This window comes from Pseudomonas sp. IT-P12 (assembly GCF_949767465.1).
GTDB lineage: Bacteria > Pseudomonadota > Gammaproteobacteria > Pseudomonadales > Pseudomonadaceae > Aquipseudomonas.
Window position 1 is genome coordinate 113622 of the sequence record NZ_CATKPY010000003.1, and the last position, 55680, is coordinate 169301.

At 63.5% G+C, this 55680-nt stretch carries 46 protein-coding genes (1 of these 46 cut by a window edge); 19 read left to right on the forward strand and 27 right to left on the reverse strand.

Annotation, left to right across the window (positions count from 1 at the left end):
• The 4 genes in view from atuD to ACM6IM_RS02245 are tightly spaced (at most 24 nt apart) and all read right to left on the reverse strand, a layout consistent with a single transcriptional unit that may run on beyond the window.
• On the reverse strand, window positions 1–355 hold the beginning of the coding sequence (gene atuD, locus ACM6IM_RS02230; protein ID WP_192306286.1) for a citronellyl-CoA dehydrogenase. Its footprint begins 803 nt before the window's first position; 355 of the gene's 1158 nt are visible here — the first part of the coding sequence; it begins with the start codon at window positions 353–355; its stop codon lies off the left edge, out of view.
• Between the two features lie 24 nt (window positions 356–379).
• Window positions 380–1996 carry a geranyl-CoA carboxylase subunit beta gene (gene atuC, locus ACM6IM_RS02235; RefSeq protein ID WP_414864048.1) on the reverse strand — a complete coding sequence of 539 codons (1617 nt, stop codon included), beginning with the start codon at window positions 1994–1996 and terminating at the stop codon, window positions 380–382.
• Window positions 1997–1999: 3 nt separating this feature from the next.
• Window positions 2000–2869 (reverse strand): SDR family oxidoreductase, encoded by an 870-nt coding sequence (locus ACM6IM_RS02240; RefSeq protein ID WP_414864049.1) that lies wholly within the window; start codon window positions 2867–2869, stop codon window positions 2000–2002.
• Between the two features lie 12 nt (window positions 2870–2881).
• Window positions 2882–4672 carry an acyclic terpene utilization AtuA family protein gene (locus ACM6IM_RS02245; protein WP_414864050.1) on the reverse strand — a complete coding sequence of 597 codons (1791 nt, stop codon included), beginning with the start codon at window positions 4670–4672 and terminating at the stop codon, window positions 2882–2884.
• Window positions 4673–4847: 175 nt separating this feature from the next.
• Here ACM6IM_RS02245 and ACM6IM_RS02250 point away from each other — a divergent pair, with 175 nt between their 5' ends.
• The 3 genes from ACM6IM_RS02250 (at window position 4848) to ACM6IM_RS02260 (ending at window position 7452) form a co-directional block, all read left to right on the forward strand.
• Complete coding sequence (locus tag ACM6IM_RS02250) at window positions 4848–5474, forward strand: TetR family transcriptional regulator (protein ID WP_201192973.1); 627 nt, start codon at window positions 4848–4850, stop codon at window positions 5472–5474.
• 89 nt (window positions 5475–5563) lie between these two features.
• Window positions 5564–6358 carry a substrate-binding periplasmic protein gene (locus ACM6IM_RS02255; RefSeq protein WP_414864051.1) on the forward strand — a complete coding sequence of 265 codons (795 nt, stop codon included), beginning with the start codon at window positions 5564–5566 and terminating at the stop codon, window positions 6356–6358.
• 89 nt (window positions 6359–6447) lie between these two features.
• A complete protein-coding gene (locus ACM6IM_RS02260; protein WP_414864052.1) occupies window positions 6448–7452 on the forward strand; it encodes a GNAT family N-acetyltransferase in 1005 nt (334 codons plus the stop codon).
• Between the two features lie 126 nt (window positions 7453–7578).
• Here ACM6IM_RS02260 and ACM6IM_RS02265 read toward each other — a convergent pair whose 3' ends face one another.
• Entirely contained in the window at window positions 7579–8121 is a 543-nt protein-coding gene (locus tag ACM6IM_RS02265; RefSeq protein ID WP_192306299.1) for an RNA polymerase factor sigma-70, read from the reverse strand.
• A gap of 410 nt (window positions 8122–8531) precedes the next feature.
• Between ACM6IM_RS02265 and ACM6IM_RS02270 the strand changes: the two genes are divergently transcribed.
• Window positions 8532–21530 carry a non-ribosomal peptide synthetase gene (locus ACM6IM_RS02270; RefSeq protein WP_414864053.1) on the forward strand — a complete coding sequence of 4333 codons (12999 nt, stop codon included), beginning with the start codon at window positions 8532–8534 and terminating at the stop codon, window positions 21528–21530.
• 186 nt (window positions 21531–21716) lie between these two features.
• Window positions 21717–22538 carry an alpha/beta fold hydrolase gene (locus ACM6IM_RS02275; protein ID WP_414864054.1) on the forward strand — a complete coding sequence of 274 codons (822 nt, stop codon included), beginning with the start codon at window positions 21717–21719 and terminating at the stop codon, window positions 22536–22538.
• 47 nt (window positions 22539–22585) lie between these two features.
• Here the strand turns inward: ACM6IM_RS02275 and dsbG are convergent, their stop codons facing one another.
• From dsbG to dsbD, 3 genes are read right to left on the reverse strand one after another with little or no spacing between them, the layout of a single operon-like run.
• Window positions 22586–23356, reverse strand: coding sequence for a thiol:disulfide interchange protein DsbG (gene dsbG / locus ACM6IM_RS02280; protein ID WP_414864055.1), 771 nt, complete (start codon window positions 23354–23356; stop codon window positions 22586–22588).
• Window positions 23332–24198 carry a TlpA disulfide reductase family protein gene (locus ACM6IM_RS02285; RefSeq protein ID WP_192306307.1) on the reverse strand — a complete coding sequence of 289 codons (867 nt, stop codon included), beginning with the start codon at window positions 24196–24198 and terminating at the stop codon, window positions 23332–23334. The genes dsbG and ACM6IM_RS02285 overlap by 25 nt, the downstream gene beginning before the upstream one ends.
• The gene (dsbD, locus tag ACM6IM_RS02290; RefSeq protein ID WP_414864056.1) at window positions 24198–25934 is read right to left on the reverse strand and encodes a protein-disulfide reductase DsbD; all 1737 of its coding nucleotides are present in this window, start codon (window positions 25932–25934) and stop codon (window positions 24198–24200) included. Before dsbD ends, ACM6IM_RS02285 begins: the two co-directional genes overlap by 1 nt.
• A 212-nt stretch (window positions 25935–26146) precedes the next feature.
• Between dsbD and ACM6IM_RS02295 the strand changes: the two genes are divergently transcribed.
• From ACM6IM_RS02295 to ACM6IM_RS02315, 5 genes are all read left to right on the forward strand, one after another.
• Window positions 26147–26827 (forward strand): response regulator, encoded by a 681-nt coding sequence (locus ACM6IM_RS02295; RefSeq protein ID WP_192306311.1) that lies wholly within the window; start codon window positions 26147–26149, stop codon window positions 26825–26827.
• Window positions 26824–28146 (forward strand): ATP-binding protein, encoded by a 1323-nt coding sequence (locus ACM6IM_RS02300; protein WP_201192955.1) that lies wholly within the window; start codon window positions 26824–26826, stop codon window positions 28144–28146. The genes ACM6IM_RS02295 and ACM6IM_RS02300 overlap by 4 nt, the downstream gene beginning before the upstream one ends.
• 139 nt (window positions 28147–28285) lie before the next feature.
• Entirely contained in the window at window positions 28286–28807 is a 522-nt protein-coding gene (locus ACM6IM_RS02305) for a GNAT family N-acetyltransferase (RefSeq protein ID WP_414864057.1), read from the forward strand.
• A gap of 39 nt (window positions 28808–28846) precedes the next feature.
• Entirely contained in the window at window positions 28847–30259 is a 1413-nt protein-coding gene (locus ACM6IM_RS02310; RefSeq protein WP_414864058.1) for an aspartate aminotransferase family protein, read from the forward strand.
• A gap of 81 nt (window positions 30260–30340) precedes the next feature.
• A complete protein-coding gene (locus ACM6IM_RS02315; protein WP_192419397.1) occupies window positions 30341–30568 on the forward strand; it encodes an MbtH family protein in 228 nt (75 codons plus the stop codon).
• 185 nt (window positions 30569–30753) lie between these two features.
• Here ACM6IM_RS02315 and ACM6IM_RS02320 read toward each other — a convergent pair whose 3' ends face one another.
• The 9 genes from ACM6IM_RS02320 to ACM6IM_RS02360 form a co-directional block, all read right to left on the reverse strand.
• The gene (locus ACM6IM_RS02320; protein ID WP_414864059.1) at window positions 30754–31656 is read right to left on the reverse strand and encodes a metal ABC transporter substrate-binding protein; all 903 of its coding nucleotides are present in this window, start codon (window positions 31654–31656) and stop codon (window positions 30754–30756) included.
• Window positions 31657–32556, reverse strand: coding sequence for a metal ABC transporter permease (locus ACM6IM_RS02325; RefSeq protein WP_192306322.1), 900 nt, complete (start codon window positions 32554–32556; stop codon window positions 31657–31659).
• Window positions 32556–33398 carry a metal ABC transporter ATP-binding protein gene (locus ACM6IM_RS02330; protein WP_414864060.1) on the reverse strand — a complete coding sequence of 281 codons (843 nt, stop codon included), beginning with the start codon at window positions 33396–33398 and terminating at the stop codon, window positions 32556–32558. Before ACM6IM_RS02330 ends, ACM6IM_RS02325 begins: the two co-directional genes overlap by 1 nt.
• The gene (locus ACM6IM_RS02335) at window positions 33395–34321 is read right to left on the reverse strand and encodes a metal ABC transporter substrate-binding protein (RefSeq protein ID WP_414864061.1); all 927 of its coding nucleotides are present in this window, start codon (window positions 34319–34321) and stop codon (window positions 33395–33397) included. Before ACM6IM_RS02335 ends, ACM6IM_RS02330 begins: the two co-directional genes overlap by 4 nt.
• Before the next feature lie 35 nt (window positions 34322–34356).
• Window positions 34357–34929, reverse strand: a complete 573-nt coding sequence (locus ACM6IM_RS02340; protein ID WP_414864062.1) for a DUF6162 family protein — start codon at window positions 34927–34929, stop codon at window positions 34357–34359.
• Entirely contained in the window at window positions 34926–35255 is a 330-nt protein-coding gene (locus tag ACM6IM_RS02345; protein ID WP_192306327.1) for a hypothetical protein, read from the reverse strand. The genes ACM6IM_RS02340 and ACM6IM_RS02345 overlap by 4 nt, the downstream gene beginning before the upstream one ends.
• Window positions 35252–35791: a thiamine pyrophosphate-binding protein gene (locus ACM6IM_RS02350; protein ID WP_414864063.1), complete on the reverse strand. Its 540-nt coding sequence runs from the start codon at window positions 35789–35791 to the stop codon at window positions 35252–35254. Before ACM6IM_RS02350 ends, ACM6IM_RS02345 begins: the two co-directional genes overlap by 4 nt.
• Window positions 35788–36990, reverse strand: a complete 1203-nt coding sequence (locus ACM6IM_RS02355) for a PepSY-associated TM helix domain-containing protein (protein WP_414864064.1) — start codon at window positions 36988–36990, stop codon at window positions 35788–35790. The genes ACM6IM_RS02350 and ACM6IM_RS02355 overlap by 4 nt, the downstream gene beginning before the upstream one ends.
• Before the next feature lie 297 nt (window positions 36991–37287).
• Window positions 37288–37746 (reverse strand): VOC family protein, encoded by a 459-nt coding sequence (locus ACM6IM_RS02360; RefSeq protein WP_414864065.1) that lies wholly within the window; start codon window positions 37744–37746, stop codon window positions 37288–37290.
• Between the two features lie 250 nt (window positions 37747–37996).
• Between ACM6IM_RS02360 and ACM6IM_RS02365 the strand changes: the two genes are divergently transcribed.
• The 3 genes from ACM6IM_RS02365 (at window position 37997) to ACM6IM_RS02375 (ending at window position 40741) form a co-directional block, all read left to right on the forward strand.
• Window positions 37997–39211, forward strand: a complete 1215-nt coding sequence (locus ACM6IM_RS02365; RefSeq protein WP_414864066.1) for an SfnB family sulfur acquisition oxidoreductase — start codon at window positions 37997–37999, stop codon at window positions 39209–39211.
• A 2-nt stretch (window positions 39212–39213) separates the two neighbouring features.
• On the forward strand, window positions 39214–39879 hold the full coding sequence (locus tag ACM6IM_RS02370; protein ID WP_192306421.1) for a methionine ABC transporter permease: 666 nt from the start codon (window positions 39214–39216) through the stop codon (window positions 39877–39879).
• 91 nt (window positions 39880–39970) lie between these two features.
• Window positions 39971–40741 (forward strand): MetQ/NlpA family ABC transporter substrate-binding protein, encoded by a 771-nt coding sequence (locus ACM6IM_RS02375; RefSeq protein ID WP_371051408.1) that lies wholly within the window; start codon window positions 39971–39973, stop codon window positions 40739–40741.
• Window positions 40742–40852: 111 nt separating this feature from the next.
• Here the strand turns inward: ACM6IM_RS02375 and soxR are convergent, their stop codons facing one another.
• Complete coding sequence (gene soxR / locus ACM6IM_RS02380; protein ID WP_414864067.1) at window positions 40853–41311, reverse strand: redox-sensitive transcriptional activator SoxR; 459 nt, start codon at window positions 41309–41311, stop codon at window positions 40853–40855.
• A gap of 93 nt (window positions 41312–41404) precedes the next feature.
• Here soxR and ACM6IM_RS02385 point away from each other — a divergent pair, with 93 nt between their 5' ends.
• Window positions 41405–41770, forward strand: a complete 366-nt coding sequence (locus ACM6IM_RS02385; RefSeq protein ID WP_414864068.1) for an antibiotic biosynthesis monooxygenase — start codon at window positions 41405–41407, stop codon at window positions 41768–41770.
• Here the strand turns inward: ACM6IM_RS02385 and ACM6IM_RS02390 are convergent.
• From ACM6IM_RS02390 to msuE, 4 genes are all read right to left on the reverse strand, one after another.
• Window positions 41767–42870: a sigma-54 interaction domain-containing protein gene (locus tag ACM6IM_RS02390; RefSeq protein ID WP_192306343.1), complete on the reverse strand. Its 1104-nt coding sequence runs from the start codon at window positions 42868–42870 to the stop codon at window positions 41767–41769. The genes ACM6IM_RS02385 and ACM6IM_RS02390 overlap by 4 nt on opposite strands.
• Window positions 42871–42894: 24 nt before the next feature.
• On the reverse strand, window positions 42895–44082 hold the full coding sequence (locus tag ACM6IM_RS02395; RefSeq protein WP_414864069.1) for an acyl-CoA dehydrogenase family protein: 1188 nt from the start codon (window positions 44080–44082) through the stop codon (window positions 42895–42897).
• A 71-nt stretch (window positions 44083–44153) separates the two neighbouring features.
• The gene (gene ssuD, locus ACM6IM_RS02400; RefSeq protein ID WP_192306347.1) at window positions 44154–45299 is read right to left on the reverse strand and encodes an FMNH2-dependent alkanesulfonate monooxygenase; all 1146 of its coding nucleotides are present in this window, start codon (window positions 45297–45299) and stop codon (window positions 44154–44156) included.
• Window positions 45300–45309: 10 nt separating this feature from the next.
• Entirely contained in the window at window positions 45310–45873 is a 564-nt protein-coding gene (gene msuE / locus ACM6IM_RS02405) for an FMN reductase (RefSeq protein WP_414864070.1), read from the reverse strand.
• A gap of 401 nt (window positions 45874–46274) precedes the next feature.
• On the opposite strand from msuE, the gene ACM6IM_RS02410 reads away from it, so the two are divergent.
• The 4 genes from ACM6IM_RS02410 to ACM6IM_RS02425 all read left to right on the forward strand — a co-directional run bounded on the left by ACM6IM_RS02410 (window position 46275) and on the right by ACM6IM_RS02425 (window position 50451).
• Complete coding sequence (locus ACM6IM_RS02410; RefSeq protein WP_414864071.1) at window positions 46275–46544, forward strand: hypothetical protein; 270 nt, start codon at window positions 46275–46277, stop codon at window positions 46542–46544.
• A 98-nt stretch (window positions 46545–46642) separates the two neighbouring features.
• A complete protein-coding gene (locus ACM6IM_RS02415; RefSeq protein WP_192306353.1) occupies window positions 46643–47257 on the forward strand; it encodes a LysE family translocator in 615 nt (204 codons plus the stop codon).
• A gap of 161 nt (window positions 47258–47418) precedes the next feature.
• A complete protein-coding gene (locus ACM6IM_RS02420; protein WP_414864072.1) occupies window positions 47419–48579 on the forward strand; it encodes a cysteine desulfurase family protein in 1161 nt (386 codons plus the stop codon).
• A 63-nt stretch (window positions 48580–48642) separates the two neighbouring features.
• Complete coding sequence (locus tag ACM6IM_RS02425; RefSeq protein ID WP_414864073.1) at window positions 48643–50451, forward strand: aminopeptidase P family protein; 1809 nt, start codon at window positions 48643–48645, stop codon at window positions 50449–50451.
• On the opposite strand, the gene ACM6IM_RS02430 is transcribed toward ACM6IM_RS02425, so the two are convergent.
• The gene (locus ACM6IM_RS02430) at window positions 50444–51364 is read right to left on the reverse strand and encodes a LysR family transcriptional regulator (protein WP_414864074.1); all 921 of its coding nucleotides are present in this window, start codon (window positions 51362–51364) and stop codon (window positions 50444–50446) included. The genes ACM6IM_RS02425 and ACM6IM_RS02430 overlap by 8 nt on opposite strands.
• Before the next feature lie 104 nt (window positions 51365–51468).
• On the opposite strand from ACM6IM_RS02430, the gene ACM6IM_RS02435 reads away from it, so the two are divergent.
• Window positions 51469–52464 carry a zinc-dependent alcohol dehydrogenase family protein gene (locus tag ACM6IM_RS02435; protein WP_414864075.1) on the forward strand — a complete coding sequence of 332 codons (996 nt, stop codon included), beginning with the start codon at window positions 51469–51471 and terminating at the stop codon, window positions 52462–52464.
• Here the strand turns inward: ACM6IM_RS02435 and ACM6IM_RS02440 are convergent.
• From ACM6IM_RS02440 to rhtA, 4 genes are all read right to left on the reverse strand, one after another.
• Window positions 52461–53051 carry a 2-hydroxychromene-2-carboxylate isomerase gene (locus ACM6IM_RS02440; protein WP_414864076.1) on the reverse strand — a complete coding sequence of 197 codons (591 nt, stop codon included), beginning with the start codon at window positions 53049–53051 and terminating at the stop codon, window positions 52461–52463. The genes ACM6IM_RS02435 and ACM6IM_RS02440 overlap by 4 nt on opposite strands.
• A 32-nt stretch (window positions 53052–53083) precedes the next feature.
• Window positions 53084–53812: an SDR family oxidoreductase gene (locus ACM6IM_RS02445; protein ID WP_414864077.1), complete on the reverse strand. Its 729-nt coding sequence runs from the start codon at window positions 53810–53812 to the stop codon at window positions 53084–53086.
• A 192-nt stretch (window positions 53813–54004) separates the two neighbouring features.
• On the reverse strand, window positions 54005–54286 hold the full coding sequence (locus ACM6IM_RS02450) for a hypothetical protein (RefSeq protein WP_192306367.1): 282 nt from the start codon (window positions 54284–54286) through the stop codon (window positions 54005–54007).
• 165 nt (window positions 54287–54451) lie between these two features.
• A complete protein-coding gene (gene rhtA / locus ACM6IM_RS02455; protein WP_414864078.1) occupies window positions 54452–55339 on the reverse strand; it encodes a threonine/homoserine exporter RhtA in 888 nt (295 codons plus the stop codon).
• Window positions 55340–55680 lie beyond the last annotated feature (341 nt).

Sequence of the window (55680 nt, forward strand, 5' to 3'; positions counted from 1 at the left end):
GCTCGCCGCTGATCGCCGGGCGTAGGAACTGCTCGCGCAATTCATCGGAGCCGAACCGCGCCAGCGCCGGGGTGCACATGTCGGTCTGCACGCCGATGGACATCGGGATTCCGCCGCAATGGATGGTGCCGAACTCTTCGGCGGCGACGATCGAATAGCTGTAGTCGAGGCCCATGCCGCCGAATTTTTCCGGTTTGGAAATCCCCAGCAAGCCGAGTTCACCGGCCTTGCGCAGGACCTCGTGGATGGGAAAACGCCCGGCCTTTTCCCATTCCTCGACGTGCGGGTTGATCTCGTGATCGACGAACTGGCGGACGGTACGGCGCAGTGCTTCGTGTTCCTGGGTGAAGATCATTTTTATTGTTCTCCTCTGGCCGGTTCAGAACCGGGCTACGCCAAAACTGTTGGTGTGCAGTGGCCGCACGTCGGCCTCATGACAGATGTCCAGCAAGTAACCGAGCAGGGTGCGGGTGTCTCGCGGGTCGATCAGACCGTCGTCCCACAGGCTGGCGCTGCCGTACAGCGCGGTGGACTGGCTGTCGAGTTTCTGCGCGGTGACCTGCTCCAGCATGTCGAGCATTTTCGGATCGGGTGTCAGCCCGTCCTTGAGCTGCCTGGCCTCGGTGACGATGCGCAGCACCTTGCCGGCCTGAGCGCCGCCCATCACCGCCGTGCGGCTGTTGGGCCAGGCGAAAATGAAGCGTGGATCCAGGCCTCGACCGCACATTGCGTAGTTGCCGGCGCCATAGGAACCGCCGACGACGATGGTCAGTTTCGGCACCCGCGCATTGGCCACCGCCTGGATCATCTTGGCGCCGTGCTTGATCACCCCCTGTTGCTCGGACTCGGTGCCGACCATGAAACCGGTGGTGTTATGGAAGAACAGCAGGGGTGTGCGGCTCTGGTCGCAGAGTTGAATGAACTGCGCGGCCTTGCTCGCGCCTTTGGGCGTGATCGGGCCATTGTTGCCGATGAAGCCGCAGGCGCGACCCTCGATCTGCAAGTGGCCGCAGACGGTCTGTTGATCGAACTCGCCCTTGAACTCGAGGAAGTTCGAACCGTCGGCGATCCGCGCGATGATTTCGCGTACGTCGTAGGGTTTTTTCGGGTCGTCGGGAATCAGCCCGAGCAGTTCATCGATGGGGTAGCGCGGCGGCTGCCACTGGCGTTCGGGTAACCAGGGCAACTGAGCGTTCCAGGCCAGCATCGCGACAATCTCGCGCACCTGGCGCACGCCGTCGGCATCGTTTTCCGCCAGGTACTCGGCGGTGCCTGCGGTTTGCGCGTGCATTTCGGCGCCACCGAGTTCCTCATCGGTGGCCACCTCACCGGTGGCGGCCTTGAGCAACGGCGGTCCGGCGAGAAACAGCTTGGCCTTGCCACGCACCACCACCACGTAATCCGATAGCCCCGGCTGATAGGCGCCACCGGCCGTGGCCGAGCCGTGGACGACGGTGATCTGCGGCAGGCCCTGGGCCGACATCCGCGCCTGATTGGCAAAGCTGCGTGCGCCTTCGACGAAAATCTCCGTCGCATAATTGAGGTTGGCGCCGCCGCTTTCGGCGAGGGTGATCACCGGCAGTTTGTTTTCCATGGCGATCTGTTGCAGGCGCAGGGACTTTTTCAAGCCGCTGGGGGAAATTGTGCCGCCCTTGATCGCGCTGTTGTTGGCAATCACCAGGACCCGGGCGCCGGACACGTAGCCAATGCCGGCGATCAAACCACCACCGGCCGAGCTGCCGTCCTTGTCGTCATGCAATTTGTAGCCGGCCAGGCTCGCCAGCTCGAGAAACGGCGCGCCGGGGTCGAGCAGCAGGTTGAGACGTTCGCGGGGCAGCAGTTGCCCGCGCTTGTCGAATTTGGGCTTGGCTTCAGCGGCCTTGTCCAGCAGGTTCTGTTCCAACTGACGGAGGTGCTCCACAGCGGCCAGCATGGCCGTTCGGTTGCGGGCAAACTGTTCGCTGAGCGGGTCGATGTGAGACTCGATCACTGGCATGACTTAGTCCTTGTCCTGAAGCACGTCTGGGAGACAGGCGCGGTGGAAGCCGTTATAGGATTCGCTGTGGGTCGCCTTGTGCAGAGGCCATGCCCGTCCGCCCAGGCTGGCGGCACCGTCGATGCGCAAGGTACTGCCGCTGATGAAGGCGGCGGCGGGGCTGAGCAGGAACACGATCGCCGCGCTGACTTCCGATTCGGTGCCGATGCGCTTGAGCGGCACGTGTTCGCGCAAGGTCGGAATCACTGCCTTGAAGGCGCCTTCGTAGGTGTCCATGCCGCTGGAGGCAATCCAGCCCGGCGCCACCGCATTGACCCGCACGCCGGCGTAACCCCATTCGAACGCCGCGGTCTTGGTCAGGTTATCCATGCCCGAGCGTGCCGCGCCCGAGTGGCCCATGCCGGGCATGCCGCCCCACATGTCGGCGAGCATGTTGACGATGGCGCCGCCGTGTTTGCTCATCGACTGGTTGAACACTTCCCGCGCCATCAGGAAGCCGCCCACCAGATTGGTGCGCATCACGGTTTCGAAACCCTTCTGGTTGATTGCGGCCAGCGTCGACGGAAACTGGCCGCCGGCGTTGTTGACCAACCCATGGATCGGGCCGTGCTGGCGGATCAGCTCACTGACCAGTTGCCTGACCGCCTCCTCTTCGCGGATGTCGCACGCCTGCCAATCGGCGCGACCGCCATCTTCGACAATCTCGGCCGCCACGGCTTGCAGCCGGGCGGCCTTGCGCCCCACCAGCAGCACGTGGGCTCCGAGGGCCGCCAGTTCATGGGCGGTGCAGCGACCGATGCCGCTGCCGCCACCGGTGACGATGATGGTCTGGTCGGCAAACAGATCGGCTTTGAAAATCGAATCGTAGGCCACGGCGGCAGTCCTCTAGTTGACCTGATCGGCGATGTGCGCAGGCACTGGAATCTGAATCTCCAGCAGTTGTTGGGCGAAGGCCTTGCCCTGCGGATCGATGCGCAGGCTGGCCACGCCGCCCCCGCCAAGGGCATTTTCCAGAAGGAAGTTGAGGCTGTGGGTTGCAGGCAGGTACCAGCGCTCGACGCGTCCATGAACCGGATCGAGCACGTGGCTCATCCAGTCGACGAGCACTTCCGGGGTCAAGGCCTCGGCGATCCACGGCAGGTACTCCGGCTCGCGGGCGATGACGCCGATGTTGCTGTGATTGCCCTTGTCGCCGGAGCGCGCGACGGCAAGTTTGACCAGCGCCACGCTGGCATCGGCGCGGCCCGTGGGGGGCGGCGGGGCGACCGGCAGGGGCAGGTCCGCGCTGGTGAGGGTGTCGGGGGCGGGCAGGGCACATGGGTGACGCTGGCCGTCCACGTCGACCTCCAGGGTGCAGGCGCTTTTTTCGATCAGGAACGAAAACAGCCGGATCAGCGGATACACCGTCGGCCGACCGCCGACGATCCCGGTCAACCCTGGCGCCATGCCGGTGGCCGCCTGGGCGATTTCACGGGAGAAGGTGACGAGGGCCCGTTTGTCCGGATGGCGCACGGCGAGCTTGATCACCACTTCGCGGCTGTCTTGGCGCTGGCCGTGGGGGCCATAGGTCGCCTCGCTGCCAAGCAGTTCGATGCTCACCTCGCTGTAGGGAGCCCAACCGCGCTGAAGGAAGATGTCGGAAGTCTTGTTGATGATCGCTTCGCTGACCCGTCGCGCCTTGTCGACGGCATCGATCCCGGCGATCAGGCAACTGGCGGTGCAACGAAAACCGTCCGGGTACGTCGCGCTGACCTTGTACTGGTCGGAAGGCGGCAGGCCTTTGGCGCCATGGACGTGGACCACGTTCTTGCCTTGTTGCGCCAGTTTGACCTGGGTGAAATCGCAGACCACGTCGGGCAGCAGATACGCCTGTGGGTTGCCGATTTCATAGAGCATCTGTTCGCCGACGGTCAGTGGTGTGATCAGCCCGCCGGAGCCTTCGGGTTTGCTGACGATGAACTGGCTGTCGGCGCTGACTTCGACGATGGGAAAGCCGATGTGTTCGTAGTCGGGGACGTCGCGCCAGTCGGTGAAGTTGCCGCCGGTGCACTGGGCGCCGCATTCGATGATATGACCCGCCAGTGCGGCCTGGGCGAGTTTGTCGTAGTCGTGCCAGGACCAGCCGAATTCGTGCACCAGTGCGGCGCTGACCACGGCGCTGTCGACCACGCGGCCGGTAATCACGATGTCGGCCCCCAGACGCAGGGCTTCGACGATGCCCGGCGCGCCCAGGTAGGCGTTGGTGGAAACGCACAGCGCCGGTAATGGCGCGCCGCTGAACATTTCCTGGAGGCCGCGACTGGCCAGTTGCTTGAACTGCGGTTGCAAATCATCGCCCAGCAGCACGGCAATTTTCAGCGGCACGCCGGCCTTGTCGCAGGCCGCCTGCAGGGCAGCGGCGCAGGCCTGCGGGTTGACGCCGCCGGCATTGCTGATGACGCGGATCTTCTGTTCGGCCAGTTTTCCCAGCAAGGGGCTGAGGACTTCGATGAAGTCACCGGCGTAACCGGCCTGGGGATCCTTCATCCGCGCACCGGCCATGATCGACAGGGTGATTTCGGCCAGATAATCGAACACCAGGTAGTCCAGGCGCCCGCCGTCCACCAATTGTGCGGCAGCCGTCGAGGTGTCGCCCCAGAACGCGCTGGCGCAACCGATGCGAACACTTTCAGGCACAGACCTTTCCATAGTCACCTCCATCGAACGTGCACCGAGACTACCAAGCAAGCGCTTGGTTTGTAAATCCCTTGAACATCTTCTGCCCGAGCGCTTGCTTGGTTGCCTGCGCCAGCTTAAATTGCCCGCGCAACCCCGCTGTTTTGGCGATGGACTCGACTGTAGGAGAGAACGGGTGGATGAGCAAAAAGCCCTGAAGGTCATGCGCGAACTGGTCGACAGCAACCAGTTGACCGACCCGGACAGCGCCCGTGGCAAACTGCTGCAAGTGGCGGCCCACCTGTTTCGCAACAAAGGCTTCGAACGCACGACCGTGCGCGATCTGGCCGGCGCCGTGGGCATTCAGTCGGGAAGCATCTTTCACCACTTCAAGAGCAAGGACGAAATCCTGCGGGCGGTGATGGAAGAAACCATTCGCTACAACACGGCCTTGATGCGCGCGGCCATTGCCGAGGCGGGCAGTGTGCGCGAGCGGGTGCTGGCGCTGATCCGCTGTGAGTTGCAGTCGATCATGGGTGGCAGCGGTGAAGCCATGGCGGTGCTGGTGTATGAATGGCGTTCGCTGTCCGAGGAGGGCCAGGCCCAGGTGCTGGCGCTGCGCGATATCTACGAGGAGCTGTGGCTGCAGGTGCTGGGGGAGGCCAAGGCCGCCGGTTTCATTCGTGGCGACGTGTTCATCACGCGACGCTTCCTGACCGGTGCATTGTCCTGGACCACCACCTGGTTTCGTCCCGGCGGCAGCCTGAGCCTCGATCAGTTGGCCGATGAGGCATTGATTCTGGTGCTGGAAGAGAAACAATAGTTTGCACAGGACTGCTGGAACTGGCTAAGTGGGCGAAAGCCCCTGGCTTGAATGGATTGATGGGTATGACTGGGGAGTGGGACGTTTTGATGTCTTCGCCAATTCGGACGGCTTCGCAGCTTTTGCTGGCAGCGCTTGCGACAGGCTGGGTATTGTCGTCTCCGGCCGCACAACTGGTACGTGTCGGTGCCGCGCATTTCCCGCCCTATACCGTGCGCCCGGAATCCGGCGCCGACACTGGCCTGCTGCCGCAGTTGGTGGAAGCGCTCAATGTCTCGCAACATGACTACCAGTTTGTCCTGGTGCCCACGTCCATTCCGCGACGCTTTGGCGACTTCAAGCAAGGCCGGGTGGACATGGCGATCTTCGAGAACCCGCAGTGGGGCTGGAAGGACATCCCGCACGTCAGCGTCGACATGGGGCTGGAGGACGCCGAGATCTTCGTCGCGCAGCGCCTGCCCAGTCGCCAGCAGGACTATTTCGCCGAACTGGCCGGCAAGCGTCTGGCGCTGTTCAGCGGCTATCACTACGAGTTCTCCAATTTCAATGCCGACCCCAAATACCTCGCGCAGCACTACAACGCCACGCTGACCTATTCCCACGACAGCAACCTGCTGATGGTGCTGCGCGGGCGGGCCGACATTGCCCTGGTGACACGCTCCTACCTGAGCGATTACCTGTTGCGCAACGAGAAGGTCGGCGACCAGTTGCTGGTGTCCGAACGCATCGACCAGATCTATCACCACTACGCCATTCTGCGTCCGGCCGCACCGATCAGCGGCGAGGCCTTCGCGCGGTTGCTGCAAGGGTTGCGCGACAACGGCCAGATGATGAAGATTTTCGATCCGTACAAGATCGCGGTAGTGCCGGTGCCGGGCAACTGAATACGCACGGCTGATCGCCGCCACTTAAATTTTTCCCTCTGGCTGACGTCACCTCGTTGAACTGTCGACGATTAACGTGAGCCCGACCCATGCCCGATCTGAATGACCTGAGTGCCCTGGCGCTGCCGACGGGCCAGCGCCTTGTCGCTGAAGAAAGCGAAAACCGCCTGAACCTGAGCCTGGACACGCAGCCGCTGATAACCCTGCGCCTGAGCCACGAGCCCGGGTTGACGCTGCGCGTCGAAGGGCGCTGCGACGTCCAGGCCTTGTGGGCCGCCAGTTACTGGCTGTTTGCCCGCGATGCGGCCTGTCAGCAACTGACCTGGCACCTCAATGAAGCACCTGCCCAAGCCTTGCTCAGCGGCTTGCTGGTGCCGACCGACAACCCCGGCCAGTACCACGGCCAACGCACCCTGTTCTGGCAGTTGCCGCAGCCCTGGCTGGGCCATGCATCAACCGCCTGCTACCCGCAGCACTGGGTGATCAGCGGCGGCAAGCGTCATCCGCTACGCCCGATGAAACCGCGAGGCGAAGTCTATCGGCGCTTCGACGCCCGGCTGGGAGCGTGGATCTCCCTGCGAACCCTGGACATCGAGCTGGACCTTGCACGGTTCAACCGCTGGCAGAACAGCGGACGGGTGGCGAACTTCTGGCAGGAGGAAGGCAGCCTCGAACAGCATCGCGAGTACCTGGACAAACTCGCGGCCGATCCGCACACCGTGACACTGATCGGCTGTTTCGACGATCAGCCGTTTGCCTATTTCGAAGCCTACTGGGCCAAGGAAGACCGCATCGCGCCGTTCTATGAGGCGGGCGATTACGACCGTGGCATTCACATGCTGGTCGGTGAAGAGCATCATCGCGGCCCGCACAAGGTGGCGAGCTGGCTATCGGCGCTGACCCATTACCTGTTTCTCGATGATCCGCGCACCCAGCGGGTGGTTGCCGAGCCGCGGGCCGATAACGCGAAGATGATCGGCTACCTGCAGGGCCAGCGGTTTCATTGCGAGAAGGAGTTCGACTTTCCGCACAAGCGCGCGGCGCTGATGGTGCTGGGGCGGGAGCGGTTTTTCGAGCGGTGTGGGTTGGCTTGAGGGGAAGGCATCAAGGCCGGCGGCGATTTTCAGTCAGTCATCGCGAGCAGGCTCGCTCCCACAGGTCGATCGGATGACCCTGTGGGAGCGAGCCTGCTCGCGATGGAGGCGACGCGGTTTCGATACCTACCGCCGAACAGCCGCCCGGCTGCCCGACACCTTGCGGCAATGCACCAGCGCATCGCGAATCATGAAATTCACCAGGGTCGGCGAAACGCCGAGTTCCTTGGCGATGTCCTTTTGCGGCACCCCGTGCAGGCGGTACATCTCGAAGGCATAGCGGGTGCGGGTCGGCAGCTCCGTCAGCGCGTCGGCGATGTTTTCCAGGGTCGAGAAATTGATGTGCGAGGTTTCGGGTGATGCGCCTTGAATCACCACATTCAATCCCTCCTCTTCCGGCCCGGAATACTTCTGCTCCAGCGCCTGCTTGCGGTAGTGATCGATGGCCAGGTTGCGCACGATCTGAAACAGGTAACTGAGCTGGGCCTTGATCGAGGAGGTGATCGGCGGTGCCGATTGCAGGCGGAAGAACGCGTCTTGAACCACATCTTCGGCACGCGACCGGCAACCGGTGATGCGCGCGGCAATTTTGACCAGTATCAGTCGATTGTCGACGAATGCCTGAAGTAGCGGTGAATCGCACGTGCTTGTCGATACTTGTTCCGTCATGGAAATCACCTTGCTGCGAATGGGGTCATGGGACGGCAGGTGGGATCGAGGGGCCGTCCGACATATCGAGCGACAAATTATTCTTAATGATAATGATTGTCAAATGAGAAAGAGAAACAATGCATATCAAGGGTGCAGAGTGAGAATTGCGACACATTGACGCGCCCGCTTGTGGTGCGCGCCTGCGGAATTTTTCGCCGCTCCCGACCCATTGACGATCCAGCCTGCCGACTAATTATTTCAGGACGTCATCCGTTCTCATTGGTGAATGGCTGCGGGCGCGAGCCCCGGTCAAAACAGCATTGCCAATGCCTTGCGTGGTCGGCGAAGACCACGTCCCGCATGCCCCTGAAGGGCGTGACATCAGCTCATCGATACCACTTGCAAGCCGAATTCAGGCAGGAAACCTCATGACCGACGCGTTCGAAATCCCTAGCACACTGGTCCAAGCCCTTCAGCGCCGTGCGGCCCTGACGCCGGATCGGGTGGCCTTGCGTTTTCTCGCCGAAACCCCGGATCAGGCAGTGGTGCTCAGCTATCGCGAACTGGACCGGCGGGCCCGCACGATTGCCGGGGCGTTGCAGGCCGAGGCGGAGTTCGGTGATCGTGCGGTGCTGTTGTTCCCCAGTGGTCCGGACTACGTCGCGGCCTTCTTCGGTTGCCTGTATGCCGGCGTGATCGCGGTGCCGGCCTATCCGCCGGAATCGGCCAGGCGTCATCACCAGGAACGCCTGCTGTCGATCATCGGCGATGCCGGGCCGCGCCTGTTGCTGACCAGTGCCGGTCTGCGCGATGCCTTGCAACAGATAGACGGCGCGCCGCCGCTGTTGTGCGTCGACACCCTCGACAGCGTCCTGGCCGAACGCTGGGTCGAGCCGCACCTGCCGCACGACCACATCGCTTTCCTGCAATACACCTCCGGTTCGACGGCACTGCCCAAGGGCGTGCAAGTCAGCCACGGCAACCTGGTGGCCAACGAATTGCTGATCCGCCACGGCTTCGGCATCGATGTGAACCCTGACGATGTGATCGTCAGCTGGCTGCCGCTGTACCACGACATGGGCCTGATCGGCGGGCTGCTGCAGCCGATCTTTAGCGGCGTGCCCTGCGTGTTGATGTCGCCGGCGTACTTCCTCGGCCGGCCGTTGCGCTGGCTGGAAGCAATCAGCGAATACGGCGGCACCATCAGCGGCGGGCCGGACTTCGCCTATCGCCTGTGCAGCGAGAGGGTCAGCGAGTCGGCGCTGGAGCGCCTTGACCTCAGCGGCTGGCGTGTCGCGTATTCCGGGTCCGAACCGATTCGCCTCGACACCCTGGAGCGTTTCGCCGAGAAGTTCGCCAGCTGTGGTTTTAACTCGGACAGCTTCATGGCGTCCTATGGCCTGGCGGAAGCCACGTTGTTCGTCGCCGGCACTCCGCGCGGCCATGGCATCGGCCATCTGCGGGTGGATGAACAGGCACTGGCGCAACACCGTGTCGAGCCGGGCGAGGGCAGCGCGATCATGAGTTGCGGCATCAGTCAGCCGGGCCACGCGGTGCTGATTGTCGATCCCGTGACGCTCGACGAACGGGCCGGACAGGCGGTCGGCGAAGTCTGGGCCAGCGGGCCAAGCATCGCCCACGGCTACTGGCGCAACCCCGAGGCCAGCGCCGGGACCTTTGTCCAGCACCAGGGCAAGACCTGGCTGCGCACCGGTGACCTGGGGTTCATGCACGAGGGTGAGCTGTTCATTACCGGTCGCCTGAAAGACATGCTGATCGTACGCGGCCACAACCTGTACCCGCAGGACATCGAACAGACAGTCGAGCGGGAAGTGGAAGTGGTGCGAAAAGGTCGGGTCGCGGCGTTCGCCGTGATGGTCGACGGCCAGGAGAGCATAGGCATCGCGGCGGAAATCAGCCGCAGCGTGCAGAAGATTCTGCCGCCCGAGGCGCTGATCAAGGCCATCCGACAGGCCGTGGCCGAGGCCTGTCAGGAGGCCCCGGGCGTGGTGGTGCTGCTCAATCCGGGGGCCTTGCCGAAGACCTCCAGCGGCAAGTTGCAGCGCTCGGCCTGCCGCAGTCGCCTGGACGATGGCAGCCTCGACAGTTATGCGCTGTTCCCGTCGGCGACCCCGGCCGAGCACACACAACCGCAGACCGGTACCGGACTGCAAAGCCTGATCGGCCAGATCTGGTCCGAACAACTGCAAGTGCCGCAGGTCGGCGCCGATGACCACTTCTTCCTGCTCGGCGGCAACTCGATCGCCGCGACCCAGGTGGTGGCGCGGTTGCGCGAAGCCCTGGGGCTGGAGCTGAACCTGCGCCTGCTGTTCGAAGCGCCGACCCTGGGCGCATTCACTGCCGCCGTCATGCAGCAACAACAGGACGGCGGGCTGGCTCAGGGGGCGATCAGCCCGCTGTCGCGCAGCGAAGCGCTGCCGCAATCGCTGGCGCAAAACCGCCTGTGGATCACCTGGCAACTGGACCCGCAGAGCAGCGCCTACAACATCCCCGGCGCCCTGCGCTTGCGCGGCGAACTGGACGAATCAGCCTTGCTCGCCAGCTTCCAGCACCTGATCGAACGCCACGAATCCCTGCGCACGCGCTTCTTCGAGCGTGATGGCGTGGCGCTGCAGCAGGTCGATGACGCGGCTGCCTTCAATTTGCAGCGGATCGATATCAGTGACCTGCCCGTCGCCGAGCGTGAGGCCCGGGCGCAACAGATCCGTGACGACGAAGCCCGTACTCAGTTCGACCTGGAGAAAGGCCCGTTGCTGTGGGTGACCCTGGTGCGCCTCGATGATGACGAGCACCAGTTGCTGGTGACCCTGCATCACATCATCGCTGACGGCTGGTCGCTGACTGTGCTGATCGACGAATTTTCGCGGCTTTACGCCGCCGCCACCCAGGGGCAACCGGTGGCGCTTGCGCCCTTGACCACCCAGTACGCAGACTACGGCAGTTGGCAGCGCCAGTGGCTGGCGCAGGGGGAGGGTGAGCGGCAACTGGCCTACTGGAAGGCGCAGTTGGGCGATGAACATCCAACTCTGAACCTGAGTACCGATCACCCGCGTTCGGCGCAACACCTGGGCAGCGCCGCCCGCCACACGGTGCGGTTGGAGGCGAGCCTCAGCGAGGCCATTCGCCGGACCGCCCTGGCCCATGAATCCACCCCGTTCATGCTCTTGCTCGCGGCGTTCCAGAGCCTGCTGCACCGCTACAGCGGCCAGCGCGATATCCGCATTGGCGTGCCCAATGCCAACCGCCCGCGCCTGGAAACCCAGGGACTGATCGGTTTCTTCATCAACACCCAGGTGTTGCGTGCCGAAGTGGATTCGCGCCTGCCGTTCCTTGAACTGCTGGCGCAAACCCGCGCCGCGACCCTGGGCGCCCAGGCCCATCAGGACCTGCCGTTCGAACAACTGCTCGAAGCGTTCCCCCAGGCCCGCGAGCAGGGCCTGTTCCAAGTGATGTTCAATCACCAGCAACGGGACCTCGGGGCCCTGCGGCGCCTGCCGGGCCTGCTTGCCGAAGAACTGCCGTGGCACAGCCGCGAAGCCAAGTTCGATCTGCAACTGCACAGCGAGGAGGATCGTCACGGGCGCTTGAGCCTGTCCTTCGACTACGCCAGCGAACTGTTCGACGCTGCGACCATCGAGCGCCTGGCCGGGCACTTCGGCCACCTGCTGCGCGCTGTCTGTGCACAACCGTCAACCGCCGTCGGTGACCTGCCGTTGATGGCGCCGGACGAGCTCGAGCAACAGGCGCTCTGGAGCGTTGCGCCGTGCGACCCAGCCAGCCGATGGCTGCCGGAACTGCTCTGCGAACAGGCGCGCCGGACCCCGCAACAGACGGCGTTGATCTGGGAGGGTGGCCAGCTGGATTTCGCCGGGCTGCACGCCCAGGCCAACCGCCTGGCGCATTACCTGCGCGACAAAGGCGTGGGGCCGGACGTGTGCGTGGCCATCGCCGCCGAGCGCTCGCCGCAACTGTTGATCGGCTTGCTGGCAATCATCAAGGCCGGTGGGGCCTACGTGCCGCTGGACCCGGATTACCCTGTCGAACGTCTCGCTTACATGCTGCGCGACAGCGGCGTGGAGCTGCTGCTGACGCAAACCCCGTTGCTCGACCGCCTGCCGGCTGCCGACGGTGTCTGCGTGATCGCCATGGACGCGCTGCACCTGGAGAACTGGCCGAGCCAGGCGCCGGGCCTGCATGTGCATGGCGACAACCTGGCGTATGTGATTTACACCTCCGGCTCCACCGGGCAACCCAAAGGCGTCGGCAACACCCACGCCGCCCTGGCCGAACGCCTGCAATGGATGCAGGACAGCTATCGCCTCGACGACAGCGACGTGTTGATGCAGAAGGCCCCGATCAGTTTCGACGTGTCGGTCTGGGAATGCTTCTGGCCGCTGATCACCGGCGCGCGCTTGCTGATCGCCGGCCCCGGCGAGCATCGCGATCCGTACCGCATTGCCCAATTGGTGCAGCAGTTCGGTGTGACCACGCTGCACTTCGTGCCGCCGCTGCTGGCGTTGTTCATCGATGAACCGCTCAGCGCCGAATGCACCAGTCTGCGCCGAGTGTTCTCCGGCGGCGAAGCCTTGCCGGCCGAGTTGCGCAGCCGAGTGCTGGAACACCTGCCGGCGGTGCAACTGCACAACCGCTATGGCCCGACCGAAACCGCGATCAACGTCACCCACTGGCATTGTACGAACTTCGATGGCGAGCGCTCACCGATTGGCCGGCCATTGGGCAACGTGATCTGCCGGATCCTCGACGCCGACCTCAACCCGCTGCCGGTCGGAGTGCCGGGTGAGTTGTGCATCAGCGGCATCGGGCTGGCGCGCGGCTACCTCGGGCGCCCTGGCCTGACCGCCGAACGTTTTGTGGTCGACCCGGTGGGCGAGGCGGGCACGCGCCTGTACCGCACCGGCGACCGGGCCCGCTGGACGGCCGACGGGGTGATCGAATACCTCGGCCGCCTCGACCAGCAGGTCAAGTTGCGTGGTTTCCGTGTCGAGCCGGAAGAAATCCAGGCTCGCCTGCTCACCCAGGAGGGCGTCGCCCAAGCCGTGGTGCTGGTGCGCGAGACCGCCGCCGGTGCTCAGTTGATCGGCTACTACACCGCCGCACCCACCGATGAAACCGAGGCGGCGCAAAGCGCCCGCCTGAAAACCGCGCTGGCCGCCGAGTTGCCGGACTACATGGTGCCGGCGCAGCTCCTGCGTCTGCACGAAATGCCCTTGAGCCCCAGCGGCAAGCTCGACCGCCACGCCTTGCCCGAACCGAGCTGGCAGGGGGCCGAACATGTCGAGCCGGTCACGGCGCTGGAGCAGCAGGTCGCCGCGATCTGGCGCGAAGTCCTGGGGTTGGCGCAGGTCGGTCTGCGCGACGACTTCTTTGCCCTCGGCGGCCACTCGCTGCTGGCCACGCAAATCATCTCGCGCACCCGTCAGGCCTGCGACGTCGAATTACCGTTGCGCGCGTTGTTCGAACACAGCGAACTGGGTGCATTCGCCGAGCAGGTCCGGTTGATCCAGGCCAGCGGTCGCACCAACCAGCAACCGCCGATCGAGAAAGTCGACCGCAGCCAACCGGTGCCGCTGTCCTACTCCCAGCAGCGCATGTGGTTCCTCTGGCAGATGGAGCCGGACAGCCCGGCCTACAACGTTGGCGGCATGGCTCGCTTGCGCGGGGTACTGGATGTCGGGCGTTTCGAGACGGCGTTGCAGGCGCTGATCCTGCGTCACGAAACCCTGCGCACCACGTTCCCGAGCGTCGATGGCGTGGCGCAGCAGCGGGTCCACCCGCAAACCGGCGTGCGCATGGACTGGCAGGATTTCTCGGCACTGGACATCGACCTGCGTGAGCAACGGGTGCAGGCACTGGCAGACAGCGAAGCACACCGGCCTTTCAACCTGGAAACCGGACCACTGCTGCGTGCCTGTCTGGCCAAGACCGCCGAGCAGGAACACTACCTGGTGCTGACCTTGCACCACATCGTGACCGAAGGCTGGGCGATGGATATTTTCGCCCGCGAACTCAGCGCGCTCTACGAAGCCTTTGTCGATGACCGCGAGTCGCCGCTGGCGCCGTTGCCGGTGCAATACCTGGATTACAGCGTCTGGCAGCGCCAGTGGCTGGAATCCGGCGAGCGCCAGCGCCAGCTCGATTACTGGACCGCGCAACTGGGCCGTGAACATCCGTTGCTGGAACTGCCGGCCGACCGTCCGCGCCCACCGGTGCAAAGCCATCGGGGCGAGCTGTTCCGTTTCGACCTGAGCGACGACCTTGCGGCGCGGGTTCGGGCCTTCAATGCTCGCAACGGCCTGACCCTGTTCATGACCATGACCGCCACCCTGGCGCTGCTGCTTTACCGCTACAGCGGCCAGACCGACCTGCGCATCGGCGCGCCGGTGGCCAACCGCATCCGCCCGGAAAGCGAAGGGCTGATCGGGGCGTTCCTCAATACCCAGGTCCTGCGTTGCCGGCTCGACGGGCAGATGTCGGTCGGCGAATTGCTGGAGCAGGTACGCCAAACCGTCATTGAAGGACAGTCCCATCAGGACCTGCCGTTCGATCATCTGGTGGAGGCGCTGCAGCCGCCACGCAGTGCCGCGTATAACCCACTGTTCCAGGTGATGTGCAACGTGCAGCGCTGGGAGTTCCAGCAAAGCCGCCGGCTCGACGGCATGACGGTCGAGTACCTGGCCAACGATGCGCGGGCGACCAAGTTCGACCTCAACCTGGAGGTCACCGACCTCGATCATCGTCTGGGTTGCTGCCTGACCTACAGCACCGACCTGTTCGACGAGCCGCGCATCGCGCGCATGGCCGGGCATTGGCGCAACCTGCTGCAAGCGCTGGTTGCCGATCCGCAGCAGCGTCTGAGCGAGGTGCCCTTGCTGCCCGTCGCCGAGCAACGGCAGTTGTTCGAGAGCCTGGGTGTCGGGCCCGGCGAACATCGCCTCGACCAATGCCTGCATCAGCTGTTCGCCGAGCAGGCACGGCTGCGCAAGGACGCACCGGCGCTGACGTTCGCCGGGCAGACCCTGAGCTATGCCGAACTCGACAGCCGTGCCAATCGCCTGGCCTGGATGCTGCGTGAACGCGGGGTCGGCCCGCAGGTGCGCGTCGGCCTGGCGCTTGAGCGTTCGCTGGAAATGGTCATTGGTTTGCTGGCGATCCTCAAGGCCGGTGGTGCCTACGTGCCGCTGGACCCGGAATACCCGCTCGACCGTCTGCATTACATGATCGAAGACAGCGGCGTCGGCTTGCTGCTCAGTGATGCGGCGATGTTTGCCGCGTTGGGCGAGCTGCCGTCGACCATCGCCCGCTGGTGCCTGGAAGAAGACGCGGCGCAACTGGCCGATTACCCGGCCACCGAACTGCCTTTCATCAGCCTGCCGCAACATCAGGCGTACCTGATCTACACCTCCGGCTCCACCGGCAAACCCAAGGGCGTGGTGGTGTCCCACGGTGAAATCGCCATGCATTGTCAGGCCGTCATCGAGCGCTTCGGCATGCGCCCGGACGATTGCGAGCTGCACTTCTATTCGATCAATTTCGATGCGGCGACCGAGCGCCTGCTGGTGCCCCTGTTGAGCGGCGCGCAAGTCGTCCTGCGAGCGCAGGGCCAGTGGGACGCCGAGGAAATCTGCGGGCTGATCCGCCGCCATCACATCAACATCCTGGGTTTCACCCCCAGCTACGGCAGCCAGCTCGCACAGTGGCTGGCAACGCAAGGCCAAACCCTGCCGGTGCGCATGTGCATCACCGGCGGTGAAGCCTTGACCGGCGAACACCTGCAGCGAATTCGCGCGGCGTTCACCCCGAGCCTGTTCTTCAACGCCTACGGCCCGACCGAAACCGTGGTCATGCCGCTGGCCAGCCTGGCGCCGCCGGTGCTGGAAGAAGGGTTGGGCAGCGTGCCGATCGGCAGCGTGATCGGCGCCCGTGTGGCGTACATTCTCGATGCCGACCTGGCGCTGGTGCCGCCAGGCGCGACCGGCGAGCTGTATGTCGGCGGGGCCGGCCTGGCCCAGGGTTATCACCAGCGTGCGGGTATCACGGCGGAGCGCTTCGTCGCCGACCCGTTCGCCAATGGCGGCGGGCGCATGTACCGCACCGGCGACCTGGTGCGCCAGCGCGCCGACGGTCTGGTGGAATACCTCGGGCGCATCGACCATCAAGTGAAGATTCGCGGCTTCCGTATCGAGTTGGGCGAGATCGAAACCCGCCTGCTGGAGCATGCCGCAGTCCGTGAGGCGGTGGTGCTGGCGCTCGACGCGCCAAGCGGCAAACAACTGGTCGGCTACCTGGTCGCCGACGTCGCCGAAGGGGACGACGTGCAACAGGCCGAGCTGCGCGAAGCGCTCAAGGCTCACCTGAAATCCCAACTGCCGGAATACATGGTGCCCACGCACCTGATCCTGCTGGCGAGCATGCCGTTGACCGCCAACGGCAAGCTCGACCGCCGTGCGTTGCCGGCACCGGACCCGGAGCTCAATCGCCAACGCTACGTGGCGCCGAGCAACCCGCTGGAACAGACGCTGGCGCAGATCTGGTGCGACGTGCTGAACGTCGCGCAGGTCGGCCTCAACGACAACTTCTTCGAACTGGGCGGTGACTCGATCCTGTCGATCCAGGTGGTCAGTCGTGCGCGGCAACAGGGCATTCACTTCAGCCCGCGCGACCTGTTCCAGCACCAGACCGTGCAAACCCTGGCCGCCGTCGCCAGTCGTGCCGAGCAGGTCATCGCCGAGCAGGGCCTGCTCAGCGGCGAATCGCGCCTGACGCCGATCCAGCACTGGTTCTTCGACACCGCTATTGCCCAGCGCCAGCATTGGAATCAGGCAGTGCTGCTGGAACCGAACGGGGTGCTCGAGCCCCATCGCCTGGAACAGGCGCTGCTGGCGGTGATCGAGCAACATGATGCCTTGCGCCTGCGCTTCAGCCAGGCTTCGGGCGCCTGGACGGCGGTGCACCAGGACGTGTCCGACCTGCCGGTGCTGTGGCAGGTGCGGGTGACGTCCATGGACAAATGCGCAGCGCTGTTCGCCGACGCGCAACGCAGCCTCGACCTCGAACAGGGGCCGCTGATGCGGGTGCTGCTGATCGACGGCCCTGAGGGGCAGCAACGGTTGTTCCTGGCGATCCACCATCTGGTGGTGGATGGCGTGTCATGGCGTGTGTTGCTGGACGATCTGCAGACGGTGTATCGGCACCTGGAGGCCGGACAATCGGTGAAACTGCCGGCGAAAACCAGCGCCTTCAAGGACTGGACCGCACGCCTGCAGGCCTATGCCAGCAGCGAATCCCTGCGCGAGGAGCTGGGCTGGTGGCAAGCGCAACTGGCCGGGCCGAGTGCCGATCTGCCGTGCGATCACCCCGACGGCGGGCGGCAGAATCGCCATGCCGAAACGGTCAGCGTGCGCCTCGATGCCGACTGCACCCGGCAATTGTTGCAGCAGGCGCCCAGCGCCTATCGCACCCAGGTCAACGACCTGTTGCTGACCGCCCTGGCCCGCGTGCTGTGCCGCTGGAGCGGCCACGACTCGGCGTTGATTCAACTGGAGGGCCACGGGCGTGAGACGCTGTTCGATGACATCGACCTGACCCGTACGGTCGGCTGGTTCACCAGCGCTTACCCGCTGCGCCTGACCCCGGTGAACATCGAGGAAGCCGCCGGACAGGGCGCCTCGATCAAGGCGATCAAGGAGCAACTGCGCGGTGTACCCCACAAGGGGCTGGGTTATGGCGTGTTGCGTTACCTGGCGGACCAGCCGTGCCGCGAGGCCATGGCCGCGCTGCCGGTGGCGCCGATCACCTTCAACTACCTGGGGCAGTTCGACCAGAGCTTCGGCGCGCAGGCGCTGTTCCGCCCGCTGGACGAACCAGTCGGCGCCGCCCACGACCCGCACGCGCCGCTGCCCAACGAACTGAGCGTCGACGGCCAGGTCTATGGCGGCGAACTGGTGCTGCGCTGGACCTTCAGCGCCGAACGCCATGATGCGCAGACCATCAGCGAGCTGGCGGACGCCTACCTGGGCGAGTTGCAGAGCCTGATCGACCATTGCCTGCGCGACGACACCGGAGGCCTGACCCCGTCGGACTTCCCACTGGCGAGGTTGACCCAGGCGCAACTCGATGCCTTGCCGATTGCGGCAGCGGCCATCGAAGACGTCTACCCGCTGACGCCGATGCAGGAGGGCATGCTGTTGCACACCCTGCTCGAGCCGGGCACCGGTCTCTACTACATGCAGGACCGTTATCGCATCAACAGCGAACTCGACCCGCAGCGTTTCGCCCAGGCCTGGCAAGCGGTGATCGCCCGTCACGAAGCCTTGCGTGCGTCGTTCTGCTGGAACGTTGGCGAAGACATGCTGCAAGTCATCCACAAGCCGGGCAGCACGCCAATCGAATACCTCGACTGGTGTGACATCGCTGACGACGAGCAGGAGCCGAAGCTGCAACGCCTGCTCAGGACCGAACGCGAAGCCGGATTCGACCTGCTCAACCAGGCGCCATTCCATCTGCGCCTGATTCGCGTCGGCGCAGCGCGCTATTGGTTCATGATGAGCAACCACCACATCCTCATCGATGCCTGGTGCCGCTCGCTGCTGATGAGCGATTTCTTCGAAATCTACAGGGCCCTGGGCGAAGGCCGCGAAGCGCAGCTGACGGCGGCGCCGCGGTATCGCGACTACATCGGCTGGTTGCAACACCAGAGCCTGGCCGAGGCACGGCAGTGGTGGAAAGCCAATCTGCAAGGCTTCGAACGGACCACGCCAATCCCCAGCGACCGGCCGTTCCTGCGCGAACACGCCGGCGACAGCGGCGGCATGATCGTCGGTGACCGCTACACAAGGCTCGAGGCCCGCGACGGTGCGCGATTGCGTGAGCTGGCGCAGGCCCATCAGTTGACCATCAACACTTTCGCCCAGGCAGCCTGGGCCCTGGTGCTGCGGCGCTTGAGCGGTGATCGCGACGTGCTGTTCGGCGTGACGGTGGCCGGGCGTCCGGTGGAGATGCCGGAGATGCAGCGCACCGTCGGCCTGTTCATCAACAGCATCGCGCTGCGGGTGAAAATGCCCGGGGACGATCAGCGTTGCAGCGTGCGTCAGTGGCTGACGGCGCTGCTCGACAGCAACATGCAACTGCGTGAGTACGAATACCTGCCGTTGGTGAGCATTCAGGAAAACAGCGAGTTGCCCAAGGGCCAGCCGCTGTTCGACAGCCTGTTCGTGTTCGAGAACGCCCCGGTGGAGGTGTCGGTGCTGGATCGTGCGCAAAGCCTCAATGCGACGTCGGACTCCGGCCGCACCCACACCAACTTCCCGCTGACGGCCGTGTGTTATCCGGGCGATGACCTTGGCTTGCACCTGTCCTACGACCAGCGTTACTTCGACGAATCGACGGTCGAGCGCATGCTCGGCGAGTTCAAGCGTCTGTTGCTGGCGCTGGTGGAAGGTTTCCATGGCGACATGGCCGACTTGCCGCTGCTGGGCGCCGAGGAACGAGACTTCCTGGTCCACGGTTGCAACCAGAGCACCCATGATTACCCGCTGGAGCAGAGCTACGTGGCGTTGTTTGAAGCGCAAGTGGCCGCACATCCGCAGCGCATCGCCGCCAGTTGCCTTGACCGCCAACTCGGTTACGCCGAGCTCAACGCGTGCAGCAACCGCCTCGGCCACGCGCTGATCGCGGCCGGGGTCGGGCTGGACCAGCCGGTGGCGTTGCTGGCCGAACGTGGCCTCGATCTGCTGGGGATGATCATCGGCAGCTTCAAGGCGGGCGCGGGTTACCTGCCGCTGGACCCAGGGCTGCCGAACCAGCGCCTGAGCCGGATCATCGACCTGAGCCGCACGCCCTTGCTGGTCTGCACCCAGGCCTGTCGCGAGCAGGCGCTGGCGTTGCTCGAGGAGTCGGGCTGTGCCCATCGCCCGCGGTTACTGGTGTGGGAGGAGGTACAGGCCAGCGATCGCTCGGTGGCCAACCCCGGGGTCTACAGCGGCCCGGACAACCTGGCCTACGTGATCTACACCTCCGGTTCGACCGGTTTGCCCAAGGGCGTCATGGTCGAGCAGCGTGGCATGCTCAACAACCAGTTGAGCAAGGTGCCGTACCTGAATCTGAGCGAGGCTGACGTGATCGCGCAGACCGCCTCGCAAAGCTTCGACATTTCGGTCTGGCAGTTCCTCGCCGCGCCGTTGTTCGGTGCGCGGGTGGACATCGTGCCGAACACCCTTGCCCATGATCCACAAGGATTGTTGGCGCATGTGGCGACACAGGGCATTACCGTGCTGGAAAGCGTGCCGTCGCTGATCCAGGGCATGCTCGCCCAGGAGCGCATGAGCCTCGACGGGCTGCGCTGGATGTTGCCGACCGGTGAAGCGATGCCGCCGGAACTGGCCCATCAGTGGTTGCTGCGTTACCCGGACATCGGGCTGGTGAATGCCTATGGCCCGGCGGAGTGTTCGGATGACGTGGCGTTCTTCCGCGTCGACAGGGCCTCGACCCGTGGCAGTTACCTGCCGATTGGCACGCCCACCGACAACAACCGTCTGTACTTGCTGGACGGCGCACTGGAGCTGGTGCCGCTGGGGGCGGTGGGTGAGTTGTGCGTTGCCGGCACCGGCGTCGGGCGCGGTTATGTCAGCGATCCGCTGCGCACCGCGCAGGTGTTCGTGCCCGATCCGTTTGGCGAACCGGGCGCGCGCCTGTATCGCACCGGCGACCTGGCCCGGCGTCGCAGCGACGGCGTGCTGGAGTACGTCGGACGCATCGACCATCAGGTGAAAATTCGCGGCTACCGCATCGAACTGGGTGAAATCGAGGCGCGCCTGCATGAACAACCACAAGTGCGTGAAGCGGCGGTCGGCGTGCAGGAGGGTGCGAACGGCAAGCATCTGGTCGGTTACCTGGTGGCGGCGGACGCCACGCTGAATTCGACCGAGCACCTTGAACGCATCAAGCAGCGCCTGCGCGCCGAGCTGCCGGAATACATGGTGCCGCTGCACTGGCTGTGGCTGGAGCGGATGCCGCTCAACGCCAACGGCAAACTGGACCGCAAGGCCTTGCCGGCGCTGGAGATCGGCCAGTTGCAGGGCCAGGATTACCTGGCCCCGCGCAATGAGCTGGAACAGACCCTGGCCGATATCTGGGCCGAAGTGCTGAAGGTCGATCAGGTGGGCGTTCGCGACAACTTCTTCGAACTGGGCGGGCATTCGTTGCTGGCCACGCAGATCGCTTCGCGGGTGCAAAAGACCCTGCAACGGGATGTGCCGTTGCGCGCCATGTTCGAGTGCAGCACGGTGCAGGAACTGGCCGAGTACATCGAAGGGCTGGCGGCCAGTGAAATCACCGGGGACAAGGCGGACCGCCTGAATGACCTGATGGCTGAGTTGGAGGGGTTCTAGTTCTGTAGCGCCTGTACCGACCGCTTCGCGAGCAGGCTCGCTCCCACAAGGGTTCTGTGTCCGCAGGACTCTGTGGGAGCGAGCCCGCTCGCGATGGCGTCTGCACGCTCGTCACAATTTGTGCGTTGACGGTCGATTCGTTGCGCATCAGTCTGCTTCCTCCCTTTTTGGCAGAGGAGCCAGTCAATGCCCTTCGTAACGATTGACGGACAACCCCTTCACTACATCGACCAGGGCACCGGCCCGGCCGTTCTGCTGGCCGGCAGTTACCTTTGGGACCAGGCCATGTGGGCGCCGCAAATAGCTGCGCTCTCGCCGCACTACCGGGTCATTGCTCTGGACCTGTGGGGCCACGGCGAATCCGGGCAACTGCCCGAAGGCACTGCAACGCTGGACGACATCGCCCGCCAGGCCCTGGGGTTGCTCGATCACCTGGGCATCGACCGGGTGACGCTGGTCGGCCTGTCGGTAGGGGGCATGTGGGGCGCGCGCCTGGCCTTGTCGGCGCCGCAGCGGCTCAACGGCCTGGTGTTGATGGACACCTACCTCGGCGCCGAGCCCGAACCGACCCGCCAGTATTATTTTTCGCTGCTCCAGCAGATCGAGGACAGCGGCGTGATTGCAGCGCCACTGCTCGATATCGTGGTGCCGATCTTCTTCCGCCCAGGCATCGACCCGCAGTCGGCGCTGTACCGGGACTTTCGCGCGAAACTGGCGGCGCTGCCGGCTGAGCGTCTGCGTCAGAGCATTGTGCCGATGGGGCGGATTACCTTCGGGCGTGAGGATGAGTTGTCGCGCCTGGGGCAGTTGAATGCCGCCACCACGCTGGTGATGGGTGGCGATCAGGACAAGCCGCGCCCGCCGTCCGAAGCCCGGGAAATGGCGGAGCTGATCGGTTGCCCGTATGTGCAGGTGCCTGAGGCCGGGCATATCTCCAACCTGGAGAACCCGTCGTTCGTGACCGAGACGTTACTGAAGTTTCTAAGCGAGAGGAATCGGGTGGTCTGAGCATTTCCTGTGGGGGCGAGCAGGCGCGCTCCCACAGGGCAGGCCAGTTACTTGGGCCCGAGAATCTTCACCAGCTTGTCCGGCGAAGGCGCACCTTGCTGCTGTTGCAGTTCACCCTTGTCGTCCAGGTAGAAAATCGCCGGGGTCGCCTGCAATTCCAGGTCTTCCATCAATTGCATGTTCGCCGCCAGTTTCGCCTGAATCGCGGGCGGCACCTCTTTCAGGGCCTTGAGCGCGCTGGCCTTGCCCGCCGACTCGTGGTCCTGCAGGGCTTTTTGCGGATCCTTGGCGGCGAGCAAGGCGGCGGATTTACCCGGGCTGTCTTCGCGGATGATGCCGACCATGATGTGCCGCAGTTGCACCTTGCCGGCCTTGACCCACGGCCGTGCCTGTTCCCAGAACATGTTGCAGTAAGGGCAATTCGGGTCGCTGAACAGATACACCGTGCGCGGCGCATCCTTGTTGCCGTCCTGAATCCAGTGGCTGGCTTCGAACTTGGCCCAGACTTCCTTGGCCATCGGCGCATACACCAGTTTCTGCAACGGTGCGCTGCTCAGGTCGTTGCCGTCGGCGTCATACAGGTTACCCAGCAACACATGCTTGCCATCGGGCGTCAGGTACAGCGCGATACCACGATTCTGGTACTGCGCGGCGTAACCACGCAGGCCGTCGGGGGCGTCGAACTGACCGACGATTTTCGCACCCTTGGCTTCGATCTTCTTGATCGCCTCAGGCAATTCTTCGGCAGCCTGCACCGCCGGAAGGTGCAGCAGGGCTGCGCCGAGGGTCAGTGTCAGCAGGTGGCGGAGGCGGGGCATGGCAGTTTCCTTGACGAAGTGGAGGGGGTGGCCGAATTCGGCGTACCGAAGTGTTCCAGTGCGCGGGCCAGGCTGGCTTCCGACAGTTCACCCAGATGGCTGCCCAGCAGGCGACCGTCGGGGCTGTAGAACAGCGTAGTCGGCAGCGCCATTGAACCGACAGCCTGACCCAGGCGGCCGCTGCCATCGAACAGCACGTTGGACAGGCTCAGCCCCTGGGTTTCCAGGAAGGTGCTGACGCTTTGCATGCTTTCGGCCTGATTGACGAACAGGAACGTCAGGTCCGGGCGCTGTTGCTGGGCGTTCTCGAGCACCGGCATTTCCCGGCGACAGGGTGGGCACCAGGTGGCCCAGAGGTTGATCACCAGCGGTCCTCCCTGGTAGTCGGTCAGTTGCACGGTTTCACCGGCGGCATTGCGCAGGGCGATGTCCGGAAGGCGCGTGCCCTGTTCGTAGATGCCCAGGGAGAAGGTCGCCAGCAACCAGAAGGCCAGGCCACTGGCCACGCCAAAACCCAACGGGCGGCGCAGGCCCGGACGACGCCAGCCGCGATGGAACGCGGCGAGCAGCAGCACGATCACCCCGGGCAGGGCGAGGAAGCCGCCGTCGCGCAGGTCGATCACTTGCCATGGATCGTTGCGATAGTGCGTCCAGTAGAGCGCCACGAAACTGATCCGGGCCGCGAGCATGCCCAGCAGAAACAGGCTGAACAGCACCGACTCGGGGTTCTCGCCACCGCGCTTGGCCGTGCGCCAGCCGACAAACGTCGCCAGCGCCAGGGCACTGATCAGCAGCAGGTGGTTAAGCGCGATGGCAAACGTGCCGAGGGTCAGGGTCAGCATTAACGAGCGTCTCGGGTGCGGGTCCAGCGTTGCAGGAAGGTGTCGGCATCGACCTCGCCGGTGATGCGCTGACTGCGACGTTCTTCGCCGTCGGCACCGATCCACAGAAAACTCGGTGGCCCCGGCACTTTGTAACGGCCGAGCAATTCGCGGCTGGCGGCATTGTCGGCGGTGACGTCCAGCCGGAGCAAGCGCACATCGCTCAGGGCATCCAGCACGCGGGGTTGGCCGAACACCTGCTTTTCCATGACCTTGCACGACACGCACCAGTCGGCGTAGTAGTCCAGCAGCACCCACTGGCCCCGGGCCCGCGCGGCGTCCAGTTCCCGTTGCAGTGCGATCAGGTCATTGATGGTGGTGAAGGCCTCGTGGCCGACCGGGCGGGCGGCGGCACTGGCGTTGGAGACACGGTAGATCTGCAACGGCTGGAGCAGGTCATCGCTGCCGCCTGCCGCGCCGATCATCAGCAGGCTGCCCCACAGGCCGAGCAACAGCGAGCTGGCGCCGAACAGGTGAGCCACGCGTGTGAAACCTTCCGACTGTTTCCAGGCGCTGTAGGCGGCAATCAGCAACAACGCCCCGCACAGGCCGACCCACAGCGACGGGTTCAATACCGGACGCAGCATCAGCAGCGCGGTGGCCAGGAACAGGAAACCGAACACGCCCTTGAGCAGGTTCATCCAGGCGCCTGGCTTGGGCAGGAAGCGATTACCGACGGTCACCAGCAACAGCAACGGCACGCCGATGCCGATGCCCAGGGCGAACAGGATCAGCCCGCCGTGCAGCGCATTGCCGCCTTGTGCGATGTAGAGCAGGGCACCGGCCAGCGGCGCGGTCATGCACGGACCGACCAGCAGACCGGACAACGCGCCCAGCGCGCCGGCGCCCAGCAGGCTGCCACCGCGTTGATTGCGTGAGACGTTTTCCAGGCGATCACGCACGGCTACCGGCAATTGCAGCTCGAAGAAGCCGAACATCGGCAACGCCAGCAGCACGAACACGGCGGCGAAACTGCCGAGCAGCCAGGGGTTTTGCAGCAATGCCTGCAAATTCGCCCCGAGCAGCGCCGCCAGGACCCCCATCGCTGCGTACACCAGCGCCATGCTCACGACATAGCTGGTGGCCAGGGCAAAACCACGCCTGGGCGTGGCGCCGCTGCCAACGATCAAACCGGCGAGGATCGGCAGCATGGGCAACGAGCAAGGGGTGAAGGCCAGCAACAGCCCGAGGCCGAAGAACACCAGCAGGCTCCAGCCCAGTGCCCGTTGTTGCAGGCCGCTGGCCAGGGCCTGGTCCGGGGCTTCGCCGCCGGTGTCTGCGCTCGCGCCGCCACCCAGGTCGATCACCCGGGTCTGCGGCGGGTAACACAGGCCGGCATCGGCGCAGCCCTGGTAGGTCACCTTGATCGGACCACTGGCCGCGGCCGGGATCTTTACCTCCAGCCCTTGGCGATACACCGGCTGCTCGCCGAAAAACTCGTCGCTATGGGATTCGCCTTCGGGCAGGGCCGGCACGTTTTGTGCGGCCAGCCCGTCGAATTTCATGCGCTTCTGATAAAGGTAGTAACCCTCGGCGATCTGCCAGAACAGCTGGGTTTCACCGGATTCCAGGCGCTCGGAAGTCAGGACGAAGGCCTTGTCGACCGGCAGGAACTCTGGCTTTGGTGCGAAGGGATCGGTGCCTGCCTGGGCCATCCCCGACATCAGCAGAACAAACAGTAGAAAGAAGTGACGCATGAAAAAGCCTTGTTCCTGTGCAAGTGGGTGCACAGTGGAGGGTAGCGATTAACCGATGATTAACCGCCAGTGTCCATGCGTCGAGCCCGGATGTCCTGGGTTTTGCCGGCATCAGGGTAAAACACTGCGTGCTTCTCGTCAGCCCGGTCGCTTGCCATAATTAAGGCTTAATCCGCGGCTGTTTGACTCGGGTCTTTATCACGGGAGGTTCCATGCACGTACTGGTTTGCGAAGACGATGAGCTGATCGCCAGCGGGATCGTGGCCGGGCTGACCGCGCAGGGCCTGACCGTGGAGCACGTCAATACCGCCTCGAAGGCGCGGGCGATGCTCAAGGTCGCGGAATTCGACGTGATGGTGCTCGACCTCGGCCTGCCCGATGAAGACGGCTTGAAGCTGTTACAGCAACTGCGCCACAGCGGCCTGGAAATTCCGGTGCTGATCCTGACCGCGCGCGACTCGGTGACCGATCGGGTCGACGGCCTGCAAGCGGGTGCCGACGATTACCTGCTCAAGCCGTTCGATTTGCGCGAACTCGCCGCCCGTCTGCACACCCTGTTGCGGCGGGTGGCGGGGCGCAGCGTCAACCTGATCGAACACGGCCGCCTGACGTACGACCCGAGCAGCCGCGAAACCCTGCTCGGCGGCCAACCGGTGGACCTGTCGCGGCGCGAACAGTCGTTGTTGCAGGCGTTGTTGCACAACCGGGGCCGGGTGCTGTCGACCGAACAGCTGAAAGACAGCGTCTATGGCTTCAACGACGAGCTGGAAAGCAACGCCCTCAACGTGCATATCCATCACCTGCGGCGCAAACTCGGCAATGGCATCGTCGAGACGGTGCGCGGCCTGGGTTATCGCCTCGGGCCGGCCGATGGCGGAGAAGAATCGAAGTGATGAGCCTGCGTGTGCGCCTGAGCCTGACCCTGGGGGCTGCCTTTGCCCTGATCTGGGCGTTGGCGGCGGCCTGGATGCTCAGCGACCTGCGCAACCAGATGATGTTTTCCCTCGACCAGCGCCTGGTGGCGTCAGCACGCATGGTGGCCGGCCTGATGGAGCAATTGCCGGCCTTGCCGAAGGGCGAGGGCGCCCATTTCAGCGCCGAACAACTGAACATTCCGGGCGGCATGGCATGCCAGGTCAGCTCGTTGCGCGGTGAAATCCTCGCCCGCAGCCATACCGACCCGCAGCAGACCCTGGAAGCCGAGAAAATGGGCTTCCACGATCAGATCATCGACGGCGCGCCATGGCGCAGCTTCACCCTGGCCCGGGGCGATCTGCGCATCACCACCGCTGATCGGCAGATCGAGCGCGAAGCCCTGAACATGTCGATCCTGCTGGCCGCCTCGGTGCCGGTCGGCGTGGCGTTGCTCGGTTGCCTGTGCCTGCTGTGGCTGGGCATCGGCCAGGGGCTGGCGCCGCTCAACCGCATGCGCGATGCCTTGATGCGTCGCAGTGCAGACTCCCTGGAGCCGTTGCAGATCCAGCCGTTGCCCAGTGAACTGAAACCGCTGCTGGACACCCAGAACCAACTGTTGCAGCGCATCGGCAAGACCATCGAGCGCGAGCGCCGCCTGACCGGGGATGCGGCCCATGAGTTGCGCAGCCCCCTGACGGCGATCAAGACCCACCTGCAAGTGGCGCGCATGACCGACGGTCCGGCCCGTGACCAGTCCCTGGCCCGGGCCGAGGAAGGGGCCGACCGCATGCACCGGACCCTCGAGCAATTGCTCTTGCTGGCGCGGGTGGAAGGTAGCCTGTCGTTCGACGACGGTGTGCAGTGCAGCGCCGAACAGGTGGCGAAACTGGCGATTCAGGATGCCGCCAGCGGTGAGCGCCAGCGTATCGCCTTCAACCCCTCGGCGACCCTCTCCCACGCGCCGGTGCAGATGCCCGCCGTGCTGTCGATTGCCGCGTTGCGCAACCTGCTGGACAACGCCTTGCGCCATACGCCGAACGACGGCCCGGTCGAGCTGAGCCTGGAAACCCGTGACAACCGTGTGCGGTTCGTGGTGCGTGACCATGGTCCGGGCATCGCTGCGGACGACCTGCAACACCTGACTCAGCGCTTCTGGCGCAATGGCCAGAGCACCGGCTGTGGCCTGGGCCTGGCGATTGTCCAGGCAATCGTTCAACGCTGCGGCTGCACGCTGCATTTCGACAGCCGGCCGGACGGCTTGCGGGTCGAACTGACGATGCCGTTGCAACCGGTCTGAGATCACCGCACGACCCTGTGGGAGCGGGCTTGCTCCCACCGTTGCACATCAAATGTAACGGCTCTCCATTGGCCTTGCCGTCGCCTCCGGCGCTATTGTCCCGACCTGCTTTTTCTCAATGGATTGAGGTCACGGCACCATGGAAGCATCCGTGCACATCTGCAAGGCAACCCCTGCCGACGCCGGCATCATCAGCCGCATCATCGAACGTTCGATCCGCATTGGCTGTGCGCTCGACCACCGCAACGACCCACAGATCGTCGCCGCCTGGACCCGCAACAAATCCATCGAGCACATTCAGCCGTGGCTGGCCGACCCCCGGCTGTACCTCAACCTTGCCCTGTTGCAGGACAAACCGGTGGGCGTGGCGATGGCGGCCGTCAGCGGCACGATCGCGCTCTGCTACGTGCAGCCGGAATCGTTTCGGCGGGGTGCCGGACAGGCGCTGGTGCGCGACCTCGAAGGCTGGCTGAGCGACCAGGGGGTGGTGGAAGCCCGGCTCAACAGCACGCACACCAGCCAGGCCTTTTATCATCACCTCGGCTATCGGCCCTGCGCCGAAACCTTCACCGTCGCCGGGCTGCACGCCATTCCGATGCACAAGCTACTGGCGTGGCCTCGCGAGAAAGCCGATCAAGGGGCTAAATCCTCAGCGCGCTGATGCGTTTCCAGAACAGGAAAACCTATTGAGGGTCGAGAGATGTCAGTCGCTACCAGCCTTATGGAAGATCAGTCGGCCCGGACCGCTCCGGCGCCTGCCGAGACGCTTTATCAGTTCAGCGAATCACCGCTGCTGGCACGCCAGAGCCAACAGGAATCGAACGCCCGCAGCTACCCGCGGCGCATTCCCCTGGCGCTCAAGCGCGCCAAAGGCATCCACGTCGAAGACGTCGAAGGCCGCCGTTTCATCGACTGCCTGGCCGGCGCCGGGACGTTGGCCCTGGGGCACAATCACCCGGTGGTGATCGAAGCGATCCAGCAAGTGCTGGCCGATGAACTGCCCTTGCACACCCTCGACCTGACCACCCCGGTCAAGGACCAGTTCGTCCAGGACCTGTTCGGCTTGCTGCCGCCCGCACTGGCCGCGCAAGCGAAAATCCAGTTCTGCGGCCCGACCGGCACCGATGCGGTGGAAGCGGCGTTGAAGCTGGTGCGCACGGCCACCGGGCGCAGCACCGTGCTGTCGTTCCAGGGCGGCTATCACGGCATGAGCCAGGGCGCGCTGAGCCTGATGGGCAGCCTGGGGCCGAAAAAACCGTTGGGGGCCCTGCTCGGCAGTGGCGTGCAGTTCATGCCTTATCCCTACGACTACCGTTGCCCGTTCGGCCTCGGGGGTGCGCAAGGCGTACAGGCCAACCTCAGCTACCTGGAAAACCTGCTGAACGACCCCGAGGCCGGCGTGCAGTTGCCCGCCGCCGTGATCGTGGAGGTGGTGCAGGGCGAAGGCGGGGTCATCCCGGCGGACCTCGACTGGTTGCGTGGCTTGCGCCGCATTACCGAGAAAGCCGGCGTGGCGTTGATCGTCGACGAAATCCAGAGTGGGTTTGCCCGTACCGGCAAGATGTTCGCCTTCGAGCACGCCGGCATTATTCCGGACGTCGTGGTGATGTCCAAGGCCATCGGGGGCAGCCTGCCCCTGGCGGTGGTGGTCTACCGTGACGGGCTCGACACCTGGCTGCCGGGCGCCCATGCCGGGACCTTCCGTGGCAACCAGATGGCGATGGCCGCCGGTTCCGCCGTGATGCGTTATCTGGTCGAGCACAAAGTGTGCGAGCACGCAGCGGCCATGGGTGAACGCCTGAGCGAACACCTGCGCATCCTGCAACGCGACTTCCCGCAACTGGGCGACATTCGCGGTCGCGGCCTGATGCTTGGCGTGGAACTGGTCGACCCGACGGGCACGCCGGATGCGCTGGGTCACCCACCGGTGTTCGGGCGCCTGGCGCCGCTGGTTCAGCGCGAGTGCCTCAAGCGCGGGCTGATTCTCGAGCTGGGCGGGCGCCATGGTGGCGTGGTGCGTTTCCTGCCGCCATTGATCATCACCGCAGCGGAGGTCGATCAGGTGGCAGAGATTTTCGGTCGGGCGATGGCCGCCGCCACTGCCAGCCTCTAAATTTTCCGGCCTCCGGAACGTTCTTTCTACATAACGGCTGCGCACACGGCGCAGCCCACCCAACAGCGATGGAGAGACACCATGACTTCAGTATTCGACCGCGAGGACATCCTCTTCCAGGTGGTGGTCAACCATGAAGAGCAATACTCGATCTGGCCCGACTACAAAGCCGTGCCCGAAGGCTGGCGCACTGTGGGCAAGAGCGGCCTGAAAAAGGAATGCCTGGCCTACATCGAGGAAACCTGGACGGACATGCGTCCGTTGAGCCTGCGCAAAAAGATGGAAGAGCAGGCGACTGTGGCGCACTGACGTCGCCCCACAAAAAGAAGCCCGCTGGACCGATGAGGTCAGCGGGCTTTTTGTTATTGCCAACATCATGCCTGTAGGAGCGAGCTTGCTCGCGAAGGACGTACAGCCACTGCGGAAACTCAGGCAGCCGGCGTCATCGTTGACGTCCATTCGCGAGTAAGCTCGCTCCTGCGAGGATCGGGGCCTCAAGCCCCACTCAACCCCTTGATTACCAGATCCACATTGCCTTCCAGTTCGGCCACCGGGTCTGCAGCATCGATACTCAGCACCACCAGTCGGCTGCCAGCCTCGGTAATGGCGGCTTTCACCGCGTCCGATGGCTCTCGATGGTGCATCACCACCGCCACGTCATTGTCCTTGAGCGTCGCCGTCAATTGTTTCAGCGATTCTGGCGTCCACTCGGCATCCGGGCGGGCATCGACGCCGATCAGTTCAAGGTTGAGGCTGCCAACCAGGTAGCCGAAGTGGTCGCTGAGGCTCATCACGCTCAGGTTGTCGGCGCTGGCCAGCCGTGCTTCGCTGTCGGCGCTGAACTTGAGCAAACGCTGCTTGAGCGCCGCCAGGTTGGTTTCGATGGTCGGCTTTTCGGCGGGCGCCAGGCGCACCAGGTCCGCTGCCATCACGTCCGCCATGCGCCCCATGTTGTTGCTCGACAGCCATGGCTGGCTGTTCAGGCCGTCGACCTTGTTGCCCGGCTGTACGGCAATGCCGGGCAGGGCGCCGTCCACCGGACGCGCGGCATCGATTTCGACGATGCGGATGTTGCTGCGACGTGAAATCGGGTACAGCGAGTCATCGGCCCACAACGAGCGTACGCCGATCACCGCATCGGCGTCGGTCGCCAGTTTGGCCAGCGCCGGTGCGCCACGGCCCGTGAAGTAGGCACTCTGGCGGCTGCCGGGCAGGTTCGCCGGCGCGGCGCGCTCAAGGTTGACGTGGGTGCCCTTGAGCAAGACCTCGCCCAGGCCGTAGGTGATCGGCAGGGACGCCAGCACGTGCAGCGGTTTGGCGCTGTCTACCGCAAAGGTGGTGTTGGCCAGCCCGCACAGGGCGACGGCCAGTGTCAGTTGACGCAGAGAAAATGACATTTATCCAAGATTCCCTTTCAGGCTGGGGACGACGCCGCGCGCAATGGCGGCCAGGGCGAAGGCGATACCGGCCATCAGAATGATTGCGGCACCGGACGGGATCGGCAGGTCAAAGACGATCGGCGCGAGAATTCCGCACAGGGTACTGACCGTGGCAATCAGCACCGAGCACCAGAAAAAACCCTTCAGCGACTGGCTGAGCAAACGCGCTGCGGCGGCCGGGATCACCAGCAACGCACCGACCAGAATCGCGCCGATGACTTTCACCGCCGCGACGGTGATCAGCGTCACCAGGATCACGAACAGGTAATCCAGGGCCTTCACCGCCACACCGCGTACCGCCGCCAATTGCGGGTTGAAACTGGCGAGCATGATGCGGTTGTAAAGCGGCAATGCCAGGGCCATGACCAGTGAGCCGACGATGGCCAGCACCAGCAGGTCATTGCCGTTGACCGTCAGCACCGAGCCGAACAGTACGTTTTCCAGGATGTGCACGTTGATCTTGCCCGCCAGCACCAGCAACAGGCTTGCGCCCAGGGCCAGTGACACAGAGAGGAACACCCCGATCAGCGTGTCCGGCGCCAGGCCTGTGCGGTTGCGCAGGTAGTTGAGCAGGATGCCGAACAACAGGCAGTAGCCGAACAGGCTGCCGTAAGGCCCGGTGTAGGGCTCGCCGAGCAGAATGCCGATGGCCACGCCGGTCAAGGCTGCGTGCCCCACGGCTTCCGAGAAGAACGCGAAGCGCTTGACCACCACCAGCGTGCCGAGGCCGCCCAGCACCGGGCCGATCAGCAAGCCGGCGAGCAGGGCGTTGACCACGAACCCATAGGCCAGCGCTTCCGGCAGGTAACCCGATGACGCCCAGCCCTGGACCATCAAGCGAAAGGCTTCGTAACTCATCAGGCAGCGCTCCGTGGGTGGGTGGAGAACAGGGTCATCAGGGTGTCCGGGGTCAATGCCTGCTTGGGCGTGGCATCGAACAGCACCCGGCGATTGAGGCCGGTGACGCGATCAGCCAGACGCCCGACGGCTTCCAGGTCATGTTCGATCCACAGGACGGTGATGCCGCTCTGGCGCCAGTCGCCCAGCAACCGCTCGAACACCTGGATGCCTGCCTCATCGAGGGCTGACATCGGTTCGTCCAGCACCAGCAATTGCGGCGACGGGATCAGCCCCTGCGCCAGCAATACCCGCTGACGCTCGCCACCGGATAACGCGCCCATGCGCCGCTTGCGTTTATCCTGCATGCCGACCCGCTCCAGCGCGTCGCCGATGGCGGCCGCATAGTGCTTGCTCAGCCCGAGGAACGCCGGACGCCGCTGACACATCGCGGCCATGAAATCGTCGACGGTCATCGGCAGGCCGCGATCGAACTCCAGCGCTTGCGGTACATAACCAATGGTGCCGGGTTCGCCGGGCCATTGCAGGCTCAGGCGTCCCTGATGGGGCATCTGCCCGAGCAGGGTCTTGATCAACGAACTCTTGCCGCCGCCGTTGGGGCCGACCAGCGCATGCACGCTGCCGGGCTGAACCTGGAAGGTCACCTTGTCGAGGATGGTGGTGCGGCCCAGCGTGAGGCTGACTTCTGCAAAATCGAGGGTTGGCCCGGCACTTTGTGGGAGCGGGCTTGCTCGCGAAACCGATGGATCAGTCAACGTTGAAGTCGACTGATAGTCCGCTTTCGCGAGCAAGCCCGCTCCCACAGGGGCTTCGGAGTTGATGAGGGTTTCTTTGGCCGTCATGCCCCTGACTCCTGAATTGCCCGAACCACGGTGTTGAGGTTGCCGGTCATTTCCTTCTCATACTTGTCGGCGGTGTATTCGCCGTAGGAAATGTGGGACAGCGGGTACAGCTTCACCCCGGACTCGCGTTGAATGGTGTCGACGTAGGTGGACGGGAAATCCATCTCCGAGAAAATCACCTTCACGTCCAGCTCACGCAGTTGATCGATGGTTTTTTTCAACTGGCTGGGGCTTGGCTCGATGCCATGGGCCGGCTCGACCACGGCAGTCACCTCGAGACCGAACTCGCGCAGCAGGTAGTCATACGCCGCGTGAACGGTGGCCACCCGCAGTTCGGCATTCGGTGCCTGGGTCAGTTTCGCCAGGGCGTCGGCGCGCATCTGCCGCAGGCGTTTGCCGTAGGCGCGGGCGTTCTGCGTGTAGGTCTTGGCATTGGCCGGGTCGAGCTTGCCCAGTTCACGGGCGATGTTGTTGACCTGGGCAATCGAGGCGCTGATCGACAGGAAGGTGTGCGGGTTCACCACTTTGCCGGCGCCACGGGCGGCGACCCCGGTGGCGGCCAGCAGCGGCACGTTCTCGTTGGCTTCGATCACGGCCACGTTGGGCGTTTCGCTGGCGGCGATCATGCGGTCGGCGAAGTCGTCATGACCCACACCATTGAGCACGATCACATCCAGTCCGCTGATGCGCTTGATGTCTTCGGCACGGGGTTCATAGGCATGCGGGTTGAAACCGGCCGGAATCAGCGGCACCACTTCGGCCTTGTCACCGACGATGTTGGCCACGTAGCTGTAGTAAGGGTGCAGGGTGATGCCGATGCGCAGGCGCTTGGCGTCGTCGGCACTGGCCACGGGCATCAGCAGGCAGGCGAGCAGGCCGACCAGCAGCGGCCGCCAAAAAGAGCGTTGAGATGAAATAGGCATGGGAAAGCGGTCTTCTCTCGAATGAGGGCGAGGGGTCAGTGCCGATGCTGGCGGGTCACGCCGGCGTCGAATTGCGCAACGATCTGCTGCCAGCCGGCGCTTTCCAGCGCGGCGTCAGTCAGGTCGACGGGCGCCTTGAGATCGGCAGCACGGTTGAGCCAGATGTCGGGGGCGTTGTCATCCGCATCCAGGCGCATCAGGAACGAGCCCGCGACGGCGGGCGCCTGGCTGTGGCCGAAATACGCCTTGGCGTCGATCAGTTGCCAGGCATGGCCGCCACGGCTGACCGAGCTGGCGTCCTGGGCAAACGGCGCGAAACCTTCTTCGGCGAGGGTTTCAGGCGTCGGCAGGGTTTGCTGTTCCTGGCGCAGCAGGTGGATCTCGTCCAGCGTCACCCGCAGGTCGGCATAGATGCCTTGCTCGGAGGCGCTGAGATCGCGGCGGGCATCCAGCTGATGGCTGGTGATGGCGGTGGTGTCCTGGGACTCATGGCGCCAGGCGACCACCGTACCGGCAACCGCCAGGATCAACAGGCACAACAGCAGCACATTGAGGGTTTCATGACCGGCACCGGCCGGGCGGACGACGTGCGTGGTTGGCGTACTCATGGGGCCTGGATGTCCGCTTGGTCAATCTCGACGACGTGGCCGGGACCGGCGTCGAACAACACGTAGAACTCGGCGCCGGGCTTCTTGAAGGTCAGTTTCGAATCGGCGCCGAGCTTGCCCGGCACCAGGACGGTTTCGTCGTAGCCGATCACATCGAGGGTCACGCCCGGTGCGCCGCTGCCATCGGAGAATCCGCCGGTGCATTCGATCTGCTCGGCGTCGATGGCCTTGCACTCGCACATCGGGTTGTGTGCCAGGGCGCTGGCGCTGAAGCCGGCGCACAGCACCAGCAATGCGGTGTGGAGCGGGCGAAGTGCGTTGATCATGGTTTGCCTCCTTGTTTGTTCAGCCACGCCGCGGTGGCCGGGGATGCCTGGCTCAGGGGAACGGATGCCTGATGCATCGAACCGTCCCAACCTTCCATCGTGATCCAGAGCTCATCGGTGACCTTGGTCTTTTCAGGGATCGGCAGCATCGCCCCCATGCGGTACGGCGTGCCGAAGAAAATCACCCCGGCAGCGCGCAGGCTGCGTGGCTTGCCGATGCGCAGGTACGTGGCCTTGACCTGGTCGCGGCAGCTGTCGCACAGCGCGGCGTTGAAGCTTTTCATGTAGCCGGCCGGATCGGGGCGTGGGGCTTCATTGCGAAACTCCGCCAGACGCATGCTCCACGGACCGACCTGCACGTCCCCGACTTCACGTTCACCCAGCCCCGTATCACCCCGAAACAACGCGGCGTCGGCGAAGTACTTGGGCATGAAACCCAGCGGCACCAGCAACAGCAAAATATTGATATGGAAACGCCACTTGTGCCAGAAGCGGCTCAGTGCGGAACCCGGTTTTTCAGCGGTGAACAGGCTCATTGGCTGACCTCCGTGGTGTCGCGGTGGGTGACCTGGGCGGTCTCGGCGGTCCGAGGGCGCTTTTTCTCGCGCTTGAGTGCGTTGGCTGTCGCGAGCGCAGTGCGCTTGGTCCAGATCAGCAGGCCACTCAAGACCATCATGCTCAGCAGCAGGCCGAAGAAGAACCAGATCAGCTTGATCCACAGGCCACCGAAGTCACCGGTGTGCAGTGGGCGCATCGATTCGGTCACCAGCTCCAGACCCGAACGGTCCGACAGCAGGCGGCTCACGGCAATCTCGCCCGTGTAGGGGTTGACCTCGGCGGTCTGGTAAATCAACGGGTACCAGCTGCGGCCGCCCACTGAGAGGAAGCTGTAGGCGTTGGCAGGCAGCCTGACGAAGCTGTCGTCGAGACCCGGAATACGCTCCCTGACCTGGTTGATCGCTGCTTCCAGGCTGATCATCGGGGCTGGCGAGCCATCGGTCGTGAGCGGCACGCTGTCACGTGGCACCACCGGCGCAACCGGGGCGGTGGAAATCGAGATCTGGTTGTCGAACAGGAACGCTTCCGCCAGGAACCAGGTGCTGGTGACGGAGATCGTGGCGATGAACCAGATCGACCAGATGCCGCTGAGTCGATGGAAGTCACCCCAGAAAATCCGCGCGCCGTGGCGCAGACGCAGGGTCGGGCGCAAAAAGCCCTTCCAGAAGCGCTTGTACACCACCAGCCCGGTGATCAGCGACGCCAGCATCGGCAGGCTGAGGAACGACACCAGGTACCAGCCCCAGCTGTAGCCGTTGGTGAAAGGCACCAGCCACCAACCGTGCAGGGCGCGGGTAAAGGCCTGGAAGTTGAATTCTGGCGCGACGCCCTGGATGACCCCGCTGTACGGATTGACGTAGACCGTCACGCTGCGCCCGTCGGGGTAGGTGACGCGGGCATTGAGGGCGAAATGCGATTCGTCCGGGCGGCTGATCGATTCGACCAGGGTATTGGGCTCGGCCTTCTTCATTTCAGCCAGGATCTGGTCGTAGCTCAGCAGCGGCGCATCGTCCGCAGGCTGGGTCGCACGCATCTGCGGGTTGGCCAACCAGACGATTTCCTGACTGACCACCGCCAGCGTGCCGGTCACACAGACGATCAGCACGAAAAACCAGATCGGCAGGGCCAGCCAGCTATGGACCAGAAACCAGAGTTTTGAACGGGATTTCTTCGACATGATGGGGGTCTTGTATGGGATGAGAGGGCCCCTGCTGCGGGCTTCCCAGCGTGAGGTCCATGAAAAGTACGGTCGTGGCTTTTGCCTACGCGAACCGACTGCATCTATATAAGACGGATGAGAGTTCAAAATCCCGAAGTGAATATGAAAGTAAATGTTTCCTATTTCTGCAGGCGCCTCAAAAAACAGTGGGAGCAGGCTCGCTCGCGAAGCGGGTGTATCAGCGACAGAACTGCCAACTGACACACCCTCTTCGCAAGCAAACCCGCTCCCACTTTGGGCGGACTTGTCCGGCCATCACCCCTGCTCGAACATCTCCCTGGCCCGCTGTTCGATCTGCGCCTGGGTCAGATCTTCCTTGCGCGTCGCCAGGAACCACAAATGCCCGAAGGGGTCCTTCAGCGTGCCGGACCGGTCACCGTAGAACTGATCCTTGACCTCGGACACCACGGTGCCGCCCGCCGCAATCGCCTGCTGATAGGACGTGTCCACATCCGTGACGTACAGGTGCAGGCCCACGGACGGCGCGGTATCCGGATTGCTCAAGGGGCCCTGGTCACACGGGGTGCCCAGCATGATCGGACTATCGCCGATGCGCAGTTCGGCGTGGCCGACGCCGCCGTCCGGCATGGACAGGCGCATGATTTCGATGGCGCCGAAGGCTTTCTTGTAGAACTCGATGGCCTCGGCGGCCTTTCTGATGCCCAGGTAAGGGGTGATGCCGGGATACCCCTCCGGGATGGGTTTGACGCTCATGATTCGTCTCCCTGTTCTTGTGGTGGGTGTTGCGTTGCCGATTCACTATAGGACAGGGCGCCTGGCACGTACCGAGTGCCCGACCGGGCGCAGCGTCACTGTTCAGCCATCAACAGCGAAGCAACAGAATGCCTGGCTTGCGCCTGTTCACGTCGTCTGGGAAGCCCTGAGCTGCCCGTAAACAGGGGCTTTGGCCGTCAGGCACGGAAGCTGCAACACCCTCGGTAAACACTGGTACCGAGAGACATGTATGCCTGAATCTGCCGTTTATCCGATCAATCCTCCCGCCGCCCATCGGATCGCCGATGAGGCCGAGGCCTTGCGCGTGGCCGAGCGTGTCGCCGCCGCGTTGCTGGAGCAGGACGCCGAGCGCGATCGCACGCGCCAGGTGCCTGCGCAGATCGTCGACCTATACTCCAACAGTGGCCTGTGGGGGATCAGCGTGCCGAAGGCGTTCGGCGGAGCGCAGGTGTCATACGCGGTGCTGGCGCAGGTGATCGCGATTATTTCGGCGGCCGACCCCTCCCTGGGACAGATCCCGCAGAACCACTACTGCCTGCTGGAGGACATTCGTCTGCAAGGCACTCCCGAGCAGCAGGCGCACTTCTTTGGCCTGGCGCTGCAAGGGCATCGCTTTGCCAATGCCCTGTCGGAAACCGGCGGCAAGAACGTGCAGGATATCCAGGCGACCATTCGCCCCTATGGCGATGGCCACGTCATCAACGGACGCAAGGGCTATTGCACCGGCTCGCTGTATGCCCACTGGCTGGCGGTGCTGGCGCTGGACGAGGAGCAGAAGGGCCAGTTGTCGTTCGTCCCGCGCGGCACCCCGGGGTTGGTGATCGTCGACGACTGGGACAGCATCGGTCAGCGCACCACCTCCAGCGGCACGGTGCTGGCCGAGGACCTGCACGTCCCGGCGTTCAACGTGTTCCCTACCTATCGCTCCTACGAAAGCCCGACTCTGGCCGGCCCGTTCGCGCAATTGACCACCGCCGCCATCGACGCCGGCATCGCCCGCGCCGCGTTACGGGACACCATTGCCTTCGTCCGCCAGTTTGCGCGGCCATGGATCGATGCCGGTGTGGACAAGGCCAGCGAAGACCCGCTGACCATCATTCAGGTCGGCGCCCTAGACATTCGCCTGGAGGCCGCCGAAGCGCTGCTCGAACGCGCGGGTTGGGCGCTGGATGCCGCACGTTCGGCACCTGATGAACACAATGTCGCCCAGGCGTCCCTCGCAGTTGCCAGGGCCAAGGTGCTGACCACGGAAATCGCCATCGAGGCCAGCAACAAGCTGTTCGAACTGGGCGGTACCCGTTCGACCTTGAAAAAGCACAATTTCGACCGCCACTGGCGCAACGCCCGGGTCCACACCTTGCACGACCCGGTACGCTGGAAGTACCACGTGATCGGCAATTGGCTGCTCAACGGCGTGAAACCGCCGCGCCACGACTGGTCGTGATCATGGGCGAACTGTTCAAGAACATTTATTGGGCGGACATCGGCCAGGCGTGTCTCGACACGTTGGCCATGCTCGGCGCCGCCCTCGGTTTTACCGTGCTGCTGGGCTTGCCCCTGGGCGTGGTGCTGTTCCTCACCGGCAAGCGCCAGTTGCACGAAGCCATCGGGGTGTACCGGGTGCTGTCGGTGTTGGTGAACATGCTGCGCTCGCTGCCTTTCATCATTTTGCTGATTGTGCTGATTCCCCTGACCACGCTGCTGGTGGGCACGTCGTTGGGTGTCCCCGGAACCATTCCACCACTGGTGGTCGGCTGCACGCCGTTCTTCGCCCGATTGGTTGAAACCGCACTGCGCGAGGTCGATCGCGGGGTGGTGGAAGCGACCCAGGCCATGGGCGGCACCACCTGGCAGATCATCCGCCACACCCTGTTGCCCGAAGCCCGGGGCGGGTTGCTCGCAGCGGTCACGGTGACCGCAATCGTGCTGGTGGACTACACGGCCATGGCCGGGGTCATCGGCGGCGGTGGTCTGGGCGACCTGGCGATCCGCTACGGCTATCAGCGTTTCCAGACCGACGTGATGGTGGTCACTGTGGTGCTGCTGTTGATCCTGGTCCAGGCCCTGCAAATGAGCGGTGACCGTCTGGTGGCGCGCTACAGCCGCCGCTGAACATCCGATTCCCTGATTGAAAGACGCAACGAAAACGAACGGGCCCCACGTCCACCCCACGACGGCCACCTTATCTGCCTAGGAGCGCAACATGAAAAAGACCCTGGCCATTCTGGCCGCCCTTGTGTCGTTGAGCGTTCACGCCAACGAAAAACTGACGGTCGGTGCGACACCGGTGCCGCACGCCGAAATCCTCGAGTTCGTCAAACCGACCCTGGCCAAGGAAGGCGTGGACCTGAACATCAAGGTGTTCACCGACTTCATCCAGCCCAACCAGCAACTGGCGCTGAAAAACCTCGATGCCAATTACTACCAGTACCGGCCGTTTCTCGATGACTACAACAAGACCCGTCACACCGACCTGGTGCCGGTGGTGGGCGTGCACATCGAACCCTTCGGTGCCTATTCGACCAAAATCAAGAACATCGCCGAGCTCAAGGACGGTGCCAGCGTCTCGATCCCCAACGACCCGGTGAACACCGGTCGTGCGCTGGTGCTGCTGCACGAGGCCGGGCTGATCAAGCTCAAGGACCCGAGCAACACCCTGGCGACCCAGCGCGACATCATCGAAAACCCCAAGCACCTGAAGATCCGTGAACTGGAAGGCGCATTGCTGGCACGTTCGGTCAGTCAGGTGGACCTGGCGTTCGTGTTCGCCAACTACGCGCTGGAGGCCGGAATCGACACCAACAGCGCGTTGATCGTCGAAAAGGGCAAGAGCCTGTACATCGAATTCCTCGTGGCCCGCCCGGACAACATCAACGACCCAGGCCTGCAGAAGCTGGCCAAGGCGCTGAATTCGGATGAGGTGCGGCAGTTCATTCTGACCCGCTACAAAGGTCAGATTGCGCCGGGGTTCTGAAATTTCGTTGATTTGCATTTGACGCCATCGCGAGCAGGCTCGCTCCCACAAGGATTGAAGCAATACCTGTGGGAGCGGGCTTGCTCGCGAAGGGCGTCACACTATTTCGGATCAGCCCCCCGGTTCCAGCAACTGTGCCCCGGCCCCTTGCTCGCCCAGTACATCGCCGAAATTGCGCAGCGGACACGCCTCCATCGACAGGCAGCCGCAGCCAATGCAGCCATTGAGCTTGTCCCGCAGCAAGGTCAGTTGTTGGATTCGCTCATCCAGTTCCCGACCCCACTGCGCCGACAGCACCTGCCAATCCGCCGCTGTCGGCGCCCGGTTGTCCGGCAGGGATTTGAGGGCCGCACCAATGTCCGCCAAGGGAATGCCCAGCCGTTGCGCCACCTTGATCAGCGCCACCCGCCGCAGGACTTCCCGGGGATAACGCCGCTGGTTGCCCTGATTGCGATTGCTTTTGATCAGGCCCCTGGATTCATAAAAATGCAGTGCCGTGACGGCCACGCCGCTGCGGGCGGCAAGCTGGCCGACGGTAAGTTCTTTATGCACCTGTTCCGGGGTGATCATTGAAAATGTCTCTTGACCTTGACTTAACTAGAGGTTTTACCCTGCAGGTCTTCGGATCGCAAGATTCGGCTTACACGTCAGTGGGGACTTTTCATGCAAGCGTTAGAGAAAAATCGCAGTTTCACCCAGTTGATCGAATTCGAGATCGAACCCCACCAGCAACCGGCCCTGGTATCGGCGTTGTCCCGGCAAACTGAACGCCTGGCCCAAGGGTACAGCGGTTTCCTGAGTGCGAGTATCCAGGCCAGCGACGATGGCCGACGGGTGCTCAATTACCTGCAATGGCAATCGCGTGAGGCGGGGGAGGCGGCGTTTCAGAGCTTTGAAAGCGGCGAGCAGGACTTCTGGCAGCTGATTCGCGCCCATCAGGCGAAAACCGTGACGTTCGGCTCGTTCCAGGTGCTGCACAGCCTGGAACGCAGCCCGGACAACGCGCTGCACTGCAACCTGGTGAATTAAATCGACAGCTGCATCAAACGCTCGCCCTGAACGTTTTCCGTCGGGCGGCGCTTGTTCACCGCCAGCTCACCAATCTTGATCAGCCGGGTGCGCGTGACGTTGCGGCTCAAACCCAGCAGCGCAGCGGTGTGCACCTGGTTGTAGTGGCTGAAGCGATAGGCCGCGCGCAGCAAGGCGTCCTCGACTTTTTCGTGCAGTGCGCCGGCCTGTTCCTCGAACAGTTTCTGGAAAGCCCGGTCGAGCAGGGCTTCCGGTGAATCGTGGTGATGCCCGTGGCCATCGTCCTGACGTTCGATGCGCATGTGCGACAGGCGCAGGTCGTCGCGCTCGATCACCCCGTTGCGGCAGATCAGCAGGGTATGGTGAATGACGTTCTCCAGTTCGCGGATGTTGCCCGGCCAACTGTAGCTACGCAGTTTCAGCTCGGCTTCCTTGCTGATGGTGATGGTGCCGTAGCCCAGGCGCTGGCTGTAGGCGTCGACGAAATGGCGGGTCAGCGGCAGGATATCGCCGGGCCGCTCGCGCAGCGGGCTCAACTCCAGGCTGACCACGTCCAGGCGATAATACAGGTCCTCGCGGAAATGCCCGGCGTTGATGGCTTTTTCCAGCTGTACGTTAGTCGCCGCCAGCACCCGTACGTTGATCGGAATACTTTTGCGCGAGCCCAGCCGCACCACCTCGCGTTCCTGCAGGACCCGCAGCAGCTTGACCTGGATCGCCATCGGCAAGTCGCCGATTTCATCGAGGAACAAGGTGCCGCCGTCAGCCTCTTCGAACCAGCCGGCCTTGGCGCTCAAGGCGCCGGTGAAAGCCCCTTTTTCGTGGCCGAACAGCTCGGCCTCGACCAGGGATTCGGAGAACGCGCCGCAGTTCACCGCCACGAACGGCCGGTTACGCCGGGCGCTGAGGTTGTGAATATGCCGGGCCACCAACTCCTTGCCGGTGCCGGTTTCGCCAATGATCAGCACGCTGGCCTCACTCGGCGCGACTTGTTGCAGATGCGCCAGCAGTGCCTGGGATTTCGGGTCTTCGAACACTTGGGCCGTGGCGCGGATCGAGGTGGCCAGAGCGGGCGAGGGCGGTAAGGTCAGCAGTTGCATGGGGGCACGCTCCATGTAGGCAAATTATGAATAGAAAGTCGGAATCGGCAGGGACTGGTTCAGCGCCCAATCGCCCAGTTCATGGATTTTGTAATCCACCGGGTCGTGCAGGGTCTGCGTGCGCAGGTTGCGCCAGTGGCGGTCCAGGCGCAGCGAGGCGTGAGTCGAGCGCGCGCCAGTCACTTCGAACAAGCGGCTACAGAGTTCCAGGCCGTTGCGGGTGGCGGCGACCTTGGCGGTGGCGATCGCCGTGGCGAGGTGGCCGCGCTCTTCGGCGCTGAGGCCGGGGCCTTTCGCCCAGGCCTTGTCGAGCAGCTCGGCGGCGCGTTCCACCAGCAACCGAACGCCTTCGAGCGCGACCCAGAACTCGCCGTAATGGCCGAGCACATAAGGGTCCTGGCGCACGTCCTGGGTGTTGGATTTATGCCATGGGCGGGTTTCGGTGAGGGTGTATTGTCGCGCTTCTTCGAAAGCGCCTTCGGCAATGCCGAGGAACATGTGGGTGAAGGTCAGTTGCGCGATCAACGGCCGCAGGCAGGCAAACGGCGTGCTCAATGGGCCCGGATCGAGCAGCAGTTCCGACTCCTCGACCCGCACCCGCTCGAACGAGGCGCTGCCGCTGTCGGTCTGGCGCTGGCCCATGTTGTTCCAGTCGTTGTGCAAGGTGATGCCGCTGCGACCGCTGGGGATGGCCGCAATCAGCAGCTTGCCGCCCGCGCTTTCGTCGACGGCCGAGGCGATCAGCATTTGCGAATCGCTGGCGCCGGAACAGAAGCTCTTCTTGCCGGAAAACTCACGCCAGCCGCCAAGGTCCTTGACCACGGTGCGGGTGTCCAGCGGGTTGAGGGCGTTCCCCCAGAACCAGTTCTTGCGTGCGGTCTGTTCGAACCAGGGCTGCCATTGCTCGGGGCGGGCGAACAGGCGCACGGTGGCGAGCATCAGGTGATGGAAGCCGAAGACGTGGGCAATCGAGCTGTCGACCTTGGCGAACTCGCGCACGATGTTCAGGGTGTCACTCCAGCTGGCGCCGAGGCCGCCGTACTGGGTGGGAATGCTCAAGGCCAGCAGGCCGCTGTCGCGCAAGGCGTCACGTTCGGCTTTCGGTGTACCGCCGCGCTCATCGCGTTCGACAGCCGTCAGGGCAAACTCGGCGGCCAGTCGGCGGGCGGTTTGCAGGGGGGAAATCAGGGCGCTTTGCGGCTTGGCAGTCACGCGGGGTTCCTCAATGAATTTGGCGCGATCCCCTGTCGGAGCGAGCAAGCTCCGACAGGGTTTGGCGTGGGTCAGGCCGTGGCTTTGGCGGGCAGCACGTCGTTGGCGATCATTTCGCCGAACGGCCCGGTGAGGTTGGTGACACCGCGCCCCGCCAGGCTCGCGTAAGGTTCGGGCAGTAGCGGGAACACCAGCTCGGCGAAGCGATAGGCTTCTTCGAGGTGCGGGTAGCCGGAGAAGATGAAGCTCTCGATTCCCAGGTCCGCGTATTCCTTGATGCGTGCCGCCACCTGTTGCGGATCACCCACCAGCGCCGTCCCTGCACCGCCGCGCACCAGGCCGACGCCGGCCCACAGGTTGGGGGAGATTTCCAGATTGTCACGGCGGCCGTCATGCAGCGCCGCCATGCGCCGCTGGCCTTCGGAATCGAAACGCGAGAACGATTTCTGCGCCGCCGCGATGGTCTCGTCGCTGATGTGTTCGATCAGCTTGTCCGCGGCTTTCCAGGCATCTTCGGCCGTCTCGCGGACGATCACGTGCAAACGAATCCCGAACTTCACCGTGCGCCCGTGACGGGCGGCGCGCTCGCGCACATCGGCGAGCTTCTGCGCCACGGCCGCCGGTGGTTCGCCCCAGGTCAGGTAGACATCGACCTGCTCGGCGGCGAGGTCATGGGCGGCTTCGGACGATCCGCCGAAGTACAGCGGTGGATAGGGTTTCTGCACCGGTGGATACAGCGCCTTGGCGTTCTGCACCTGCAGATGCTTGCCTTCGAAGTCCACCGCTTCGCCTTGCAACACGCGGCGCCAGATCCTGAGGAATTCATCGGTGACTTCGTAACGTTCGCCATGATCGAGGAAAATCCCGTCGCCGCGGTTTTCGTCCGGGTCACCGCCGGTCACCACGTTGATCAGCAAGCGGCCGCCCGACAGGCGATCCAGGGTCGCGGCCATGCGCGCGGAGACGGTCGGCGAAATGATTCCCGGGCGAATCGCCACCAGGTAGCGCAGGCGTTCGGTCAGGGGCACCAGGGCCGAAGCGATGACCCATGAGTCCTCGCAGGAGCGCCCGGTGGGAATCAGTACGCCGTGGTAACCGAGGCTGTCGGCGGCCTGCGCCACCTGTTTCAGGTAGTTGAGGGTCACCGGGCGTGCGCCTTGGGTGGTGCCCAGGTAATGGCCGTCGCCGTGGGTCGGCAGGAACCAGAAAACATCCATGAAGAAGTCCTTAAGCAATTTTCAGCAGATTGTTGGGGTGCACGCCGAACAACGGCGCAGCGCGTTCTGCAGCAAGACGAATGCGGGCCTTCAAGGGCTCACTGGTTATTTGATAATTGGCGAAATCGGCCTCGGTGGCGTAGACCCCGATGGGCAGGGTCAGGGCCTGGAAGAAACTGAACAGCGGACGCAACTGATGATCGAGGACCAGCGCATGGCGTTCGCTGCCACCGGTGGCAGCGAGCAGCACCGGCGTGTTGATCAGGGCGTTAAGGTCGATCAGATCAAACAGATGCTTGAGCAGTCCCGGGTAGGAGCCGCGATAGACCGGCGCCGCGACGATCAGCAGGTCGGCGGTCTCGATGGCTCGCAACTGCGCCTCGATGTCGGCCGCCAGTTCCTGACGCGACAGGGCGGCGCCCAGTGGGCGTGCGATATCGCCCAGTTCGATCAGCGTGCTTTCGATCGGTAATTGCCCGGCCAGTTCGGCCAGCAACGCCTGGGTCAGTACCAGGGTGCGGGACGGACGCCAGGTTCCGCCGGAAAGGGCGACGACTTTCAATGGACGCGACATCATCAGTTCCTTTTTGAACAGTTGCTCGGGGAGCAGTGAATAGTCACAGGGCTTGAGCAAGAGCTGTACCAAACCGCCAGGCCCAGGTATTGCGTGGCCTGCGACGCACCGACGGCTGCGCACTGTTGGTTTTTCAGGACTGTTTGTTGAATGACTGTTGCCTGGCGAACAGTTGCGTGGGCAACAGTTGGTTCAGGCGTTGGGATTGTTATAAAGCCTTACGCTTATTCCTCAAAATACGATAAATAAATATTTATAGATCCTTAGTGAATATAAGACCGCGAAGGCCCAGTCATTGGGAAAAGTCGATAGCCACTATCGAAAGCGTTGATTTCTGCCCGTCTGTGGGCGCGAGTAGCCTGTGTTCATTGCCCCGAACCCAGATGCCAGGACGCCTTATCATGAAAACGCTACTCACCCCTTTCTTGCTGCTCGCGGTCACCGTTCTTGCCGGATGTGCCAACCACGTATCCCCGGAATTGCGCCCCTACACGGCCGAGGAAACCCGGGAACTGGCGCTGGAGGCGTTGAACCGTCGTGGTTTGTCGTTCGACGAATACCACGCGAAAAAAGCCGAATTGCTCGGCCTGCCACAGAAAACCTACGGTTTCGATAAGCAGGGTGAGATGAGCGCCGAACGTGCCGTCCAACTGCATGGCCGTCCAAGCTGAGCGACTGTACCGCCCGAAGTTTCGCTCAACTGTCCATGGGTTTCCGGGGTGGCGTGCGATAGGGTCGATACCTGACCGACCCTGATGGACTGCCACCGATGACGCTTTCGCTCGACCTGCTGCTGGGCTTTGCCCTGTTTGCGCTTGTCACTTCGATCACTCCCGGCCCGAACAACACCATGTTGCTGGCATCGGGTGTGAACTTCGGCTTTAACCGCACCATCCCCCATATGCTCGGCATTACCTGCGGTTTCTTTTCGCTGGTGGTGGCGGTGGGTTTCGGCCTGGGCGCGGTGTTCCAGACCTACCCGTTGCTGTACACCGTGTTGCGATATGTCGGCGCGGCGTATTTGTTGTACCTGGCGTGGAAAATCGCCCGTTCCGGTCCGGTTTCCGACGGTGAGTCTAGGCAGGGCAAGCCGATCAGCTACCTGGGCGCCGCCGCGTTCCAGTGGGTCAACCCCAAGGCCTGGATCATGGCCATCGGTGCCATCAGCACCTACACGCCGATGCAGGGCTATTTCACCAACGTCATCGTGATCGCGGCGGTGTTTGCCGTGATCAACCTGCCGAGCGTCGGCGTCTGGGCGGCGTGCGGCACGCTGTTGCGCAATGTGCTCAAGGATCGCCGCTGGTTGCGCCTGTTCAACTGGGGCATGGCCGCGCTGCTGGTGGTTTCGCTGTATCCGCTGTTGCTGGAAAGTTTTAGCTGACGCATTGCTTCAACCCCTTGCCCGATGCCTGTTAAGCTCGCCCTCAGGAGCGTTCCTACGCACTTTTAAATGAAGTCGTACTTCCTTTACGCATCCGATCGGGTATTGCTGGTGCACCGAATTCCGGCGCTCGATCCCGGAACAAGCTCTGCGAGTCTTTTATGAATAAACGTCCGTTGTATTTCGACTACGCTGCCACCACGCCGGTGGATGAGCGAGTCATTGAGGTGATGGTCGAGTGTCTGGGGTTTGCCGGCAATTTCGGCAACCCGGCGTCCAGTTCCCATGCATTCGGCCAGCAGGCCCGGCAAACGGTCGAGCGGGCGCGCCAGCAAGTGGCCGAACTGGTCGGAGCCGATGCGTCGCAGATCGTCTGGACATCCGGCGCCACCGAGTCCAATAACCTCGCCCTCAAGGGCGTGGCCCAGGCCCGCGGGGTGTCCGGCGGCCACATCATTACCAGCCAGATCGAGCACAAGGCGATTCTCGACACGGCCAGGCAATTGCAGGACAGCGGCATTGCCGTGACCTACCTGGTGCCGGATGCGCAAGGGTTGATCACCGCGCAAGCCGTCAGCGAGGCGATGCGCGAAGACACCTTTCTGGTGTCGTTGATGCTGGTCAACAACGAACTGGGCACGCTGAATGACATCGCCGCCATTGGCGAAGTCGTGCGCGCCCGCGACGGGTTGTTCCATGTCGATGCCGCGCAGGGCGCGGGGAAAGTCCAGATCGACCTGGCTCGATTGCCGGTGGACCTGATGTCCTTTTCGGCGCACAAGCTCTATGGCCCCAAGGGCATCGGCGCGCTGTATGTCGGGCCCCGCGCCCGTGAGCGCGTGCTGGCGCAGATTCACGGTGGCGGCCACGAAGGCGGTTTGCGTTCCGGTACGCTGGCGACCCATCAAATTGCCGCCATGGGCGTGGCTTTCGCGTTGGCGGCACAAGTGTTCGATGAAGAGAAGGCCACCATCGTGCGTCTGCGCCAGCGCTTGCTCGATTCGCTGCTGAGTCTGCCCGGGGTTCGGCTCAATGGCAGCCCGACCCAGCGCATTCCCCATACCCTGAGCCTGACCTTCGGCGAAGGCGAGTTCAATCCAGCGGCGTTGAGTGCCTCGATCGCGTTTTCCGCGACCTCGGCCTGCAACTCCGCGAGCAATTCGCCTTCCCACGTGTTGCTGGCCCTGGGGCATGATGCCCGTTCGGCGAGTCGCACCGTGCGCTTGAGCCTGGGTCGTTTCACCACGGAGCAGGACATCGACCAGGCGGTACAACTGATTAAAGCCAACTGCGCCAGTGCTCCGGCATTCTGGGCGACGTGACCTTGAAGTGCCGACGCCGATCGGCACTCGACAATAATGATGAAGTGGTTAGCAGGAGACATGATGAAAACGCAGCCTTCGATCAACGCATCGGTGCCCGAGCGCCTGGCGCACACCCGCGAGCTGATGAGCCGGGAGGGTATTCACGCCCTGCTGGTGCCGTCGGCCGACCCGCACCTGTCGGAATACCTGCCGGGTTACTGGCAGGGGCGGCAATGGTTGTCGGGGTTCCACGGTTCGGTCGGCACGCTGATCGTGACCCCTGATTTCGCCGGGGTCTGGGCCGACAGTCGTTACTGGGAACAGGCGACCAAGGAGCTCAAGGGCAGCGGCATCGAGTTGGTCAAGCTGCAACCGGGTCAACCGAGCCCGCTGGACTGGCTGGCCGAGCAAACCCCCGAAGGTGGCGTTGTCGCGGTGGACGGCGCGGTGATGGCCGTGGCTTCGGCGCGGACCCTGGGCAGCAAGCTCGAAGCGCGCGGTGCACGCCTGCGTACCGACATCGATCTGTTGGATCAGGTCTGGAGCGATCGCCCGGCGCTGCCGAACGAGCCGATCTATCAGCACTTGCCGCCACAGGCGACCGTCAGCCGTGGCGAGAAACTCGCCAGCCTGCGTGAAACGCTGAGTGCCAGTGGCGCCGATTGGCATTTCATCGCCACCCTCGACGACATCGCCTGGCTGTTCAACCTGCGCGGTGGCGACGTCTCGTTCAACCCGGTATTCGTGTCCTTTGCCCTGATCAGCCAGCAACAGGCGACCCTGTTCGTGGCCCTGAGCAAAGTCAGCGCCGAGCTGCGCGCGGTGCTTGAGCAGGACGGCATCACCCTGCGCGACTACAGCGAAGTGGCCGACGCCCTGCGTGCCGTGCCGAGTGGTGCCAGCCTGCAGGTGGATCCGGCGCGCGTGACGGCAGGGCTGCTGGACAACCTGGACAGCGGTGTGAAGCTGGTCGAGGGCCTGAACCCGACGACCCTGGCCAAATCGCAGAAAAGCCTGGCCGATGCCGAACACATCCGGCGCGCCATGGAACAGGACGGCGCGGCACTGTGCGAGTTCTTCGCCTGGCTGGAGTCGGCCTGGGGCCGCGAGCGCATCACCGAACTGACCATCGACGAACACCTGACCGCTGCGCGGGCGCGCCGCCCGGATTACGTGTCGCTGAGCTTCAACACCATTGCCGCGTTCAACGCCAATGGCGCCATGCCGCATTACCACGCCACCGAGCAAGAGCACGCGGTGATCGAAGGTGACGGCCTGTTGCTGATCGACTCCGGTGGCCAATACCTGGGTGGCACCACGGACATCACGCGGATGGTGCCGGTCGGCTCGCCAACCGATGAGCAGAAGCGCGACTGCACCCGCGTGTTGAAAGGCGTGATCGCGCTGTCCCGTGCGCAGTTCCCCCGGGGGATTCTGTCACCGCTGCTGGACGCCATTGCGCGCGCGCCGATCTGGGCGGAGAACGTCGATTACGGTCATGGCACCGGCCACGGCGTCGGTTATTTCCTCAACGTTCACGAAGGTCCGCAAGTGATTGCCTACCAGGCCGTGGCAGCGCCGCAGACCGCGATGCAGCCGGGCATGATCACCTCGATCGAACCCGGCACTTATCGTCCGGGTCGCTGGGGTGTGCGCATCGAGAACCTGGCGTTGAACCGCGAAGCGGGCAAGAGTGAGTTCGGTGAATTCCTCAAGTTCGAAACCCTGACCCTGTGCCCGATCGACACCCGGTGCCTGGAGCCGTCGCTGCTGACGACCGAGGAAAAGCAATGGTTCAACGCCTATCACGCTGAAGTGCGCGAGCGCTTGAGCCCCCTGCTGGATGGCGCGGCACTGGAGTGGTTGAACACTCGCACGGCGGCTATCTGATCGGCTTGAGTTCAGGCGCTGCCTGCAGCGCCTGGCTCATGTAATCGACAAAGGCTTTGACCCGGGCGGATTGGCGACGATTCGCCGGGGACACCGCGTGTATGGGCAGCGACTGCGCAATGTAGTCGGGCAGAATCTCCGTCACTCGACCCGCTTTCAGGTCTTCGCTGAACAGCCACACTGGCGACAGCGCAATCCCCAGCCCTGCCAACACCATTTCGCGAATGGCCTCCGAATTGTTGCTTTGCGCGTTGCCGTTGATCCGTACTTCGTGTCGTTGGTCATCGTTTTCGTACACCCACAGGTTATGACTGCTCAACAGGTTGAACGGCAGGCAGTTGTGCTCTCTCAGCGCTTGCGGTGATTGCGGGTGGCCCCGTCGCTGCAGGTAGTCGGGGGCCGCGACGGTCACGCGATGGGTGGTGCCGATGCGACGGGCGATCAGGCCGCTGTCGTTCAACTCGCCGATTCTGAACGTGACATCCAGGCCTTCACTGATCAGATCCTGGTTTTGATCATTCAATTGCAGGTCAATATCGAGGTCGGGATGGCGCTTGAGAAACTCCGCCAGGCGCGGGGCAATTTGCAAACGCCCGAAACTGACCGAAGAGCCGATGCGCAGGTGACCGGCGATACTTTCCCGGCCTGACTGGAAACTCAGCTCGGCAGCATCGACTGCGGCGAGGATGTTTCGGCATTCGTCGTAGTAGCGCTGACCTTCGTCGGTCAGGGACAGCCGACGGGTGCTGCGGGCAATCAGCTTGCCACCCAGCTCGCTTTCCAAGGCCCGCAGGACTTTGCTGATGGTTGGCTGGCTGGTTTTCAGCTCTCGGGCAACGGCCGAGAAGCTGCCACGTTCGACGACCCGGACGAAGATCGCCATTGCATTGAGTTTGTCCACAGCAATTCTCATTCATGCCAAAGGGGCATGGTTACTATAGCTATATAGGGTCTTATCAGCATGAGTCGACAGGAAGAAGATTTATCCCACAGCCACCACTGATGGGAACTTGCGAAATGACTGACTCACTGGAAATGCGCGCTTTGATCGTCGACTCGGCTAACGCACCGCTGCGCCTGGTGTCCATGGCGCGGCCGACGCCGCAAGCCGGACAAGTGCTGGTCCGGATCAAGGCCAGTGGTCTCAACCCGCTGGACGGGAAAATCCGTGCCGGCCAGGCAGCCCATGCACATCAACCGTTGCCGGCGACGTTGGGCATTGATCTGGCAGGAATCGTTGAGGCTGTCGGGGAGGGCGTGAGCGATTGGCGTCCGGGCGATGAGGTCTACGCCATGGCCACGGGGATTGGCGGTGCGCAAGGCTCGTTGGCCGAGTATGCCGCAGTCGATGCGCGGCTCCTGGCGCCCAAGCCCGGCAACCTGAGCGCCCGCGAAGCGGCGGGATTGCCGTTGGTGCTGATCACCGCATGGGAAGGGCTGGTGGACCGGGCGCGGGTGAGCGCGGGCCAGAAAGTGCTGATTCACGGCGGGGCGGGTGGTGTGGGTCATGTTGCCGTGCAAATCGCCCGTGCGTTCGGGGCCGAGGTCTTTGCCACAGGGTCCGCGAGGCACCAGGCAACCATCGAAGGGTTCGGTGCAACCTTCATCGATCGCAGGAGCCCGGTCGAGCAGTATGTGGCGCAACATACCGCCGGGGAGGGATTCGATATCGTCTACGACACAGTGGGCGGCGAAACCCTGGATGCCTCATTCAAGGCTGCGCGGGTTTACCACGGGCATGTGTTGAGCTGCCTTGGCTGGGGACAACATAGCCTGGCGCCGCTCTCGTTTCGTGGGGCAACGTATTCCGGAGTGTTCACGCTGTTGCCGTTGCTCACCGGTGTGGGTCGCGAGCATCACGGGCAGATTCTTCGCGAGGCGACGCGATTGATCGAGGCGGGCTCGCTCAGGCCGTTGATGGACCCTCGCGCGTTCACGCTGGAGACCGCCGAGTCCGCCCACGAGCTGCTCATCTCGGGAGCGGCACAGGGGCGGTTGGTCGTCGACATTTAGCGCAAGGCTTCAAGAACGAATTCGAGCCGATCCTGACCGAAGAACAATTGGTTATCGACAAACATGCTCGGCGCGCCGAACACACCGCGTTCAACCGCCTGTTCGGTGTTGGCCTTGAGCACGGCCTTGACCTCCTCATCTGTGGTCAAGGCCAGTACCTCATCGGGATCGAAACCGTGCCGGGTCAGAACCGTAGCGACGGTCGCCGGGTCATCGAGGCTGCGCGCCTCCAACCAGAGGGCGTAAAACAGGCAATCGATGAACGCCTGAAAGCGTTGGGGATGGCGCAACTGCATGCCGGTGACGGCGCGCATGAGCATGAGGGTGTTGATGGGGAAGTTCGGATTGTATTTCAGCGTCACGCCATAGCGCCTGGCATAGCGATCCAGGTCCTGGAACATATAGCGGCCCTTGGCCGGGACGGTCACGGGGGAGGCGTTGCCAGTGGCTTTGAAGACGCCGCCCAGCAATATCGGAATGTAGATCAGTTGGCTGCCGGTTTGTGCACAGATGCCCGGCAGCTGGGTGTAGGCCAGGTAGGTCGCGGGGCTGCCCAGGTCGAAGTAGAACTCCACGGTTTTGCTCATGGTCGGTGCGCTCTTTATTGTTGTAGGGAGGCTTACCAGCGTTCGTTCCAGGGGCGCAGATCCAGCTCGAACGTCCAGGCGTCCCGGGGCTGGTTGTGCAGGAACCAATAATTCTCGGCTATGTGTTCGGGATCAAGGATGCCGTCCTGATCCTTGGTGGCGTATTTCTCGGGGAAAGACTCGCGAATGAAATCAGTATCGATGGCGCCGTCGACGACGACGTGGGCCACATGAATATTCATCGGCCCCAGCTCACGGGCCATGCTTTGGGCCAATGCCCGGATGCCGTGCTTGGCGCCGGCGAATGCCGCAAACCCGGCAGCACCCCGCAGCCCCGCCGTCGCCCCGGTGAACAGGATAGTGCCCCGTTGACGCTTGACCATGCGCTTGGCCACTTCGCGAGCATTCAGGAAGCCGGAGAAACAGGCCATCTCCCAGATCTTGAAATACTTGCGCGCGGTTTCCTCGAGGATACTGCAGGGCACATTGGCGCCGATGTTGAAGACGAATGCTTCGATGGCGCCGACCTGGCTTTCTATCTGCTCGATCAGCGCAATCACATCCTCTTCCTTGCGCGCATCGCAGGCAAAACCGTGGGCTTCTCCGCCAGTGCCGTTGATGGCGTCCACCAGAGGCTGGAGTTTGTCGGCACTGCGCCGGGTTACGCAGGCGACAAAGCCTTCCTGTGCAAAACGCCTGGCGATTGCGCCGCCGGTGGCGTCGCCTGCACCGACCACCAATACGACCTTCTTGTTATTCATGTTGAGGTCCCTTGCTAAACGATCGTTGAGTGAACGGACGTTATGCCGGGGATTGGAGGGGCGTCAAGAAGGTGAATGGCGGGAGGGGCGATGTTTCACCCGGCGCACGCAAGCCGCGAATTCAGCGAGGGTTGCCGAACGCCGGAGGCGATGAGATGAGCCGTCAGATCTGCGTGGAGAGACGGCATCGATCTATTTGCAGATGACGATCATGCTGCGGCTGGTATAGCCGGCGGGATTAAGGCCAAACGGATAGTCGCCGGGTTCTTCCACGCCATCCCCCGACTTGGCGATGACTTTGTAACCCTTGGGTGCGCACGAATTGGCGGCGCTGGTGTAACACTTGTCCCACGAGGACGACAGCCCGGAGCAGTTGATGTGCAAACCTTTCTTGCCACGTTTGGTGTGGGTTTCCGAAGTCGCCGCGCAGCCTGCAATCGCAAGTACGGCGATCAGTATCAAAATTCGTTTCATTGCTGTCCTTAACGCGTCCCGGGTCTTCGTGCCCGGGTCTGGCAGTATCCGCTTTCGCTGAAGCGTCTCTGATATCCCTATCCTGAAAAGTCCATGTCTGAAATTAAGTGCGGGCTAAACATGGCCTAAATGAGCGGTAAATGCCAGAGTTTCGTCAAACCCGTGTCAGTCTGCCGCGATTGCTGGCTTGGCCGTACTGCCCATGGTCAAGGTCGCGCCCACGGAAGCCAGAATGATGCACAGGATGGCCAGCCATTGTGACAGTGTGAGGAATTCCTGCAGGAACAGCAGACCCGATAGCGCGCCGAACGCGGGTTCGATACTCATGAGCGTGCCGAACGTGCGGGTCGGCATTCGCGTGAGAGCGACCATTTCCAGGGTATAGGGCAGGGCGGTGGACAGCAGGGCGACGCCGATCGCCACCGGGATCACCGAGAATGTCAGCAGCGCGGTGCCCGCATGGGCGATGCCGAAAGGCGTCACGAACAATGCGGCGATCATGACGCCCAGTGCAGCCGTTTGTACGCCATTGTCGGCACCGGCCTTCTGCCCGAAGAGAATGTAGAGAGCCCAGCAGACGCCCGCCCCCAAGGCATAACCGGCACCGAGGGGATCGATGCCGGAGGTCGTTGCACCTGTCGGTATCAGCAGCATCAGGCCGGCAGCGGCAAGAGCGACCCACAGGAAGTCGATCGCGCGGCGCGAAGCATAGATGGCGACCGCCAGCGGGCCGGTGAACTCCAGCGCAACCGCGATGCCCAGTGGCACCGTGCGCAAGGACATATAGAAGAGAAGGTTCATGCCCCCCAACGCAATCCCGTAGACGATCACGGTGCGCAGGGATTTGGCCGTGAGCTTTGCGCGCCAGGGGCGCAGCAGCAGGAGCATGATCACGCTGGCAAAGATCAATCGCAGCGTCGTGGTGCCTTGGGCACCCACCACCGGGAACATGCTTTTGGCCAGAGAAGCTCCAGACTGGATCGAAGCCATGGCTATCAACAGCAGGCCAACCGGGAAGAGGGTAGAGGCAAGGCTGCGGGGTTGGTCTTTCATCAGGTGGCATCATCCAGGGCAGACAGCAGAAGCTGATTGTAGTTTGAGCAATATACTGCGCATTCCTGATCGGCGCGTCTATATATAAGCGGGTGTTTTCGAAACGTCTGATAGAAATCCTGAATTAGGGGTTGACGGCAGATTCTGGACGTCTATAATTCGCCCCACTTCCGGAGCAGTCGAAACGGAAAACTCCTTGGTAAACAAAGAGTTACGCGATTTTCGGCAGCGAGTTGCTTCAGGTCATCGAAGCCTGGAAGGAGTCGGTCAGGCAGTATGTAGTCGCTTGATGGACGGTTCGATCTTCTCGGTCGAAAGCGGTGAAAAAGAGGTGTTGACAG

Excerpts from the sequence above, each read along its gene's own strand:
- atuC (WP_414864048.1), bottom strand. The coding sequence starts at position 1,996 with ATGCCAGTGATCGAGTCTCACATCGACCCGCTCAGCGAACAGTTTGCC.
- ACM6IM_RS02255 (WP_414864051.1), top strand. The coding sequence starts at position 5,564 with ATGTCTTCGCCAATTCGGACGGCTTCGCAGCTTTTGCTGGCAGCGCTT.
- ACM6IM_RS02260 (WP_414864052.1), top strand. The coding sequence starts at position 6,448 with ATGCCCGATCTGAATGACCTGAGTGCCCTGGCGCTGCCGACGGGCCAG.
- ACM6IM_RS02265 (WP_192306299.1), bottom strand. The coding sequence starts at position 8,121 with ATGACGGAACAAGTATCGACAAGCACGTGCGATTCACCGCTACTTCAG.
- ACM6IM_RS02270 (WP_414864053.1), top strand. The coding sequence starts at position 8,532 with ATGACCGACGCGTTCGAAATCCCTAGCACACTGGTCCAAGCCCTTCAG.
- ACM6IM_RS02275 (WP_414864054.1), top strand. The coding sequence starts at position 21,717 with ATGCCCTTCGTAACGATTGACGGACAACCCCTTCACTACATCGACCAG.
- dsbG (WP_414864055.1), bottom strand. The coding sequence starts at position 23,356 with ATGCCCCGCCTCCGCCACCTGCTGACACTGACCCTCGGCGCAGCCCTG.
- ACM6IM_RS02285 (WP_192306307.1), bottom strand. The coding sequence starts at position 24,198 with ATGCTGACCCTGACCCTCGGCACGTTTGCCATCGCGCTTAACCACCTG.
- dsbD (WP_414864056.1), bottom strand. The coding sequence starts at position 25,934 with ATGCGTCACTTCTTTCTACTGTTTGTTCTGCTGATGTCGGGGATGGCC.
- ACM6IM_RS02295 (WP_192306311.1), top strand. The coding sequence starts at position 26,147 with ATGCACGTACTGGTTTGCGAAGACGATGAGCTGATCGCCAGCGGGATC.
- ACM6IM_RS02305 (WP_414864057.1), top strand. The coding sequence starts at position 28,286 with ATGGAAGCATCCGTGCACATCTGCAAGGCAACCCCTGCCGACGCCGGC.
- ACM6IM_RS02310 (WP_414864058.1), top strand. The coding sequence starts at position 28,847 with ATGTCAGTCGCTACCAGCCTTATGGAAGATCAGTCGGCCCGGACCGCT.
- ACM6IM_RS02315 (WP_192419397.1), top strand. The coding sequence starts at position 30,341 with ATGACTTCAGTATTCGACCGCGAGGACATCCTCTTCCAGGTGGTGGTC.
- ACM6IM_RS02320 (WP_414864059.1), bottom strand. The coding sequence starts at position 31,656 with ATGTCATTTTCTCTGCGTCAACTGACACTGGCCGTCGCCCTGTGCGGG.
- ACM6IM_RS02325 (WP_192306322.1), bottom strand. The coding sequence starts at position 32,556 with ATGAGTTACGAAGCCTTTCGCTTGATGGTCCAGGGCTGGGCGTCATCG.
- ACM6IM_RS02330 (WP_414864060.1), bottom strand. The coding sequence starts at position 33,398 with ATGACGGCCAAAGAAACCCTCATCAACTCCGAAGCCCCTGTGGGAGCG.
- ACM6IM_RS02335 (WP_414864061.1), bottom strand. The coding sequence starts at position 34,321 with ATGCCTATTTCATCTCAACGCTCTTTTTGGCGGCCGCTGCTGGTCGGC.
- ACM6IM_RS02340 (WP_414864062.1), bottom strand. The coding sequence starts at position 34,929 with ATGAGTACGCCAACCACGCACGTCGTCCGCCCGGCCGGTGCCGGTCAT.
- ACM6IM_RS02345 (WP_192306327.1), bottom strand. The coding sequence starts at position 35,255 with ATGATCAACGCACTTCGCCCGCTCCACACCGCATTGCTGGTGCTGTGC.
- ACM6IM_RS02350 (WP_414864063.1), bottom strand. The coding sequence starts at position 35,791 with ATGAGCCTGTTCACCGCTGAAAAACCGGGTTCCGCACTGAGCCGCTTC.
- ACM6IM_RS02355 (WP_414864064.1), bottom strand. The coding sequence starts at position 36,990 with ATGTCGAAGAAATCCCGTTCAAAACTCTGGTTTCTGGTCCATAGCTGG.
- ACM6IM_RS02360 (WP_414864065.1), bottom strand. The coding sequence starts at position 37,746 with ATGAGCGTCAAACCCATCCCGGAGGGGTATCCCGGCATCACCCCTTAC.
- ACM6IM_RS02365 (WP_414864066.1), top strand. The coding sequence starts at position 37,997 with ATGCCTGAATCTGCCGTTTATCCGATCAATCCTCCCGCCGCCCATCGG.
- ACM6IM_RS02370 (WP_192306421.1), top strand. The coding sequence starts at position 39,214 with ATGGGCGAACTGTTCAAGAACATTTATTGGGCGGACATCGGCCAGGCG.
- ACM6IM_RS02375 (WP_371051408.1), top strand. The coding sequence starts at position 39,971 with ATGAAAAAGACCCTGGCCATTCTGGCCGCCCTTGTGTCGTTGAGCGTT.
- soxR (WP_414864067.1), bottom strand. The coding sequence starts at position 41,311 with ATGATCACCCCGGAACAGGTGCATAAAGAACTTACCGTCGGCCAGCTT.
- ACM6IM_RS02385 (WP_414864068.1), top strand. The coding sequence starts at position 41,405 with ATGCAAGCGTTAGAGAAAAATCGCAGTTTCACCCAGTTGATCGAATTC.
- ACM6IM_RS02390 (WP_192306343.1), bottom strand. The coding sequence starts at position 42,870 with ATGCAACTGCTGACCTTACCGCCCTCGCCCGCTCTGGCCACCTCGATC.
- ssuD (WP_192306347.1), bottom strand. The coding sequence starts at position 45,299 with ATGGATGTTTTCTGGTTCCTGCCGACCCACGGCGACGGCCATTACCTG.
- msuE (WP_414864070.1), bottom strand. The coding sequence starts at position 45,873 with ATGTCGCGTCCATTGAAAGTCGTCGCCCTTTCCGGCGGAACCTGGCGT.
- ACM6IM_RS02410 (WP_414864071.1), top strand. The coding sequence starts at position 46,275 with ATGAAAACGCTACTCACCCCTTTCTTGCTGCTCGCGGTCACCGTTCTT.
- ACM6IM_RS02415 (WP_192306353.1), top strand. The coding sequence starts at position 46,643 with ATGACGCTTTCGCTCGACCTGCTGCTGGGCTTTGCCCTGTTTGCGCTT.
- ACM6IM_RS02420 (WP_414864072.1), top strand. The coding sequence starts at position 47,419 with ATGAATAAACGTCCGTTGTATTTCGACTACGCTGCCACCACGCCGGTG.
- ACM6IM_RS02425 (WP_414864073.1), top strand. The coding sequence starts at position 48,643 with ATGAAAACGCAGCCTTCGATCAACGCATCGGTGCCCGAGCGCCTGGCG.
- ACM6IM_RS02430 (WP_414864074.1), bottom strand. The coding sequence starts at position 51,364 with ATGAGAATTGCTGTGGACAAACTCAATGCAATGGCGATCTTCGTCCGG.
- ACM6IM_RS02435 (WP_414864075.1), top strand. The coding sequence starts at position 51,469 with ATGACTGACTCACTGGAAATGCGCGCTTTGATCGTCGACTCGGCTAAC.
- ACM6IM_RS02440 (WP_414864076.1), bottom strand. The coding sequence starts at position 53,051 with ATGAGCAAAACCGTGGAGTTCTACTTCGACCTGGGCAGCCCCGCGACC.
- ACM6IM_RS02445 (WP_414864077.1), bottom strand. The coding sequence starts at position 53,812 with ATGAATAACAAGAAGGTCGTATTGGTGGTCGGTGCAGGCGACGCCACC.
- ACM6IM_RS02450 (WP_192306367.1), bottom strand. The coding sequence starts at position 54,286 with ATGAAACGAATTTTGATACTGATCGCCGTACTTGCGATTGCAGGCTGC.
- rhtA (WP_414864078.1), bottom strand. The coding sequence starts at position 55,339 with ATGAAAGACCAACCCCGCAGCCTTGCCTCTACCCTCTTCCCGGTTGGC.